We start from the raw sequence: 45,491 nt of genomic DNA, 5'->3' as shown, positions 1-45,491 counted from the left end.
CCAGACATCCCCTCGCGGGTTTGCCCTTGCCGTCGGCTAGTAGTTCTATTGGTCCAAGAGGACACTACAGGTACTCCTACAGGGGACTTTCACCCCATCAGTTCATGCCCATGCCGGGCGTACACGAAAAACGGGGCCCGAAGGCCCCGTCTTCATCACAAGGTCTGACCGGAATCAGAACTTGTGGACCATACCAGCGGAGAAGCCGCTCCACTCGACCGCATTTTGTCCAGGAATGCCGTTGTTGTCGTCATCAACAGCCGTGTAGAGCACATAGGCCTTGGTACGCTTGCTGAAGTTGTGATCGAAGCCGATCGCCCAAGTCTGCTTGTCACCTTCTAGGTCGTCGCGCAGGTTGTTGAGGCTGACGACGTCGCGAGTGCGACCGAGGACCTTGTCGTCATCACGATCAACGGAGCCATACATGGCCTTGATCTTGTTGTTGCCGAACGCGTAACCCGCCTGAATCTGCCAGAGTTGTTGCTTCTTGACACCATTCGGGACGCCTACATTGCGGACACTACCATCTCGCGTATCGATGTACTGCCACACTTCCCAGGTCTGCCCGTCAAAACGGTCTTCCTGTTGCTCGTAAACCGCGCTCAGCGTGAAACCGTTCCAGTCAAGGAGACCAAGACCGATGCGCCACTTGTCAAAGGAATCATCGACGTGATTACACTCGAACCCAAGCCCCGTCCTCGGAAGGCCAGTGGCGGGGTCAATGCAATCACTTCCGCCACGCAAGCTGGTCTGAGAATCCATGCCCATATCGCTGTCCAGCGACTCGTAGGCAATCGACGCGTAGAACGGTCCGTTGTTGTAGATACCGGCCAACGACCAAGCACCTGCCAGCGAATCGGAGTTGACGTTCAGTCCCTCGTCATCGGTACCACCGCCAGCGGCGATCATCGCACCGGCGAACGAGAAACCTGAGAAGCTGGGCGAGATGTAGGCAATGACGTTATCGGCGCGGATATCATTGAAGCCGACGGTACCGTTGTAGTCCGCCATGGTGTCGCTGAACTGATCCAGCTTACCGGTCGAGATCTTCAGCGGAGTGTCGTGACGCCCGACCAAAAAGGTACCCCAGTTACCCGCGAGACCGACGAAGCTGTTTCGATATGAGATGCCGTTGCCACCACCCGTAATATCGTTATCGCCGAAATTGAGGCCGAGCTCGACTTGGTAGATTGCTTTCAGACCATTGCCCAAGTCTTCCGAACCCTTCACACCAATCCGACTTGCTCGGCTCGAACCGGGGATATAGTCACCCTCACTCGAGATACCCCAACCTTTGAAATCTTCGCCCCCGCTGATGACCGGATTGCCGTTGGCATCCAAGACGATTGTATTGGGGCCCGCTGGCAAAGGACGACCATTTGCAGCCGTAGCCCCAGGCACTGCGTAGTAACGATCGTAGGGAACGCCACTTCCGTCGTCGCCGACATCACCGACATTCTGAACGTCGGCATAGTCGATCGACATGTTCAACTTGCCGTAGAGGGTCGCCTCGGCCAGCGCGGCAGCCGGCGCGGCCATGGCGGCAGCGACCGCCAGGGTGAGAAGCTTTTTCTGCATCTTGATCTCCGCTGTGTTGTGAATAGGACGAAAGATTGCACTAACCTTCCGCAATCGTGCCTTGCAGACGAAATAGTAGACCAGGACAACAAGTCCCGCAACAGTTTTTTTGAAAAAAGAGACAATTTAGGTGTTCGTTGCAGCTTCGCAACAGCGGCTTGGCTGCTGCCGCTCGAGACACCGCTTCGCCGGACAGGAAACCAAAAAGTGCCAGACAGTTACAAGTTCTAGGTGAGACGTGACCTCAAGTTGAATGCCGTCCAACTGAACACCTGAGCATGATAGCAGCGTGGCGATGAGCGCACAGTCTCGGCATACACCCAAGGCCGGCGCACACCACCGTCGGGATGCACTTCGGCCCGGGCGAGCGCCCCGAGAGCTTGTGCCTGCAAGTTGCACTGCGGCAACAATCCGGACCTGCCGGGACCGCCGATATCGATGGCGCGTCGCGCGTAGGCTGAGCACAACCGCTATCCTGTCCCTATCGGGTCGGGCGAGCCCATTGCGGGCTCGCCGCACGCGCCCGGCACAGCATTCGGCCTCGAGTCGTTTGAGCAGGTGCGGCTTCGCGCTATCATCGCCCGCCAAGCCGCATGGCCGCGACGAACCCAGGGCGCTATCCTCGGCGAACCCGGCCACGCTCATCTGCCATATACAGAGCGACTCAGAAGACCCGATGCAAGCCCCTGTCACGTTTTACGCACTGATCGTCGGAGCTGGCCTGTTGGCCGGATGCGGGCAGCCTGCGCCTGAGGTCACGGTCGACCGCGCGACCGGCCGCCAATGCTTCGAGCTGCACCTCGACAGCCTACCGCCAGGCACCCAGTACGAAGGCGTTGCCGGCGTCGACGGCGAGCGGCTCCAGATCCGTGTGATGACCGGTGCCGAGATCGAGACCATCGATTGCGGGATCGACGCCGATGGCAACGTGGGATTGAACGCAGCGTCGATCGAGTAGGAGTTCCTCTGGCGCAGTGCGGCCCCTCTTGGCCTACCGTAGCGGTATGTAGCGCACCTGAGCTTCCCATTCCCCATGTTTGCTGCAGGTGGCCAAGAGTACGATGTCGTCGATCGCCGAGCGCAGGCAGACCGTGGCGCTGACCTCGAACACGCCCGGCATGGGCTTGCCTGCGCGAATACGCTCATAAGCAAATGCTGTGATGGTCGCAACGTCGTGGGTAAGCAGAACTCGATCATGCTCCGCTGCCCACTCCAGCACGCTTGGGTCGCCAGCGCCCGAGAGGCCGACGTCTTGGATGCGGACCAAGTCGACGCCGGGCTCACGCAATTTGACCCCTCGAACGATGTTGTTGTTGAAGTTCTCGTCGGCGAGTAGCCGGATCACGGCGAGTCTTGCCCGGATTGGCGTGCCATCAGGCGCGCCCGTATGCCGGTAGGATCGAACAGCCGCTCATTTGCCCGCCGTACCTCTGCCGCGTGTTGTTCTCGGCCGCGAAGGTAATCATCCACCTCAGTCGTATGGGACAGGTAATAGGCGATGACGGCGTAGACCTGACTCAGCAAGATGCTTGGGTAACGTTCGGCGATCTCCTCAGCGGTCGCCCCATCAAGAAAGGTGCTGATAACGCTATCAAGCGTCACGCGCGAGCTCCCTATGCGGAGTACCCCGGAGGCGTCTGCTGACAAGGGTGGTGTTTCAGCGGCGACGTCGATGGTCATGTCAAGATCTCCTGTGTGGCAATCACGGGTGCCGTCCGATCCGCTTCACGCCACACACCCATCGCCGATCAAAGCTACGATATGGCATGTCAGGTGACGCCGAAGCCGAGCTCGGCCGTCGACGTGGCCCCGACAGCCAACCGGCGACGCCACAGATCGGGATAGATGGCCACCGTAGCGTCTAGCCGGCGAGGGCGCATCAAGATCGCACGAGCCTAATTGTTCTGGATCACGATCCGCGGGAACTTGGCCGCGTAGTCCTTCGCCTGCAGCGAGAGCTTCGCGGCAGTCTTGCGGGCGATCTCGCGGTAGAGCTCACTGATGCGCGAGTCCGGATCGGCCACGACGCTGGGCTTACCACCATCGGTCTCTTCGCGGATCTGCATATCGAGCGGCAGCGCGCCGAGCATCTCGATGCCGTACTGCTCGGCCATACGCTGACCGCCGCCTTCACCGAAGATGTGCTCTTCGTGACCGCACTTGGAGCAGATGTGGATGCTCATGTTCTCGACGATGCCGAGCACCGGCACCTCGACCTTCTGGAACATCTTCAGACCCTTACGCGCATCGAGCAGCGCGATGTCCTGCGGCGTCGTCACGATCACCGCGCCCGAGACCGGCACCTTCTGCGCCAGCGTCAGCTGGGTGTCGCCGGTGCCCGGCGGCAGGTCGATGACCAGATAATCCAGCTCGGACCAGTTGGTATCATTCAGCAACTGCTCCAGCGCCTGGGTCACCATCGGCCCGCGCCAGATCATTGGCGTCTCTTCCTCGATCAGGAAGCCGATCGACATCGTCTGCAGCCCATGACTGACCATCGGCTCCAGACTCTTGCCATCCTTCGACTCTGGCTTGCCCGAGACACCCAGCATCCGCGGCTGCGACGGACCATAGATATCGGCATCCAGGATACCGACCGTCGCGCCTTCGGCGGCCAGCCCAAGCGCCAGGTTCACGGCCGTGGTCGACTTGCCGACACCGCCCTTACCGGACGCGACCGCGATGATGTTCTTGACATTGTCGATCGGCTTCAGCGACTTCTGCACCGAGTGCGCCTTCACCTGCCAGCCGACATCGACCTGCGCCATGCTGACACCGTCGATCGACTCGACCTCCTGCTTGACGGCGTCGGCGATCGCATCCTTCACCCCGCCGGCCGGGAAGCCCAGCAGGACCTGGACCTTGACCTGGTCGCCCTCGACCTCGATCCCCTTGATGCAGTTCGCGGATACCAGATCCCGCCCCAGGTGCGGCTCAGTGTAGCCCTTGAGGGCAGCTTCGACGGTCTCTTTGGTCACTTCTGGCATGGGTAACTCCGTTGTCTATGGCGACCGCGGCGGCCCGCGGGCTTCTAATGCTCATCTGAATTCGGTGCGGCCGGCCGCGACAACCACCGCTGCCGCATCGGCCCCGATGCTGGACCTCGAACTGGTATCAGCAAAGGCTAAATCAAGCCTCCAGGCCCTCCGCACGCCAGAGGCTCCCGCCATGAGCGCGCAGCCGGCATGGCGCTCGAATGGGGACGAGGCCGGGGTCGCGACCGGCGGCGTCAATCGCCAGGACGGCGATTGCCGAGCCCCCAAGGACGGGTTCACGGCGTCCGCCGGTCGCGACTCCGGCCTCGGCCCCGGACCACCGATCGAGCATGCGACTCCCCCTGCTGGGCAGCCAGTGCCCATGCTGAGCGGACAAGCCCCAGCGGGGAGGCCAACTCCTTCTCAAAGGTCAGCCCTGTGATGAGCCGCCAGCGCCCAACCGCGAGCAACCCGCTTGCGCCTAGCACGCTCAAAGCCACTCCTTGATAATGAGGCCAACGCATCCAGACAGCGCCCAAGCGCTACCACCCCAGCGCCCGTCCACTATCCCGAGCTCGTCTCAAAGCCGTCACAGCCAAGACCCCAGCACATGACCCAACCCCGCGACATCCTCATCACCAGCGCCCTCCCCTACGCCAACGGCCCGATCCACATCGGCCACCTGGTCGAGTACATCCAAACCGACATCTGGGCGCGCTTCCAGAAGATGCGCGGCCACAACTGCTGGTATGTCTGCGCCGATGATGCCCACGGCACCCCGATCATGCTCAAGGCCCGCCAGGAAGGGATCACCCCAGAAGAACTGATCGCCCGCGTCGCCGACGAGCACCGCGCCGACTTCGACGGCTTCCGGATCGGCTTCGACCATTATCACTCGACCCACTCGCCCGAGAACCGCCACTACGCCAGCTTGATCTACGAGCGCAACCGCGACGCCGGCCACATCGCCAAGCGCACGATCGAGCAAGCCTATGACCCGGTCGAGCAGATGTTCCTGCCCGACCGCTTCATCAAAGGCGAGTGTCCCAAGTGCGGCGCCGCCGACCAATACGGCGACAACTGCGAGGCCTGCGGCGCCAGCTACTCACCGGCCGAGCTCAAGCACCCGCACTCGGCGATCTCCGGCGCCGTGCCCGAGCAGCGCCAGTCCGATCACTACTTCTTCAAGCTGGCCGACTTCGAAGACCTGCTCAAGACCTGGACCCGCGCCGGCAGCCTGCAAGGACAGGTCGCCAACAAGCTCGACGAATGGTTCGACGCCGGCCTCAAGGAATGGGACATCTCCCGCGATGCGCCCTACTTCGGCTTCGAGATGCCCGACCACCCCGGCAAGTTCTTCTACGTCTGGCTCGACGCCCCGATCGGCTACATGGCCAGCTTCCAGCACCTTTGCGACAGCCCCAAGGGCCAGGCCGCCGGCCTCCACTTCGACCACTTCTGGGAGCCCGAGAGCCCAGCCGAGGTCTATCACTTCATCGGCAAAGACATCATCTACTTCCACGCCCTGTTCTGGCCGGCAATGCTCCATGGTGCCGGCTTTCGCACCCCGACCGCGATCTTCGCCCACGGCTTCCTGACCGTCGACGGGCAGAAGATGTCCAAGTCGCGCGGCACCTTCATCAAGGCGCGCACCTACCTCGACCACCTGAACCCCGAATACCTGCGCTACTACTTCGCCGCCAAGCTCGGCTCCGGCGTCGATGATATCGACCTCAGCCTCGACGACTTCCAGGCACGCGTGAACTCGGATCTCGTTGGCAAGGTCGTCAACATCGCCAGCCGCACCGCCGGCTTCATCAGTAAGCGCTTCGACGGGCGGCTCGCTGCCGAGCTGGCGTCACCGGCCCTGTTCGAGACCTTCGCGGAGGCCAATCAGCGCATCGCCGACGCCTACGAGGCGCGCGAATACAGCCGCGCGGTGCGCGAGATCATGATCCTCGCCGACCAGGCGAACCAGTACATCGACGAGCAGGCACCCTGGGTCGTCGCCAAACAGGAGGGTCGCGACGCCGAGCTCCAGCGCATCTGCACCCAAGGGCTCAATCTATTCCGGCTGCTGATCGGCTGGCTCAAACCGGTCCTGCCCGCCACCGCCGAGGCCGCCGAGCAGTTCCTGCAGATCGAGCCGCTGACCTGGTCACAGCTCGAGACCCCGCTGCTCGACCACGGGATCGCCAAGTTCAAGCCACTGATGACTCGGATCGAACCGAAGCAGATCGAGGCCATGCTCGAGGCATCGAAAGAGGACCTCGCTCGCGCAACCTCCTGATCTATCCCGGGTAGAGCGGGCAATCTGATAGGGCTTCTAAGCAGAGACCAGGGCACGAAAGGCGGCGAGGGGTTGTGAATCGGCACCGATCACACAACCTCCGCTGTACCTAGACAAGACTTTGTCAAGCAGTACAGAACGCCTGTAACGCGCTGGACGACAGTTTAGAGCTATGTTCAATCTCGAGATCTACGCCTCCGGACTCGCCGTCGCCCTGCTGCTGGCCGTTGCGGGATGGCTGCTCAGCATCCCGAGGCAGGATGTCACGATCGTCGACAGCCTATGGCCGGCGTTCTTCGTCGTGATGACCCTGGTCTACATCAGCTTGGCGCCGCCGCTCGCTTTCCGTGCCGTGATCCTGCTCTTCGTCGTCACCGTCTGGGCGACTCGACTCTCGGTCTCGATCACCTTGCGCAACCGTGGCCAGCCCGAGGACCGACGCTATCAGGCGCTGCGCGCCGAGCACGAGCCGGGCTTCCGGCTCAAGAGCCTCTACCTTGTCTTCGGGATGCAGGCGACCCTGGCGTGGATCATCTCGCTGCCGTTGCTCGGGGCGCTGTTCGGCACAGAACCGCTCGACTGGCTCGACTACGCGGCCGTGCTGCTCTGGCTGATCGGGTTTGGCATCGAGACCATCGCCGATCAACAGCTCGCCGCCTTCAAAGCCGATCCGGCGAATCGGAACCGGGTGCTGGACCGCGGCCTGTGGCGCTACAGCCGGCACCCGAACTACTTCGGTGAGTTCTGCATCTGGTGGGCCTTCTACCTATTCGCACTGTCTGCCGGGGCCTGGTGGAGTGTGATCGGTCCGCTGCTGGTCACGCTGCTGTTGCTGCGCATCGCCGGTATCAGGCTGCTGGAGCAGGACATCGTCGAGCGTCGTCCGGCCTATCGCGACTACACCCGCCGCACCAATGCCTTCTTCCCCGGTCCGCCGCGCCATCCGCCCTCATCACCGCACCAACTCGGAGACCTACGATGAACCGTCCAAGCGTCCGCGCCACCCTCGGCAGCCTGCTTCTGTGTTCAACGTTGTCCAGCAACGCCGCGGTCGACGACAGCTACCGCTTTGAGGTGCTCCTCGATGATCGCCCCATCGGTGAGCATCGCTTCGAGATCGACCGCAGCGGTGACCAACAGCAGGTCGCGAGCGAGGCCGAATTCAAGGTGGACTTCCTGTTCTTTACCGCCTACCGCTACCAACACCAGAGCCAAGAGGTCTTCCGCAATGGTTGTCTGCAGCGCATTCGCGCGCGGACCAACGACAATGGCACCCGATATCGGATCGACGGCGCGGCTCGCGATGACGGGTTTCGGATCGATCGCGGCGAGCAGGTCGAGACCGCCCAGGGCTGTATCAAGACCTTCGCTTACTGGGACCCGAGCATCCTCGATCAACGCCGCCTCCTAAATCCGCAAACAGGGGAGCTGGAACCGGTGGTCGTCCGAAGGCAGGGCACCGAGCGGATCGAACTCGATGGCCGCCGGATACCGGCATCGCGGTACAGGCTGGAGACCGGTGAGCTCAGCATCGACCTCTGGTATCACGACGAGCTCGGGTGGGTGCGGCTCGCGAGCGACACCGGCAAGGGCGCCACACTCATCTATCGGAGGATCTAATGCGAGCCATTCAACAACGCCTGCTGCTGCTCCTGGTCGCGGGCATCAGCAGCCTGCTGAGCGCCTGTGTCGAAACCGGAGGAGAACCGATGAAGACTGTCGATCAAGTCGACCTCGAACGCTTTATGGGAGACTGGTACGTTGTCGCCAATATCCCGACCTTCCTCGAGAAGGAGGCCTACAACGCAGTCGAGTCCTACGCCCTGAACCCGGACGGCACCATCGCGACCACCTTTACCTTCAACAAGAGTGGCTTCGACGGCCCCAAGAAGACCTACCACCCGAAGGGCTTCGTGCTCGACGAGCAGACCAATGCCCGCTGGGGGATGCAATTCCTCTGGCCGATCAAGGCCGACTACCGGGTCATCTACCTTGATGAGGACTACCAGACCACGGTGATCGGTCGAGCCAAACGGGATTACGTCTGGGTCATGTCACGGACACCCGAATTCAGCGATGCGGAGTTCAAGAGGATGCAGACCTTCATCAAGGACGTCGGCTATGACCCGACCAAGCTGCAGCGGGTACCACAGCAGGGCGGATGATCGGCCGCTCGGCGCGGGCACGGGGCCTCGCGCCTGCCCGAGACTTGATACAATCCTCGCGCCGAGGCGGCCCGGCGGCCTCAGGGCCTAGCCCTGTTGCCGCCACCGCTAAAGCTCGAAGCCCCTCGACCGCGCCTGCCCCTGACGAGACGATCCCGCCCGTTGACTGCGCCCCGCGAACTGCTTGATGCCCAGAAGCCGCTGGCCTCCCGCTGGCTGCGGCTCTCGGTCGGGCTGGGCCTCGGTAACGGGGTCCTGCTGATCCTCCAGGCATGGCTTCTCGCGCAGGTCATCGATGCCGTCGTATTCGCCGATGCGACACTGGCTGATGTGAGCGGCTGGCTGGGGCCGTTGCTATTGCTGTTCGCGGTGCGCGCGCTGGTCGCCTGGGCCTCAGAGCAGAGCGCCTTCCGCGCCGCCGCTCAAGTCAAGATCACGCTGCGCGACCGGCTCTATCGCCACATCCAGGCCGCCGGCCCGGCCTGGATGGCTGGTCAGCGCAGCGGTGCGATCGCCGAAGACCTGACACGCGGCATCGAATCGGTCGAGGCCTACTACGCCCGCTATCTGCCGGCGATGTCGCTGACAGCGCTGATCCCGCTCGCGATCCTGATCGTTGTCTTGCCGCTGGACTGGCTGTCGGCGCTGATCATGCTGGTCACTGCCCCATTGATCCCGCTGTTCATGATCCTGATCGGCAGCGGGGTCGAGCGACTGAATCAGCAGCTCTGGAAGGAGCTGGCCCGGATGGGCGCGCACTTCCTCGACGTGATCCAGGGCATCACCACGCTGAAGCTGTTCAACGCAAGCCGGCGTGAGGCCGATGTGATCGCGCGCATCTCGGATGATTACCGAGCGAGCACGATGCGGGTGCTGCGGGTGGCCTTTCTGACCTCGGCCGTGCTCGAGCTCTTCTCGACGCTGGGCATTGCGATCATCGCGGTCTTCATCGGCTTCCGGCTGTATCAGCTCGATCTGCCGATTCCGGACCTGATCGCTCCGCCCGAGATCAGTTTCGTGACCGGCTTCTTCATCCTGCTGCTCGCACCCGAATTCTATCTGCCGTTGCGGAATCTCGGGACGCATTACCACGGCCGCATGGAGGCGATCGCCGCGGCCGAGCGGCTCGTCGGCGTCTTCGAGACCGAGCTGCCGAGCCGAGCCGAGCCTGCGACAGGATTTGCGCCCGACGGCGCGATGAGGGTTCGGTTCGAGGGCGTGCACTTCAGCTATGAGTCCGGCAGACCGGCACTCGACGGCGCCTCGTTCGTGATCGAGCCCGGCCAACGGATCGCGCTGGTCGGGCCGAGCGGGGCCGGTAAGAGCACGGTCGCGAACCTGCTGCTCGGGTTCATCGAACCGGAGAAGGGGCGCCTCACCGTCGACGGCCAGGACCTGGCGGCGTTCGATATCGAGGACTGGCGCCGGCAGCTCGCCTGGCTTCCGCAGCAGCCCAGGCTGTTCCAGGGCACGATCGCCGACAATATCCGGCTCGGTCTGCCCGATGCGACGGACGAAGCGGTCCAGCGCGCGGCTAGGCGGGCCCATGCGGCCGAGTTCATCGAGCAGCTGCCACGTGCCTATGACGCGCCGGTCGGCGAGCGCGGCGTCGGCCTCTCGGGCGGGCAGATCCAGCGCATCGCGCTCGCGCGGGCCTTCCTGCGCGATGCGCGGCTCGTGATCCTGGACGAGGCCACGGCCAGCCTTGATCCAGCGAGTGAGGCATTGGTGCAGAAGGCGCTCGATGAGCTCGCCCGCGACCGATCGATGCTCGTCATTGCGCACCGCCTCAGCACGGTCCGCGATGCCGATCGCATCCTGGTGATCGAGCAAGGCCGGATCATCGAGTCCGGCACCCATGAGGTGCTGGTGCAGCAGGGTGGCCACTACCAGCGGATGGTCAAGCTACTCGAGCCGGCCGCATCATGATGCGCTCGCGCTCAGGACAAACCCTCGTCGTGACGAACGGCGATGGCAGCGAGCCAAACCGGGGGATGCGCTGCTCCGAGTGGTCATTACCGGGTCGCCTGCGTGGTGAGACCCCGTACCTGACCAACAGGCTGTTAGCGCAGGATGCCCGGAGAGGGCAACGCGACGGGAGTGGAAACCTGAGCCTGGGCCTGGGCCTGGGCCTGGGCCTGGGCCTGGGCCTGGGCCTGGGCGCGAGTGTGAGCCTGAACAGGGGCGGGAGCAGGAGCAGGAGCAGGAGCAGGAGCAGGAGCAGGAGCACGAGTGTGCGCCTGAACTGGAGCGGTAGCGGGAGCGGGAGCCTGAGCTCGAGTGTGACCCTAAACGGGAACGGGAACAGGAACAGGAACAGGAACAGGAACAGGAGGCTTGGATGCAGGATCTGATGCGTCTATGGCGGCTGTTCGCGCCCTATCGCGGCTGGATGTTGGGCGGGTTCGCGGTCGCGCTGATCACGCTGCTCGCCAACGTGGCGCTGATGGCGATCTCGGGTTGGTTCATCACCGCGATGGCCGTTGCCGGCGCGGCCGGCGTGGCCATGAACTACTTCACCCCGGCCGCAGTGATCCGCGGCAGCGCCATCGCCCGGACCGCCGGTCGTTACTTCGAGCGGCTGATCACCCACGAGGCCACCCTCCGCCAGCTCGCCGGTCTGCGCGTCTGGTTCTACCGTCATCTCGAGCCGCTCGCGCCGGCCCGGCTGATGGCCTATCACAGCGGCGACCTGCTGACCCGCATCCGCAGCGACATCGATGCGCTCGACAATCTCTATGTCCGGGTCATGGTGCCGGTGCTGGTTGCCATCACGGCCGGCGTCGCGTTCGTCCTGTTCACCGCCCTGTTCGATCTCGGGCTGGCGCTGCTGCTGCTGTGCACGCTGCTGATCGCCGGTGTGCTGCTGCCCTGGCTGGGACACCGGCTCGGCAAGGAGCCCGGCCAGCGCATCGTGCAGCTGCAGGCCGACCTGCGCCAGGCCGGCATCGACGGCACCCAGGGCCTCTCGGAGCTCCTCGTCTACGGCGCTGCGGACGGCCACGCGCGCCATCTGGACCGCATCAGCCGGGCACTGGTCGCCGAGCAGCAGCGCATGAGCGGCATCAGCGGCATCACCCAGGCCGCCACCGGCTTCACCGCGAACCTGACCCTCTGGGCCGTGCTCTGGCTCGGCATCCCGTTGGTCCATGACGGCACGCTGGCCCCGCCGCAGCTGGCGATGCTGGCGCTCTTCTCGCTTGCGACCTTCGAGGCCGTGGCGCCGCTGCCGCTCGCATTCCAGCAGCTGGAATCGACCCTCGCTGCCGCCCGCCGGCTGTTCGCGATCGTCGACACCAAGCCCGCGGTGACCGAGCCGACGGGGCCTTCACCGACACCGCGGGACAGCCATATCGCGATTGAGTCAGTCCGGTTCCACTATCCGGATGCCGAGCGTCCGGTACTCGACGGCATTGACCTTGATCTGCCAGCAGGCCGTCGGGTCGCGATCGTTGGGGCGACCGGCTCCGGCAAGACGACCCTGTTCAACCTGCTGCTACGCTTCTGGGAGCCGGTATCAGGCCGTATCCGGCTCGGCGGCGAGCCGCTCGAGGCCTTCCACGGCGAAGACCTGCGTGAGCGCGTCGCGCTGGTCTCGCAGTACACGCACCTGTTCGACGCCAGTATCCGCGAGAACCTACTGATCGCGGCGCCCGATGCACCCCAGGGCTTGCTGGAGCAGGCCTGCGAAACGGCGCAGATCCACGGATTCATTGCCGAACTGCCGGACGGATACGATACCTGGGTCGGCGAGACTGGGGTTCGGCTCTCGGGCGGGCAGGCGCGTCGGATCGCGATCGCCCGGGCGCTGCTGCGCGACGCCCCGATCCTGTTGCTCGATGAGCCGACCGAGGGGCTGGACGCGGTGACCGAGCGGGCCTTGATGGATGCGGTGCAACAGCTGATGGTCGGCCGCACCGTGCTGTTGATCACGCACCGGCCGGTGGCGCTCGCGCAGATGGACGAGATCCTCGTGTTGGATCAGGGCCGGGTCGTCGAGCGCGGCACCCACCGCGAGCTACTCCAGGCCCCGATCTATCCGCGTCTACTCGGGTTGGACCTCGAGTCTTGACCGCGAATCAAGGCTTGCGCTAAGAAGCTGTCCATCAACTTCTTCCCGATTTACGGGCCAGCGCTGGGCGATCATCGGGAAGTAGAAAATGGACAGCCACTAAGAGATGCGCTCAGCCTTCTCTCAATCCGCAGCTTACTCAGATGGATCAGATCAAGACGCTCTGATAATCGGGGCGCTGCGAGATGCCGCTGCAGAACGACCGGTTCTGCCCCGAACAAACGATTGACTGGCGCGAACGGCCGGACCGGACGCTGGCTACAGGCGGATGCGACTCGCCTTCTCGAAGCGCGACCGCCACCCAGCAGTCGCGCCAATCTTCAACATCAACCGAGTTCGTTCTTGAGCAGCCTCAGGATCTGCTCCCCGGTCTCCGAGCTGTCGCGGCGGCCGGCCTCGTCGTAGACGGTCACGCGGCTCTCGTCACCATCACCCTCGACCCGGATCTGATAGGTCTTGGCGCGGTCGGGGCCATCGCCGCTGCTCCAGAACGCCATCTTCGAGAGCAGCCCCTGCTTCTTCTCGCGCCGGGTCGGGTCGTCGTATCGGACGAAGAAGACGCCAGCACTGCGGTCACGGTCCTCGACCGCGAAGCCGCTGCGATCGAGCGCAAGCCCGACTTGCCGCCAGGCGCGGCGGAACTCTTCCGAGATGACCAAGGCGCTGCCAGCCCCCGCGCTCACCAAGCGCGCGTTGGGCCCGGCACGCCCGGCCGAGGTCGGCGCGCTGCCGCCGCCAGCGGCCAGCATGCGCTCGGCATTACGGTCGGAGACGCCGAGATAGAGCATCAGCCGACGCAGCATCTCGGCCTCCTTGCCGGGATCGCTCTGGGCCGGCTCCCAGACGGTGGTCGCCCCTTCACCGACGGTGTTGCGTACCAGGCGCTCCTCCATCGCCCGATGGGTCAGGAAAACCTCCGAGGTCCCGCGGCCGGGGCCAGCGTCGATCCGGACACGGTACTGATCCCGGGTCGAGGTCGCATAGAGCCCATCGGCGACCTTGCGCAGCATGTTGGTCACGAAGTCGTTGCGGATCTCGGCCCGGTTCTCGAGCCAATCGGTCTTCATGACCCCGATTGCCGGGTCCTGCTCGGTCAGCAGGATGCCCTGCTGGCGCCAGAACGAGACGAGCTTAGGCCAGACCGCCTCCGGCGGCGCCTCGACCTCCAGCCAGCGCTCGTCACCGGAGCGCTCCAAGCTCACCCCAGCGACCTCAGGCAGCACCTCGCCGCTCCCAGCGATCTGGTGGCGTGCCTGACGCTCACCGGCATAGGACGAGTAGGTGGCCGTGCCGCTGGGACCGGGGATATCCAGCGCGTCGTCAAAGGTGGCACCGGCAAGGTCCGGCGGGAGCTCGAGGTTCTCTTCGGCCTCCCGCGTTTCCTTGTACTCAACGCGCCGATCCGGCAGATATTGGTCAAGCTTTCGGGCGCTGCCGCAGCCTGTGAGCAACAGCGGGGACAATGCCCAGAACGCCAGCAGCGCGGTGCTCAGGAGCAAACCGAATAGACGACGCTTGCGTGTCCTCAGCGCTGCGGCCTGGCCGGAAGACCTGCCTGTTGGGCGCGTAGAGAGAGGGTGTGGATTCATGCAGTTGCTGCTCGAAGAATCGAACGGGCAGGCAGGCGGCTCAAAGCGCGCCCACCTCAGCCAAGGCCTGGCGCAACGGCGCCTGGTGTGGCGCTGATAGCCAGGTCAGCGGCAGCCGAATGCCCGTCTGGATCAGGCCCATCTGTTGTAAGGCCCATTTGACCGGAATCGGGTTCGACTCGGCGAACAGATGCCGATGCAGAGGATCGAGCCGGGCGTTGAGCTCGAGCGCCCGCTCCCGCTCACCGGCCAGCGCCGCTGAGCAGAGCTCGGCCATCATTGCCGGCGCCACATTGGTCGTCACCGAGATCACACCGTCGCCACCCTGGAGCATGAACTCGCAGCCGGTGCCATCGTCGCCGCTGTAGAGCGCGAAATCGGGGCCGCAGCCGGCGCGCAACAACGCAACCCGACCCAGGTCCGCGGTCGCATCCTTAATACCGATGATCCGCGGGTGGCGCGCGAGCTCGATGGCCGTCTCCGGGAGCAGATCGCAGGCCGTGCGGCCCGGGACATTGTAGAGGATCTGCGGGATCGCGACCGTATCGGCGATCTTGGTGAAGTGCGCGATCAAGCCCGCCTGGGTGGGCTTGTTGTAGTAGGGGGTCACCAACAGGGCCGCATCGGCGCCCGTTTCCGCCGCACATTGGGTGAGCCGGATGGCCTCAATGGTGGAATTCGCCCCGGTACCGGCGATCACTGGAATCCGGCCCGCTGCCGCAGCGACCGTGCGCGCGAGCACCTCGCAGTGCTCCGCCTCGTCGAGCGTCGCCGACTCGCCGGTCGTTCCGACCGAGACGATGGCGGCGGTGCCGGCCTGCACGTGCAGATCGACGAGCCGCTCGAGTGCTGCGCCGTCCACCTCGCCACCAGGGTCCATCGGCGTTACGAGCGCGACGATGCTGCCTCGGATCATAGGGCCCTCACTCATCGGAAAAAGATCGATACAGAATGGTATCTTGGGGGATTGAGGCTTTACAAGCGCACCACCGCCGACAGGCGCTTGGCCGGTGATCACCGCTTGCTGCTACACTTTGGCCCTCATCGCTGAGAGCCCTCAGGAACGAGAGACATGGCCACGCACAAGACTTACCTCGTCATCTCTGCTGTCGGAGCCGACCATCCCGGTCTGGTCAACGATCTCTCGCGGAGCATCCTCGAGCACGGCTGCAACATCGAAGACAGCCGCATGACCGTCCTGGGTGGCGAGTTCGCCGCCATCCTACTTGTCGAAGGCAAGTGGAATACCCTCGCGAAGGTTGAGAACGCGCTCCCGGAGCTGGAGCGGTCGCTCGATATGACCATCGTCTGCAAGCGCACCGGAGCGCGCCCCCAGAACGGCGGCAAGCTCCCCTACGCGGTCGACGTGATCGCGATGGATCATCCCGGGATCGTCAACAACCTGGCCGGCTTCTTCGCTGAGCGCCAGATCAATATCGAAGACATGGCGACCACCACCTACGCCGCCGCGCACACAGGCACGCCGATGTTCGCCGTCCATATGACCGTCGGCATCCCCGCCGACACCCATATCGCGACGCTGCGCGAAGAGTTCATGGATTACTGCGACGGGCTCAATCTCGACGCCGTGCTGGAGCCGCAGAAGTCCTGAGCGCTCCTGATCGCCCCTAATCGCCCCTAATCGCCCCTAATCGCCCCCAATCGTCCAGTGAGATCGACAGTCAATCCAGTGTGATCTGCGCAGAAGTCCTGAATGCCCCTGATCGCATTAGGCTGATCGCATCAGGCCGGTCGGGCAAGGCCGATTGGGCAAAGCCCGATACGCGCTGCCCGTCGAGCAGTGCCGATGACGCCTCCAACAACCGCCGGCACAGGCGGCAAGCACTGAAAGATGCTTCCAAATCGCTCTGGACGACCTGATATCTCCCGGGCAGCTGCCGGGTCAACCGACCGTCATCACCCGGACGGCCGCACGCACCATCATCCCGACTGGTCAACCCTGGAGTGATCCTCATGTCCGTCACACTCAATGAGCCCGTCCCGGATCTCGAGCTGCCGGCTACCGGCGATAAGCGGCTGAAGCTCTCCGACTTCCATGGTCAGCGCTTGGTGCTCTATTTCTACCCGAAGGCGAGCACATCGGGCTGCACCCAGGAGGGGCTGGACTTCAGCGCCGCCTATGCCGAGTTCTCGGCCGCGAACACCGCAATCCTCGGCGCCTCTCGAGACGGCATCAAGGCACAAGAGAACTTCAAGGCCAAGCAGGGCTTTCCGTTCGACTTGCTGTCCGATACAGACGAGGTCCTGTGCAAGGCGTTCGATGTGATCAAGCTGAAGAAGATGTACGGCAAGGAATCGCTCGGCATCGAGCGCAGCACCTTCCTGATCGACGAGCAGGGCAAGCTGATCAAGGAGTGGCGTGGCGTCAAGGTGCCCGGCCACGTCGACGAGGTACTGGCGGCAGTCCGTGCCCTTGACTAAGTGGCTGTCCATTTTCTACTTCCCGATGATCGCCCAGCGCTGGCCCGTAAATCGGGAAGAAGTTGATGGACAGCTTCTAAGCGTGCCCTTGACTAAGGAGTCGTCCATCATCTGCTCCCCGATGCTGCGGCGAGCGGTGGCCTCAGAATCGGGAAGTCATTTGTGGACAGGGGCTAACGCCCAAATGGGGGCCCAGATGGGCCCCGGCTTGGGCCCCGAATGGGCCATCGCCGCTCGAGCCGCGCCCGCCAACTCGCTTCCGTAACCCTCCCCGACCCGAGACGCCGATGATCAAGCGCGAGAGCGACCTTTGCCTGTTTGTGCTCGATACCAATGTGCTGATGCACGACCCGACCGCGCTGTTCCGGTTCAAGGAGCACGACATCTATCTGCCGATGGTCGTCCTCGAAGAGCTCGATGCAGGCAAGAAGGGGCTTTCGGAGGTCGCCCGTAACGTTCGGCAGGTCAGCCGCTTCCTCGATCAGCTGATGAGCGACGCCGACCGCGACGAGATCGAGGCGGGGCTGCCGATCCATCCGCTCAGCGATTACGGGCGCGGCTTCACCGAGCCACCGACCGGACGGCTCTTCTTCCAGACCGAGCGGCCCGCGCAACCGGTTGCACGCACGCTGCCGGGCACGACTGCGGACAACGACATCCTCGGAACAGCGCTCGAGCTGCAGCGCTTGGAACAGCGCCCAGAACAGGCCCCGGAGCAGGCCCCAGAACAGGCCCCAGCGCAGGCCCCGGAGCGCTCGATCGTCATCGTCTCAAAGGACATCAATCTGCGCATCAAGGCGGCGGTGCTCGGCATCGCCGCCGAGGACTATTCCAACGACCAGGTCCTCGACGACGTCAATCTGCTCTATACCGGGATGGCAACGCTGCCGGATGACTTCTGGGAGCACAACGCCAAGGAGGTCGACGCCTGGAAGGAGGAAGGGCGTACCTTCTATCGGATCAGCGGTCCGGATGTCACCGACTGGTACGTCAACGAGTGTCTGCATCTCGAGGGCGATGAGGCCTTCGAGGCCGTGGTCCGCGACAAGCGCAGCGAGACCGAGGCGGTCATCGAGCTGGCCGAGGACTACCGCGTCCAACGCCATAATGTCTGGGGCATCACGGCACGCAATCGCGAGCAGAATTTCGCGCTGAACATGCTGATGGACCCGGACCTGGACTTCGTGACCCTGCTCGGCAGTGCCGGAACGGGCAAGACCCTGCTGGCCCTCGCTGCCGGGCTGGCGCAGGTGCTCGACCGCGGGCGCTACCGTGAGATCATCATGACCCGGGTCACGGTCCCGGTCGGCGAGGACATCGGCTTCCTGCCAGGCACCGAGGAAGAGAAGATGACGCCCTGGATGGGCGCGCTGATGGACAACCTCGAGGTCCTGACCCAGACCGAAGGCGGCGACTGGGGGCGTGCGGCGACCAATGATCTGGTGCGCAACCGCATCCGCATCTCGTCACTGAACTTCATGCGCGGGCGGACCTTCCTGCACAAGTACATCATCCTGGACGAAGCCCAGAACCTGACCGCCAAGCAGATGAAGACCCTGATCACGCGCGCTGGCCCGGGGACCAAGATCGTCTGCCTCGGCAACATCGCGCAGATCGACACGCCCTATCTGACCGAGACCACCTCCGGCCTGACCTATGTCGTGGACCGCTTCAAGGACTGGGAGCACAGCGGCCACATCACCCTGCGTCGGGGCGAGCGCTCAAGGCTCGCGGATTTCGCCTCCGGCGCGCTCTAAATCACAACAACGCTACCAGAGGAGCTGCCACTATGAGACAACCCCTTCTTGCCATCCCGCTCGCATTGGTCTTGCTGATGGTCGCGAGCGTGACGACCGCCGACGATGACAAGCTCGATGTGGTCTATCACGTCAGCGACGAAAGCAAGGTCAATTTCGCGCTCAACAACATGCAGAACCACATCGACGGCATCGGCGGCCCGGACAAGATCAACATGGTGCTGGTGCTGCACGGCCCGGCGGTCAGACGCTTCGACGCCCTCGAGGCCGTCGCCACTGTCAGGAACGCGGTCGCGAAGCTGCAAGAGCAGGGCGTCACCGTGGAGGCCTGTGCCAACACACTGACCGCACTCAACCTGGAGCCGGACGAGCTGATCGACGGGCTCAAGATCGCCGAGCAAGGCGGCGTCACCCGAATCGCCGAGCTCCAATCCCAGGGGTATGCCTACATCCGCCCTTGATCCCAGGCTGGGGCAGCCGACCGCCCCGGCCCGCCCTCGCCCCGATCCCAATCTGTGCATCAGGCATCAGCCGAGCCCATGACCCAACCCTCCAGCGTAAGACTCGGCCCGATCGACCTCGCCGACGGTATCCGCCGGCGCCACGCAGTGGTCTTTCTGATCGGCGCGTTCCTCTCCGTCGGCCTGATGACCTTCATTGCTGTCGGCCAGACCTATGTCCTCAACGTCAACCTCGGCATCCCGGATGCCGAGCAGGGCGGCATCACCGGCGACCTGATCGCGCTGACCGAGATCGTCGCGATCCTGATCTTCGTGCCGGCCGGCATGCTTGTCGACCGCTTCAGCCGCCGCGCGGTCTACGCCGGCGGCTTCGCGCTGCTCGCTCTGACCTATCTGCTCTACCCCTTCGCCAGCTCGCTCACCGAGCTGTTCATCTACCGCAGCACCGTCTACGCGCTCGGCTTCATCGCTGTCACGGCCGCCTTATCAACGGTGCTGGTCGACTACCCGCGGGAGTCCTCACGTGGCAAGCTCGTCGCGATCATCGGGTTCCTGTGCGGTCTCGGTGTCGCCGTCATCCAGGGCTTCGGTGCACTACCGACCGCCTTCGCGCAGCTCGGGCTCGACGATGTCGCCGCAGGCCGAGCCACCCATTTCGTCATCGCGGCCATCTGCATCCTGGCGGCCCTGCTGGTTGGCTTCGGCCTCAAGCCCGGCATCCCGGTACAGCACCGGCAGCGGCCGAGCGTGCGGGATCTCCTCGTCAGCGGCTTCGCGGAGGCCCGCAATCCGCGCGTGCTGTTGGCCTATTCGGCCGGGTTCATCGCCCGCGGCGATCAAGCCGTCAATGCCTTCTTTCTGATCCTCTGGGGTACGCTTGCCGGTAAGGCCGCCGGATTGACGCAGCCGGAGGCGATCAAGGCCGGGACCTGGATGTTCGTCTCGGCGCAGATTGCGGCGCTGATCTGGGCGCCGCTGCTCGGGCCTTTGCTCGATCGACTCGACCGCGCGACCGCTCTGGCCATCTGCATGGTGCTGGCAGCGATCGGAAACCTGTCCCTGCTGCTCCTCGATGACCCACTCGCAAGCTATGGCATCATCTTCTATATCCTGCTCGGGATTGGTCAGATCAGTGTCTTCCTGGCCGGTCAGTCGCTGATTGGGCAGGAGGCGCCGGCCGCCACGCGCGGATCGGTCCTCGGCGCCTTCAACATCTCCGGCGCGGTCGGGATCCTGCTGATCACGCTGGTCGGCGGCCGCCTGTTCGATGCCATCGATCCGCGTGCACCCTTTGCGGTCGTCGGCTGCATCAACGTGCTCCTGTTTCTGGCCAGCCTTTACGTGCGGCTGCGCAAGCCGCGACCGCCTGCATCCCCAAGGCCAGAGGCTGCACCGAATTCCAGACCCGCCTGATCCCGGCGGCGGCCGCCGTAGGCATCCCGATGCGGCAGCAGAACAAACGGTCGGCTGCGGCAATCGATTTCAGACGGCCTCCCAGGGCGCTATGATGCCGAACCAGTGGCGACACGCACTGGCAGCTGCCGCAGCCGACCATGTCTGACGCGACCGAATCGCTGTCGAGCCGATGCCTCTTGTCAAGCACAACTCAGCCAACCCGGGCGCCGCCCGCCGATTCATCGGCGCCGGTGTGCTCCTGGTGGCGCTGGTCGCTGCAGCAGGGATGATCGCTGATGTCTGGCTGATCCAACACCTACAGGATCGTGCCGGAGCACGTCCCGCCGCGACGACCGCCCAGGGCACCCTCACCGCGCAGCCGTTGGGAGAGGCCGGTCTTTGGGTCATCGGGGCGCACGCGAGCGCGCTGCTCCTCGCGGTGCTGGTCGCCCTCACCCTGGCCCGCAGGGTGCGCGGGCAGATGAACCAGCTCGCAGAGAGCCGGGCGCGCAACCGCGCCATCGTTGACAACATGGTCGACGGCGCGATCCACATCGATGGCGAGGGCCGGCTCGTCGCCCTCAATCATGCCGCCGAGCGCATGTTCGACCGGTGCAGTGAGGAGGTGCGGGGGCAACCCTTGTCGTTCCTGCTGACACCCGAGTATCGGCAGCAACTGGAGACCAAGATCCGGCTAGCCGCATCCCGCACCGAGGTTGAGCCCTCCCTCAATCTGGCGCTCGAGGTGCAGGGCCAACGCGGCAATGGGACGCGCTTCCCGGTCTATCTCGCGATCAGTGAAGTGGTCGTGGGTCGCTACCCGATGTTTACCGCGATCGCTCGCGATCTCACCGAGGCCAAACGTCAGATCCAGGAGCTCGCCGAGACCCGCGACAAGGCAATGGCCGCAGACCGCGCCAAGACCCAATTCCTGGCGGTTATGAGCCATGAGATCCGCACACCGATGAACGGCATCATGGGGATGCTGGACCTGCTGCGCGATGCCAATCTCAGCGAGCAGCAGCTGGAGTTCATCGATACCGCCGAGAAGTCGAGCAACGTTCTGCTCGGCATCATCAACGATATCCTCGACCTCTCCAAGATCGAGGCCGGCAAGGTCGAGCTCCAAGCACTGGACTTCAATCTGGCCACGACCATCGAAGAGGTTGCGGCCTTGGTCGCATCGAACGCCCGCGGCAAGGACCTCGAGGTCGTCAGCTTCGTCGACCACAAGGTACCGTCACGGGTTCGAGGCGACCCCTATCGACTGCGCCAGGTCCTGACGAACCTGATGGGGAACGCGGTCAAGTTCACCGAGCGGGGCGAGGTGGTCGTGCAGGCGCAGCTCGAGGACGACGGCGCCGATGGCATGCTGATCAAGGTGGTCGTTCGCGACACCGGGATCGGCATCCCCGCCGAGGTGACGGACAGGCTCTTTCAACCCTTTAGCCAGGCGGACACCTCGACGACGCGGCGCTTCGGGGGCACCGGGCTCGGGCTCGTGATCTCCCGGCGCCTCGTCGAGCTGATGGGCGGGGAGATCGGCGTCGACAGCAGGCCCAGCCACGGCTCGACCTTTTGGTTCACCGTTCGGCTGGAGCACGCGCAGAGCCCGGCTGAGGCGATCCCCGTTGACCTGCTCGGAACCCGTGTGCTCGTCGTCGACGACAACGCGACCAACCGAGTGATCCTCGAGAAATACCTCAAGCAATTGGGTGCCGAATCGAGCAGCGCGGACGGCGCCTCGGCCGGGCTCGAGGCGCTGCATCAGGCGGCGGATCGGGGGGAGCCGTATCAGCTGGCGATCCTCGATATGCAGATGCCCGATCTGGACGGCGTAGAGCTGGCGCAGCTGATCAAGGGTGACACCAAGCTGGCCGAGACCCCGCTGCTGATGCTCAGTTCCATGGGCTATCCAGGCGAGGATGCGCGCCGCGCCGGGATCGTGATCAGCCTGCTGAAGCCAGTCCGCCAAGCACTGCTGCACGAGGCCGTGACGAAGGCGCTCGGCGTCTCAACGCAGGCTGCGGCGCCAACCATGTCCCCTTCCAAGCCGGCGCGTCAGTTCAGGGCGCGCGTCCTGGTCGTCGAGGACAACCCGGTCAACGAGACGGTCGAGCGGCTGATGATGACACGGCTCGGTGTCGACACGATCGTCGCCGAAAACGGGCAGGAAGCAATCGAGACGATCAACCGAGACCGCGAGATCGACCTCGTCCTGATGGACGTCCAGATGCCCGTGCTCAATGGGCTCGAGGCCACAAGACAGATCCGCGAGCGCGAGAAAGAGAACGATCTGAGCCCGATCCCGATCATCGCGATGAGCGCCTCGGCGCTGATGCGTGACCGTGATGCCTGTAAGGCGGCGGGGATGAACGACTTCCTGTCGAAGCCGATCAAGCGCCAGGAGCTCGACCATATCCTGGCACAATGGCTCCCGCGCGACCGTCAACAGTACTCCGGCACCGTCACCGAAACCGGGAGCGCCAATAGAGAGCGCATATGAAGCGATTGAAGACGCCTGCAGCTAATGATCCTGGCGGCGCGCCAGCCCGGAGAATGAAACGGTCGCGGCCGATGTTTCATGGTCGTCGTCTCTGGTCCGGCTGCCTCGCCCAACCGGCAACCGAGTTCCCGCCAACGACGCTCGACACCGAGCACGGCCGGCTACCAGCCGGGCTCCGCGGAGACCTCTATCGCAACGGAGCGGGCCGACTCGAGCGCGGCGGCAGGCGCGCCGGCCACTGGTTCGACGGCGACGGCGCCGTCCTCCGCGTGCAGTTCGTACAGGGTCGCGCCGAAGCCAGTTATCGCTATGTCCAGACCCAGGGCCTCCAACGCGAGGCACAAGCGGGTCGGCTGCTCTATGGCAACTACGGGATGACCGCGCCAGGACCTATCTGGAACCACTGGCGCCGCCCGCTGAAGAATGCGGCGAACACCTCCGTGATCGCGCTCTCTGACGGGGTACTGGCACTCTGGGAGGGTGGCCGCCCACACGCGCTCGACGCCGAGACCCTGGCGACCCACGGCGAAGCGGACCTCGCGGGACCCGCTGGCGTGCTCAAGCCGGGCCAGCCGTTCTCGGCCCATCCCAAGCAGGACCCGACCAGCGGCGACCTCTACAACTTCGGTGTCGCCATTCCGGGGCGCAACGCGAAGCTCATGCTGTACCGTTGCGACCGCAGCGGGCGACTGCTCGCCCAACGAGGGCTCGAGCTTGAAGGCGTCCCGATGATCCATGATTGGGTCATGGCCGGACGCTACCTGATATTTCTCGTCCCGCCGGTGCGCATTGCGGTCACCCCTGTGCTGCTCGGCCTCCGCTCCTACAGTGACGCGATGCAGTGGCAGCCAGAACGCGGCACCCAGATCCTCATCTTCGATCGCGAGACGCTGGAACTGATCGCTCGCGGCGAAACCGAGCCGTTCTATCAATGGCACTTCGGCAACGGCGCCTGCGACGACGCGACCAATGGCCGAATCGTCCTGGACCTAGCACGCTACCCGGACTTCAGCACCAATCAGCACCTTCGAGAGGTCGCATCGGGGCAGACAGTCACCCCGGCCAAGGCGACACTCTGGCGGATGATCCTTGACCCTCAGACGGCTCAGGTCCAGGAACTCAGCGAGATGAGCCCGCGCTCGATCGAGTTTCCGATGGTCCCACCGGCCGCGGTCGGTCGCCCCTGGCAGCGCACCTACATGGCGGCCCACCGTGCCGGAACCGACACCACGGCCGAGCGTTACGATGCGCTCGCCTGCTTCGATCACGCCCACAACCGCCTTGACGAGGCCGATCTCGGTGGCGGGCGCTATCCCTCGGAGCCCATCGTCGTCCCAGACGCAAACGACCCGACGCGGCTTTGGCTGTTGAGCGTGATCTACGACGGCCATAGCGATCGCGGCGAGATCTGGATCTACGACGCATCACAGCTTGCCGACGGCCCGGAGTGCGTGCTGGCGTTACCCGAGCCGATCCCGCTCAGCTTCCACGGCTGCTGGAGACCGGCGCCCTAGCAAAGGCCCCCATTTCGAGGCCCGCGGCGACGTCACGGGCTCTTCTGCTCACCGACTGCTGCGCCATCTGATCGCGGTCGACGCGGGCGCCGGGCCACAAGCGCCGCAGCACGCAAAACAGGCAAACCTGGGGATCAAGGGCATAGAGGCGGCACAGATGCTCGAAGGTGAGCTTGCGCGCCTTCAGCGCCGGCTTGTCGAGGATCTTGGCATCGACCACGGCGGCGCGATAGTCGGCACGCTGCGCATCCTCGGGGAACGCTGCCCCCCGCTGCTGCGGCGCTGGACCGGCAGGCTTCGGAGGGGGAATGATGGGGTGGACGATGGGAATCGAACCCACGACCACAGGAGCCACAATCCTGTGCTCTACCAACTGAGCTACGTCCACCATCGAAAGCAGGCGTTGACGGCACCAGGAGGCCAGAGGGCATCCAAAGGCGACCGTCTAAACAGCTTCGCTAAGCCCAAAGGGCTTGAGCGAGTTACCCGGGCCACGCTCCGAGACCGGGTCATCAAACGAGACCTCGACCAACATCCTTGGCGAAGGCGGGGCGTTGGCACGCCCGGCAGGACTCGAACCTGCGACCAACGGCTTAGAAGGCCGTTGCTCTATCCAGCTGAGCTACGGGCGCTCATGCAGTCTTGCACCTCGCGGCTTGTCCCGCCTCGAAGGCGAAGATGGTCGGGGTAGAGGGATTCGAACCCCCGACATCCTGCTCCCAAAGCAGGCGCGCTACCAGACTGCGCTATACCCCGATAGCCAAACTCAATCGTCTGCTCGACCGTCGCACAGATGAGCCATGACAACGATCGTGCCGCAATCGGCCCGACTCGCTGCGCCGACGGTACTCAATTACCCGCGTAGCCCTTTAGAGTACGCTCTGGTGGTTGGTTCGTCAATGCATCGAGCCGCCCCGAGCACAGGAGCATGCGCCAATCCATTCAGACCGGTAAGATTGCGGGCGCGTCGAGACCTGCCCCGGTCCGGCGCCTTGATGATACCGGGCCTGAGGCAGTGAAGGCCCTCCATTCCGAGCCGGAGTAGACCGATGACCGCAACGCTTCTTGACGGCAAGGCAACCGCCGCCGAGGTTCGTGCCGAGGTTGCCGCGCGGGTCGCAGAACGGACCGCGGCGGGCCTCGCGACGCCGGGGCTTGCCGTCGTGCTCGTGGGTGAGCATCCGGCCTCGCAGGTCTATGTGCGCAACAAGCGTAAGGCGTGCGCAGAGGTCGGCTTCCACTCCGAGCTGCGGGAGCTGCCGGCCAGTGTCTCCCAGGATGAACTCTTGGCCATCGTCGACGAGCTCAATGCCGACCCCGCCATCCACGGTATCCTGGTGCAGCTACCACTGCCCGAGCACATCGATCCTGAGGCCGTGATCGAGCGCATCCATCCGAACAAGGACGTCGACGGCTTCCATCCGTACAACGTGGGCCGGCTGTCGCTGCGGATGCCAGTGCTGCGCCCCTGCACGCCGAAGGGCGTGATGACGCTGTTGAAGCGCACCGACCAGACCCTCGCAGGGCTGGATGCGGTGGTGATCGGCCAGTCGAACATCGTCGGCCGACCGATGGCCTTGGAACTGCTCGCGGCCCGCTGCACGATCACGGTCTGCCACAGCCGCACCCGGGCGCTGGCCGAGAAGGCGCGCGCGGCCGATGTGCTGGTAGTCGCAATCGGCCGCGAGCGCTTCGTGCCCGGCGACTGGATCAAGCCGGGCGCGATCGTCGTCGACGTCGGTATGAATCGCGATGCGGAGGGCAGGCTCTGCGGCGACGTCGACTTCGAGGCCGCTCGCGAGCGCGCCGGCTGGATCACGCCGGTGCCCGGCGGCGTCGGACCGATGACGATCGCCAGCCTGTTGGAGAACACCGTGCAGGCGGCCGGGTTGTCGGCCTAGGTTGTCGGCCGTAGATCGTCGGCCTGGGTGGCGATCAGGCCGCCGTTCCTCATCAATCAGGCTCGACCGCCGCCAACAGCACTTCCCGAGCACCAACAGATGCCTTTCACTGTGTCTCAGGCCCGTCTCGAGGCGGACGGGCTTGGCATTCTTGCAGTTGCAGGTGCTCAAGCGCCTACAAGCTGTCGCCTACCCGCGCCGCCAGGTCGTGCCTGATGGGCCGTCCTCAAGCACGATGCCCGCCGCCTGCAGCGCATCACGAATCCGATCGGCCTCGGCGAAGTCGCGCGTCCGACGCGCCTCCGCACGCGCCTCGATCTGCGCCTCGATCTCGCTATCGACCAAGCCGTCCGCGCCGCCGCCGCGCAGGTAGGCCTCGGGGTCCTGCTCCAGCAGGCCAAGCGCGCTGGCAAGCGCGCGCAGCTCGGCCGCCAACGCAGCCGCGGCGTCGAGATCGGTCTCGCGCAGCCGGTTGACCTCGCGCGCGAGATCGAAGAGGACAGCCAGCGCCTCCGGGGTGTTGAAGTCGTCGTCCATCGCCGCCGCGAAGCGCGCTCGGGCATCCTGCCCGCCTGCGCCTGCGCCCGTGCCTGCCGCGAGTCCTGGCTGCTCCCCGGCCGCGGCCGGCTGCCCGTTCGCTGCCTTCGGCAAGCCGCGCAGCGCCGTGTATAGCCGGGTTAGGGCGGCGTGGGCGGCATCGAGCTGGCTGTCGTCGTAGTTGAGCGGGCTGCGGTAATGGCTGGTCAGGATGAAGTAGCGGACGGCCTCGGCATCGTAACGTTGCAGGATATCGCGCACCGTGAAGAAGTTGCCGAGCGACTTCGACATCTTCTCGTCGTTGATGCGCACGAAGCCATTATGGACCCAGACATTGACGAAGGGCTCGCCGGTCGCGCCCTCGGACTGGGCGATCTCGTTCTCGTGGTGCGGGAACTGCAGATCGGCGCCGCCGCCGTGGATGTCGAAATGATTGCCGAGGCGGCAGGTCGACATCGCCGAGCATTCGATATGCCAGCCCGGCCGGCCGTCGCCCCAGGGCGAGCTCCAGGACGGCTCGCCCGGCTTGGCCGCCTTCCAGAGCGCGAAGTCGAGCGGGTCCTGCTTGGCCTCGCCGACATCGACCCGCGCACCGGCGCGCAGGTCCTTTGGGTCCTTGCCGGAAAGCCGCCCATAGCCCGGGAAGCTGGCGACCGCGTAGTAGACATCCCCGTTGTCGGCGACATAGGCATGCCCGTTCTCGATCAGCCGCGCGATCATCGCGATGATCTCGCCGATGTGCACGGTCGCGCGCGGCTCGTCGCTCGGCGCTAGCACGCCGAGCGCGGCAGCATCCTCATGCATCGCGCCGATGAAGCGCTCGGTCAGCGCCGTGAACGGCTCGCCGAGCTCGGCCGCGCGCGCGAGGATCTTGTCGTCGATGTCGGTGATGTTGCGCACATAGGTGACCTCGAGGCCGCTGCGCAGCAGCCAGCGATAGATCACATCGAAGACCACCAGCACCCGGGCATGGCCGAGATGGCAGTAGTCGTAGACGGTCATACCGCAGACGTACATCCGCACCTTGCCAGGCTCGATCGGCTCGAAGGGGGCCTTGCGGCGGGTCAAACTGTTATAGATGTACAACATGCAAACGGCTGCTCCAACTGAAACCAAGGGGATACTAGCAAAGGGCAAGGGCGCGGAGACACAGGCGGCACTGTTACCCTGAATGACGCTCGGTTCATCGTCCTGGGTGGCATCGTGCCATGGACGCGAGTGGCGACCCGGCGCTCTGCAGGCGAATCTCCGGGCCAGGTTTGTTAAGCTGTGACCACAACCCAGGAGACCCCAATGATCAAACTCACGACGAATCACGGCGATATCCTGATCGAGCTCGATCACCAGAACGCGCCGCAGACGGCGGCCAACTTCGAGCAATATGTCCGCGACGGCCACTACGACGGCACCCTATTCCATCGGGTTATCGACAACTTCATGATCCAGGGTGGTGGCATGGATGTCAGCTTCACGCCGAAACCGACGCGGGCGCCGATCGAGAACGAGGCCAATAACGGCCTCAAGAACCGGGTCGGCGCAGTCGCGATGGCGCGAACCAACGATCCCCACTCGGCCTCGTCCCAGTTCTTTATCAATGTTGCCGACAACAGCTTCCTCGACCACCCAGGTCAGGACGGCTGGGGCTATTGCGTCTTCGGCCGCGTGACCGAGGGCATGGATGTCGTCAACGCCATCAAGGACGTCAAGACCGGCGCCCGGCAAGGTCACCAAGACGTCCCGGTCGAGGATGTGATCATCGAGAAGGCCGAGATCATCGACTGAGCTGACCGATCGATTCGTTAGCCCGCTCGAACCGCCCCGTCCTGATGCAACCGGGCCACGCATGAAGCGCAGCGCATGACCGCGGCGAGTAGCCCGCAAACGGAACGCTCCGCCGTGCCTGATCGCCCCTGCGCTAACGTTCAGGGCATGGTGCCACCCCGGACGATGAATTTCGCGTGATTCACGGTAACCGCTCAGGTGAGCGACTGTTCATCTCGGACCTGCACCTTTCGCCGCAACGGCCGGCCCTGACGCAACTCTTCGTCGACTTCCTGCAGGATCGAGCCCATGGCGCCGCCGAGCTCTACATCCTCGGCGACCTGTTCGATGCCTGGATCGGCGACGACGATGATCCGCTTCCAGCGGTCCGCGGTGGGCTGCGACGGCTCACCGCCGCCGGCACGGCCTGTTCGATCATGCACGGCAACCGTGATTTCCTGATTGGCCGCCGCTTCGCGCGCACGACCGGCTGCCGCCTAATCCGCGATCCTTGGCGGGTCGAGCTCGGCGGCGAGGCGGTGCTGCTGATGCACGGCGATCTGCTCTGCACCGATGACATCGCCTACCAGCGCTTTCGCCGGCGGGTACGCAACCCATTGCTGCAGCAGCTTTTCCTATGGACGCCACGGGCACAGCGCAGACGGGTCGCGGACGACTACCGGCGCCGCAGCACAACCGCAATCGCCGAGAAGCAAGTCGAGATCATGGACGTGAACGGCACAGCGGTCGAAGCACAGATGCGCCGCTTCGGCGTATCGCGCCTCATCCACGGCCACACGCACCGGCCCGCCGATCACCGATTGATCATCGGTGGTCGTCCCGCTCTCCGACAGGTGCTGTCAGACTGGAACGAGGAGCGCGGCGAGGCGCTCGTTCACCGCGGCGGTTCCTGGTATCGCGAGGCCTGGCTCCCTGCGGACGCCGCGGCGAGGGAAGAGCGGTCAACCGTTAGCCAAATCGAGACCTAGCTTGCTGTAGAAGGTTCGGATCAGGATCCAGCCCGTGTAGGCAGCGATCAACGTTAGGAGCCCGAACACGTCGAACAACGAGAGATAGGTCTTGAGGTCGGACAAGAAGTACCCGGCGACCAGCAGCAACGAAGCGAAGGCCCCGTAGAACAGAACGAAGGGCATAAACGAGAAGCCCATCGCGCTCCAGGTCGGATCGACCTCGCGCTGTCCGCCATTGGCCTCTGCCCGCTCCCGCGCGCTGATCACCAACTGGCGATGCCTGGCGCTACGCCAGATGTAGAAGGCGCCGAGCAGCAGCGCCACCAACCCGATGTAATAGGTCATCTTTAGCCTCCCCCGCCGGTTGCCTGAATCAAGCCATTGTCGTGGCCCAGGGTCCCTACGCGCTGACGCTCATCGAGGCTCGCAAACAGCTCCAGGACCCAGACGACCTTCTCGCCGACCGATTGAGGACCACTCGAGGCGCCGGCGCTCGCGGCGCCGGACGCCGACCGCAGCATCGCCGCACCGGTCCGCGCCCGCTCGCGGCGCGTCGCTGCCGCATCGACCAGGAACTGGTTCTCGGCCAGCGCTGGCTCTGCGCAGCCGCGTCCCGGGAACGGGGTCGCGGCAACGGCCCGGCTCAACAATGTCACTTTGCGCGCCGAGGGCACAACCGCGCGCTGTGTGACAGAATCATAGCCATTGCGCACAACCTCGCGGCCAATCTCGGCATAGAGCAAGCGTGCGGCGTAGATACCCGGACGACAGGAGACCGGCAGCTTCGCGATCCCGGACTCGGCGCGCTGATAGATGCCCTCTGCCAGGTCCAGCACCCGTTTCGTGACGGCACCAACCGCCTCGTTGTAAACCGGATCGGCGAGCCATGCCTCGATGTCGAGCCCCTCTTCGCGCAGCCAATCGACCGGTAGATAGATCCTGCCGTTGCGCGCATCCTCGCCAACGTCGCGACAGATATTGGTCAGCTGCATCGCAGTGCCGAGATCACAGGCCCGGGCCAGCACGGCCGGGCTGCGCACGCCCATGATCACGGTCATCATCGCGCCGACGGCCGCGGCAACCCGAGCCGAATAGTCGAGCACCCCTTCGATGCTGTCGTAACGGCGTCCGTCCGCATCCCACTCGAACCCCTCCAACAGCGCCTCAGGGAGGGCGCGCGGTAGCGCGAAGCGTTCGACCGTTGCCGCGAACGCCCGATCCGGCGCCATCGGCAGCGGACGCCCCTGGTAGACGCGGTCGAGCCGTTCGCGCAGCCGCTCCAGTGCGGCCTGCTGATCGAGCTCTTCCTCGTCGATCGCGTCATCGGCGACGCGGCAGAACGCATAGAGCGCCGCCGCCGGATCACGGATCATCTTTGGAAGGAAGAAGGACGCCGCAAAGAACGACTTCGAGCCGTTGCTCAATAGCTGCCGACAGGCAGCGAGATCGGTCGCTTCCGGGGTGCTGGTTTCACTCAAAAACAGAGGCATCGGGGACCACCGTATCCAGTACGCGTGCCGTGGAGATGACGCCGGGCACACCCGCTCCGGGGTGGGTGCCAGCGCCGACCATATAGAGGTGCTCGACCTCTTCGCTCTTGTTGTGCGGCCGGAACCAGGCGCTCTGCATCAGCACCGGCTCCAGGCTGAATCCCGCGCCCTTGACCGACAGCAGCCGCTGCTCGAAGTCCTTAGGGGTTGTCACCATCGATGCGGCCAGCTGATCCTCGAGATCGGGCAGCACCGTCCGGGAGAGATAGTCCGCGATCGCCTTTCGATAAGGCTCGGCGCGCTCGGCCCAATCGACGTCAGCATCCAGGTGCGGGACTGGTGCCAACACGTAGAAGGTATCGCAGCCCTCCGGTGCGAGCGACGGATCGGTCGCCGTCGGCCGATGGAGATACAGGCTGAAGTCGTCAGCGAGCACCTTGCGCTTGAAGATGTCTTGCAACAGGCCCTTGTAACGCGGGCCGAGCAGGATCGTATGGTGCTTGACGTCTTCATAGCGGCGCTTGGTACCGAAGTACCAGACGAACAGCCCATTCGAATACTGCGCCTTGTCGAGCTTACGGTCGGTCCAATGCTTGCGCTCGATGCCCGGCAGTAGATGCTTGTAGGTCCAGGCGACATCGGCATTGGAGACGACGATATCAGCCGCAATCCGCTCACCGTCCGCGAGCTTGACGCCCGTGGCCTTGCCATTGTCGACCGTGATCTCGGCGACCTCGGCATTGAGGCGCACGGCGCTGCCCTGCCCTTGGATCAGATCAACCAGGCCGTTGACGATGGCACCCGTGCCGCCAATGGCCGAGTGCACACCCCAATGACGCTCGAGGTAGGAGATCAGCGCGTAGATCGAGGTGACGGTCAGCGGATTCCCGCCGATCAGTAGCGGGTGGAACGAGATCGCCACCCGAAGACGCTCATCCTTGATGTACTGCGAGACCATCGAGTAGACACTACGATAGCTGCGCAAAGCGACCATCTTCGGCACGATCCGCGCCATATCCTGCCAGTTCGTGAACGGGACGTGGCCGAGCTCGACGAAGCCGACCTTGAAGATCTCCTCGCTGGCCTTGATGAAACGGTCGTAGCCGGCGACATCGCCCGGCGAGAAGCGCTCCACCTGGGCGCGCATTGCCGCCGCATCGCCATTCGTATCGAAGGTCGACCCGTCGTCGAATCGGATGCGATAGAACGGGTCCATCGGGCGCAGGTCGATCTCATCGTTGAAGCTTCGGCCGCACATCTGCCAGAGCTCTTCCAGCAGGAAGGGCGCAGTGATGATGGTGGGCCCCGCGTCGAACTTGAAGCCGTCGATCTCGTGCACATAGGCGCGACCGCCCGGCGCGTCCAGCTTCTCGAGCACCGTGACCCGATACCCGCGATAACCGAGTCGAATCGCAGCGGCGAGGCCGCCAAAACCACTGCCGATGACAATGGCGTGGGGCTTCGAGCCTCGATTCAGCGTACGCGCCGCCAAATCACCGGTCTCAGGTGGGTTCTTGGTCAAGGTGTCAACTCGGGCTGATGTCAATCTTGCATGACAGTATAGCAGCCGATTTTTTGCTGTTTCTAGTAAACTGCTCGGCGTCGAGCGTCCTCTTGCCATATGTCAAACCGCGATCGGTGGCTTGATCCCCGAACCTCACGCGGTATAAGTTGCGCCCACCGGCGCGCGCCAGCTGTTTCCGCGCAGGCGCTGTGGTTACCGGTCTCCCCCCGGCCGGATAGGCACTCTCAACAGCAGTCGTAGCCCCACGAGCATGGATCTCCCTTTTCGGCGTCACAGATTAGCGCAAAATGGCGCCAGCCATCGCAAGCCTCCCCGACTGCGCTGGAGTGTCCCGGATCTGATCGACTTCGACTATTACGTCGCTGAAGACGAGCAACGCAGCCGCGAGCAGCCCGCGGAGCGCAAGCGCCTGGCCGAGCGCGATCGGCGCCTCTACAAGGAGGAGATCGCCCCGATCATCGGCGACGCGGGCACCCACACCATTACCCACCGCAGCCGGGCGCTGCGCTGGTGGCTAGAGCTTCGTCGCCGTCAAGAAGACCCGGCCCTCGCCGAGCTGCTGCCCGGCACCGCCTTCGAGCGCGGACAACGGCTCGTCACCTACGCGATGGGGCTGTTGGGGTTCGCGATCGGGGTCGGCGTGGCATCGGCCCTGCTCGATTATGACGGCCAGACCCCCGTCAACGTCTCCTGGTACCTGTTCTGGCTGGTGCTGCTGCAGCTTCTGCTGGTCGGCACGACACTGACCCTCTGGTACGGCCGACGCAGCCGCGTCGTGCGCGGCGCAGCGCGGGACATCTCGATCATCGGCTATCTGATCCGACCCTTGTTCTCGCGCGCCGCGCGCTGGGTGCAGCAACAGCGCCTCGCCCATGTCTCGCCCGATCTCCAGCAGCGCGTCAGCGCCCGTCAGGGGCTGATCCAATCCCGCTACGCCCTCTACGGACCGGCCGCCTATCTGCCGATGCTGATCCCGGCGCAGGTGTTCGGGATCGGTTTCAATCTGGGCGCAATCCTGGTCACGATCGCGCTGGAGTGGTTCACCGACCTGGCCTTTGGCTGGGGCTCGGCGCTCAACATCAGCGCAGGCGCCGTCCACGGTCTCACGCAATTGATCGCCCTGCCCTGGAGCTGGTTCTTCGGCGAGGGTGTTGGGCTGCCAACACTGGAGCAGGTCGCCGGAACCCGTATCAGCCTCAAGGACCCCTTGTTCGTGCTGGACGCGGAGAACCTCCGCTCCTGGCGCTGGTTCCTGGTGCTGGCCGTCTTCACCTACGGGTTGCTGCCGCGTGTGATCCTGCTCGGGCTCTCTGCCCTCAAGCAGCGCCGCGCCCTGGCCGCACTGCCGTTTACCCACCAGAGTGCGCAGGCGCCCTACGCGCGAATGATCACGCCCAGCCTGGCGATCGGCACCGCGCACACCGGCGACGGCCCGGAGATGCCGATCCCGACACCGCTTAAGCCGCTGACCAGCCCAACGGCGGCACCCAGACCGCCCAAGCCGACCGGCCCGATCACAACCGTCCCGACACCCCAGACCGCGAGCGAGCGACCGGTCGCAGAGCAAGCAAAGCGGCTGGCAGCGCAGACCGCCAGAGCGAAGGGCGAGCCGGCACAACCGACTGAGGCACGAGACCGAGCAGCGGCAGCGACTGAGCCAGCATCGGCCACGACGCCGCCCAGAGCCGAGGCTCCGACTCGCGAGGAGCAGACGGAGCGTGCTGAGCCCCAGGCGGAGCCCGCACCGACCGAGGGCGAGGCATCGGGTGAGCGCGTCGGGCGTGAAGCAACCCGCCGAGCAGAGGCCGAGCCCAAACGCAAACGCGGGCGCGACAAGACAGCTGCGCCGCCTCCCAAGGCAACGACCAGCTCGCCATCGGCAAAAGCGGCTGCCTCGGAAATGCCGCCTTCCTCGCGGCCCTCGCCCGGAAAACCAGCCGATCAGGCGCCGGCCGCTAAGCCAGCTGCCGAGCCAGCTGCCGAGCCGGCTGCACGCGCCCCGCAACAAGCACCGGCCGCGGAGCAAGCCGGCCGCAGCGTCGAGCCGGCCGCTCAGCAGGAGCCGCCCTTACCGGCCGAGGATGAGACCGCCAAGCCCGTCGTCAGTGTCGATGCCGACGCCTGCGTGCTGCTATTGCATATCGACGTCTCCGACCTGCTCGAGGAGCGCGATCACGCCCGCCTGCAGCAACTGCTCCTGCAGCAGTCGGGCTGGCGCGTCGCCGCGGCGGCCACCTTCGGCGGCGGGCGCGCGATGAGTGAGCAGGCGACCGAACTGATCGAGGGTGCGGACTGGCACGCCCCGCCCCCTCGCGTTGCGTTGATCCAGGACGGCTCGCAGCCGCCGATCACCGAGAATCTCCGTTTTATTCGTGCCGTGCGGGCGGTCGCAGGCGAGCAGGCGCAGATCCTGCTCGCGCTGATCGGCGACCCCGACGACACCGAGGATGACCCGCTGCCCCCGCTGAGCGATTTCGACTTCACCGATTGGCAGCGCAAGGTCGAGCAGATGGGCGACCCGTATCTCCGATTGGTGATGCTCGCCAACGCCGACGACGGGGATCAGTGATGGCCAAGCCGATTCCGACACTCGCCATCGTCGGCCATCCCAACGCTGGTAAATCCTCGGTGGTCGCGACGCTGACCGAGAACGACCGCATCGCGATCGACAAGCGCGCCGGCACCACTACCCGCTCCGACATCTACCCGGTCGTGATCGACGGCCGCACGGTGCTGCGCTTCATCGACACGCCGGGCTTTCAGAACCCGACCGATATCCTCGAGTGGTTCCAGCATCATCCCGAGGAAGGCGATCTCGCAAGTGCCTTCCTCGCCGAGCATGGCGACGACCGACTGTTCAGCCACGATTGCGCCCTGCTGAAGCCGATCGCTGAAGGCGCCGGGATCATCCTGGTAGTCGACGGCTCCAAGCGCATCAAGGAGAAGGATCGCACCGAGATGGAGCTGCTGCGGCTCACCGGGCGGCCGCGGATGGCGATCCTGAACAACCTCACCGCCAACGACAAGCATATGGCGGCCTGGCAGGACGCCCTGAACAAGTCGTTCAACTCGGTGCGCGAGTTCAACGCCCACCGCGCCACCTATGCCGAGCGGATCGCGCTGCTGAATGCGCTCAAGGCCATCGATCAGCGCTGGGAGCCGATGCTCCAAGAGACCATGCGCGCGTTCCAACACGACTGGGATCGGCGCATCGACCACAGCGTCAACACCATCTTCGACCTGCTGCGCCACGCGCTCGCTTACAAGGTGGTCAAGATCGTCAAGGTCAACGAGCTGAGCTCTGACGAGGAGCGCGAGGCGATCCGCAAGCGCTTGACCGACAGCCTCCAGGACGGCCTGCGCAAGCTCGAGCAGCAGGCCCAAGCGGAGATCCGCGGCCACTTCAAGCATCATGTCTGGAATGTGCCCCCGGGCTCGTTGCTGGTGCAGGACCTGTTCTCGGAGGAGGTCGAGAGCCACCTTGGCCTCAACCGCCATCAGACCGTGCTGGCCAGCGCCGCGGCCGGTGCCGCAACCGGCGGCGCGATCGATCTCGGCATCGGTGGCCTCGCGTTCGGCACCGGCACCCTGATCGGCGCCGGCGTCGGCGGCGTGCTCGGGGTGCTCGGCACCTCCCAGCTCGCCAAGATGGACATCCAGCGCACGCTCGGCGTCGAGCGCTTCACGCTCGGACCGGTGAGCAACCCGCGCTTCCCTTTCATCCTGCTGGATCGGATCATCCTCTACTGCGCGCGCGCGATGAACTGGGCCCACGGCCGGCAGGCCGCCGACGAGGCCGCACCGAACCGGGTTCCGGACCCGACACCGGCGAAGAAGCAGGGCTTCACCGAGGCCCTGACCGCGGAAGAGCACAGGGTGATGGCCAAGTATTTCGCCGCCGTGCGCAAAGGCAAGGACAGCTCACATGAGGCCCGGGTGCGCGAGATCATCCAGAATATCCTGCACGGGCTCTCCACCGACCGCATCGACAGCCGCGCGGACCTCTAAGCGATGAAGGCCCTGCCGCTGATCGTACTGCTGCCGTTCCTCGGGGCCATGCTGCCGCCCTGGGCGGTCACCGCGGGCCGGCTCCGGTCGGCCTGGGTCACCGGCGCCGTGGCGCTGGCTGCCATCGCATTGCTGGTCGCGCCCGGTCTCAGCGTGATGCTGCAGGGCGAGACCTTGCTCTGGCAGATGGACTGGTTCCCGGCGCTCGGCCTGTCGCTCGGATTCCGGCTCGATGGGCTGGCATTGCTGTTCGCGCTAATGATCCTCGTCATCGGCCTGCTGGTGATCCTCTACGCGCGCTGGTACCTGGCCGAGCAGGACCCGATGGGCCGTTTCTACGCCTATCTGCTGCTCTTCATGGGGTCGATGCTCGGACTGGTGATGTCCGAGAACCTGATCCAGATGCTGATGTTCTGGGAACTCACCAGCATCAGCTCGTTCCTGCTCATCAGCTATTGGCGCCAGCGCGAGGACGCCCGTCGCGGCGCGCGGATCGCGCTGGCGGTGACCGGCGGCGGCGGCCTGGCCCTGCTCGGCGGCATCCTGCTGCTCGGCGAGATGGTCGGCAGCTATGATCTCAGCGTGATCCTGGCCTCGGGCGAGCTGATCCACGCTCATCCACTCTACGTCCCAGCTCTGGTGCTGATCCTGCTCGGCGTCTTCACCAAATCGGCCCAGTTCCCGTTCCATTTCTGGCTGCCGCATGCGATGGCGGCGCCGACCCCGGTCAGCGCCTACCTACACTCGGCGACCATGGTCAAGGCCGGGGTCTTCCTGCTGGCGCGCCTGTTCCCGGCCTTATCCGGGTCCGAGGCCTGGACCTGGCTGGTCGCGCCCACCGGCATGGCGACCCTGCTGCTCGGCGCCTACACCGCGCTGTTCAAGCACGACCTCAAGGGGCTGCTCGCCTACTCGACCATCAGCCATCTGGGTCTGATCACATTGCTGTTCGGCATCGGGACCCCGCTCGCCGCGGTTGCCGGTGTGTTCCACATCATGAACCACGCGACCTTCAAGGCATCGTTGTTCATGGCGGCCGGCATCATCGATCACGAGGCCGGCACCCGGGACATGCGCCGACTCGCCGGACTTTGGAGATTCATGCCGCAGACCGGGCTGCTGGCGATGATCGCCGCGGCGGCGATGGCCGGCGTGCCCCTGCTGAACGGCTTCCTATCGAAGGAGATGTTCTTCGAGAAGACTGTCTACATGGCGACCTTCGAGGAGAGCACCTGGCTGCTGCCGGTGCTGGCGACCATCGCCGGCGCCTTGGCTGTCGCCTACTCGCTGCGCTTCATCCATGACGTCTTCTTCAACGGGATGCCGGCGGACCTCCCGCGCACCCCGCACGAGCCGTCGCGCTGGATGCGGGTCCCGGTGGAAGTGCTGGTCGTGATCTGCGTGGCGGTCGGTATCCTGCCGAGCCTGACCTTCGGCCCATTGCTTGCGGTCGCGGCAGGGGCAGCCCTGCAGGCCCCGCTGCCCGACTACAGCCTCAAGGTCTGGCACGGCTTCACGCCCGCGCTCGGGATGAGCGCCATCGCACTGCTCGGCGGCTTGCTGATCTATAGCGTTCGCCGGCCGCTGTTCCGCTGGCACGACCGGCTGCTCGGGCAGGTCGACGCGCGCTGGGTGTTCGAGCAGCTCGAGCGCTCCCTGTTCTGGAGCAGCCGCGTCCTGGACCGGCTCATCCACCGCGCCTCGCTGCAGTACATGCTCGCAGTGCTGCTGGGCGCGACCCTGGTGATGCTGATGCTCGGCTTCTGGCAGATGCCGCTGACCGGTTCGGTCGCGCTGACGCCGTTGGACCCGGTCAGCGCGGCCGCCGCCCTCTGTCTCGCGGTCGGCGCGGTCGGTACCGTGGTGTTGCACCGCCAGCGCTGGACCGCCTTGGTGATGCTGAGCGTCGTCGGGTTGATCGTTGCGCTGATCTTCGTGAAGTTCTCCGCGCCCGATCTCGCGCTGACGCAGCTCTCGGTCGAGATGGTGACCATCGTCCTGCTCTTGCTCGCACTGCATTTTCTGCCCTGGACCACCCCGCGCGAATCCTCGTTGCCGCGCAAGCTGCGCGACGGCGCGCTCGCGATCACCGGCGGCGGACTCACCGCAACGCTGACATGGGCGGTGCTCACCCGGCCCTACGAGAGCATCTCGCATTGGTTCCTCGACAATAGCGTGCCCGGCGGCGGTGGAACCAATGTCGTGAACGTGATCCTGGTCGATTTCCGCGGCTTCGATACGCTAGGCGAGATTACGGTGCTCGCGATCGCCGCGGTCGGCATCTACATGATGATGCGGGATCTGCACCTGGATTCACCCAAGGTCGATCAAGAGGGCCGGCCCTGGAGCAGCGACCGGCATCCGTTGATCCTGGCCACCTTCTCGCGGCTGCTGCTGCCATTGGCGCTGATGGTCGCGGTATTCATTCTGCTGCGCGGCCACAACCTGCCCGGCGGCGGCTTCATCGCCGGCCTGATCATCGCGGTGGCGCTGGTGATGCAGTATCTCGCCAACGGCATCGCCTGGACCCAACCGCGCCTATCCGGCGAATTGCATCCGTTGATCGGGCTCGGGTTACTGACAGCGACCGCGACCGGCCTCGGCAGCCTGTACTTCGGTTACCCCTTCCTGACCTCTGCCCATGACCATGTCCACCTGCCCTTCCTCGGTGATGCCGAGCTGGCGACCGCAATGCTGTTCGACCTCGGCGTGATGATGGTCGTGATCGGCATCACCGTTGTCATCTTGGTCCGGCTCGGCAGCATCGGCGCTGCCCACCGACGCACACTGCTGCCGAAGAACGGAGAGCGGCACTGATGGAGGGCCTGATCGCGGCCATCATCGGCCTATTGACCGCTTGCGGCATCTATCTGGTGCTGCGCGCACGGACCTTTCCGGTCGTGATGGGGCTGACCCTGCTGTCCTATGCGGTGAATCTGTTCCTGTTCGTGATGGGGCGCCTGAACATCGGCGTCCCGGCGATCATCGAGCCGGATCGCGCCCAGTACGCCGATCCGCTGCCGCAGGCGCTGGTGCTGACCGCGATCGTGATCGGATTCGGCATGACCGCCTTTGTCGTCGTGCTGGCGTTGCGTGCCCGCGCCGACCTCGGCAACGACCATGTGGACGGGAAGGACCCATGAGCACGCTCCCGGCGCACGCAGTCATCGCGCCTGTCCTGATCCCGCTGCTGACCGGCACCCTGCTCGTTCTGTTGCGCGGCAGCGCGACCCCGCTGCGCCGCACCATCAGCATGCTCGGCGTGCAGGCGCTCTTGGGCGCCTCGTTCTGGCTGCTGCTGCAGGTGCAAAGTGGCGAGGTGCTGGTCTACCAGCTCGGCAACTGGCCCGCGCCGTTCGGCATCGTGCTGGTCGCCGACCGGCTGGCCGCGGGGATGGTGATGCTCACCGCAGTGCTGGCGTTGTTCGCGATGATGCACGCGATCCAGGGCAGCGACCGGCGCGGGCGTCAGTACCATGCGCTGTTCCAGTTCCAGCTGCTGGGACTGAACGGCGCCTTCCTGACCGGCGATCTGTTCAATCTGTTCGTCTTCTTCGAGATCCTGCTGATCGCCTCCTATGGGCTGCTACTGCATGGGGTCGGCGCCGCCCGCAGCCGCGCCGGCCTCCACTACGTGATCATCAATCTGGTCGGCTCGAGCCTGTTCCTGTTTGCGGTCGGTACCCTGTACGGCCTGCTCGGCACCCTGAATATGGCGGACCTGTCGGTTCGGGTCGCCGCCCTGGGCACGGCCGATGTCGGATTGGTGCGGGCCGCTGCGCTGCTGCTGTTCCTGGTGTTCGCGCTCAAGGCTGCGCTCGCGCCCTTGCACCTTTGGCTGCCGGGGGCCTATTCGGCTGCCGGGCCGGCCTCGGCGGCGATCTTCGCGATCATGACCAAGGTCGGCGCCTACGCCATCCTGCGCATCGAAACCCTGATCTTCGGCACCGAGAGCGGCCCACTCGAAGGCCTGATCGAGCCCTGGCTGCTGGTGCTCGGACTCATCACGATCGCGCTCGGCACCATCGGCGTGCTGGCGAGCCGACGGCTGGCGGTGCTGATCTCCCATCTGGTCGTGATCTCGGCCGGGACCATCCTCACGGCCTTCGGCATCGGCGGCTCGGCGGCCTTGTCGGCCGGGATCTACTACACCTTCCAGTCGACCCTGGTCGCTGCCGCCCTGTTCATGCTCACCGAGAACGTGGCCCGCACCCGCGGCGGCTATACCGATGAATTGCGCGCCGGGCCGATGCTGCCGGCCGCCAATGTGCTCGGCGGGCTGTTCCTAGTCCTCGCGCTCGCGGTCGCCGGCCTGCCGCCGCTCTCCGGCTTCGTCGGCAAGGTGTTGATCCTCGAGTCCAGCCTCGGCACCGTCTCGGCACCCTGGGTCATCAGCATCGTGCTGGTCACGAGCCTATTCACCGTGATGGCGCTCGCCCGCGCCGGCAGCACCCTGTTCTTCAAGACCGACACCCACGCCGGCGAGGCGACGCTGCCCAACGCAGCCTATCTGGTGCCCGTCTCGGCACTGGCCCTGATCAGCCTGCTCTTCGTGATCTACGCCCAGCCGATCTACCGTTTTGCCGCCGCGGCGAGCGAGCAGATCCTGCAGCCCGACGCCTACATCGAGACCGTGCTGAGCGCAAAGCCCCTGCCCCGCGCCGGCGACCATTGATCCCCGGGCCACCTGTCGCATGAAGCAACTGCTCCCCCATCCGATCCTAACGCTGATGCTGCTCGGCCTTTGGCTGCTGCTCGTCAACTCGGTCTCGCCCGGACAGATCCTGCTCGGCGCCGTGTTGGCCTGGTCGATCCCGCTCTATACCGCGCGGTTCTGGACCGCCCAGATCAAGGTGCGCCGCCCGTTCCTGCTGCTGCGTCTGGCAGGGACCATCCTTTACGACATCCTAGTCGCCAACGTCGCCGTCGCCATCCTGATCGTCGGACCGCGCGAGCGTATCCGGCCCGCCTTTATTCGGATGCCGCTGCGATTGCAAGGCAACGTCGGCGTCAGCCTACTCGCCAACATCATCACGCTGACGCCCGGCACCCTCTCGGCGTCGCTGAGTCCGGACCGCAGCGAGCTGATCATCCACGCCTTGCAGGGCGACGACCCGGACGCGATCATCGACGATATCCGCAAACGCTACGAGCAGCCGCTGCTCGATGCGTTGGAGCAACTGGAACTCAAGCGAGGGGTGCTTGGCGCCGACGCCGAACCCCCGCATGGGGCCGAATCGGCTGAACCCTCGAAGCCGCAATAGCGCTTGGTCAACGCCTCGACTAGACCCCAGGGAAGCGACAACTAGCCTGGTAAAGGGGGGACCCTGTTCTGCAAGAACCAGATTTGCCCCTTGCCGCCCTTCAGTTGTCAGCGGCGGATGTTCAGGAGATGATCGAGACCCCGCTGTCGAGCACAACGGGCCTGTGATGATCTTACAAGACGACCGGAACATCGAATCAAGCGGGACAATACGACAAAGCGAGCTCATCCAGCACTGACTAGAGCTGCACTCACCCCCATCATGGCCGACACCGCAAGCACTGGCATCATCCTGAACAGCGCCCTCGCCATCGCCTTCCTGCTGGTGAGCATCGCACTGTTGCTCTCGCTCTGGCGGCTGATCCGCGGCCCCGAGAAGCCGGATCGAATGCTCGCGCTCGACACCCTCTACGTGAACTCGGTCGCGCTGCTGGTCTTACTCGGCATCCTGCTCGCCAGCAACCTCTACTTCGAGGCCGCGCTGCTGATCGCCCTGTTCGGCTTCGTCGGCACCGTTGCGCTCGCCAAGTTCCTGACCCGCGGCGACATCATCGAATAGGAGCCGAGTGCCCGATGTCGATCCTGAACATCCTGATGGAGATCCTGATCGCCGTGCTGATCCTGATCGGCGCCGGCTTTACCTTCCTTGGCTCGGTCGGCCTGGTGCGGCTGCGCGACTTCTACGAGCGGCTGCACACCCCGACCAAGGCCACCACGCTGGGCGTCGGCAGCCTGTTGATCGCCTCGGCTGTCTTCTTCAGCTGGCAGGAGCCCGGCTGGTCCTTCCACGAGGTACTGGTCGCCGTGTTCCTGTTCATCACCGCCCCAGTCAGCGCCCACCTGATGGCCAAGGCCGCCCTGCACCTGCGCGAGCACGGCGAGACCAGCCTGCCGACCGAGACGACCCTGGCGAAGCATGATGGGGAGGCCGCGATCAGCCTTGGCGCAGAGCAAGCACGGCAGAACGGCTTGTCTGCTCGTGCTCAAGGGGAAGGGGCAATCCCAGAGGCCCGCAGATAATGGAAGCCCAACACCTGCTCACCGTTGAGGATCTGCTCGCCTGGCCAGACGAGCCGGTCGAATTGATCGACGGAGAGATCGTCCAGCGGCCCATGAGCCGCTTCGAGCATGGGCTCGCGCAAGGCGGGCTCATCGAGGAAACACTGCCACTCAAGCGTCACAGCGGCCCCGGAGGCTGGTGGATCATCCCCGAGATCAGCGTCCGCTACAACGCGCACCATTGCCCGAGCCACGACCTCGCCGGCTGGCGCAAGGAACGCCTGCCGGAGCGCCCAGCGGGCGTAATCGACATCCTGCCCGACTGGGTGTGCGAGATCCTCTCGCCAGGCCATGAGCGCAAAGATACCCTCACCCACTTCATGCGCCTGCAGCGCGCTGGTGTCCCGTTCTACTGGATCATCGCGCCCGAAGATCGCACCCTGATTGCTTATGCGCTTGAGGCCGGCGGCTACCACGCCGTGTTCACGGCCGAGGGAAGCGAAGAGACCTCGGCAAGCGCGCGTATCCCGCCGTTCGAAGAAATCGAGATCGATTTGGGCGCACTGTTTGGTGAGGGCGGTTAGACCAGACCGCCCTGGCCGCTGCCTACCCCGAGACCGACACTGATGAGCAGCCTACCGTTACTCCGCCCACTGAGTTTCGCCGAGTACTTGGAATTGGAGCACAGCGCTGAGACCAAGCACGAATTTGTCGCCGGCTTCCTCTATGCGATGGCCGGCGCCAGTGAGACGCACAACCGAATCAGCCTGAACCTTGCCTTCCACCTGCGCGCCGCCGCCCGCGGCGGACCCTGTGGGGTCTTCATCGCGGACATGAAGGTGCGGGTCGAAGCCTACGATAGCTGCTACTATCCGGATGTGGCGGTCGTCTGCGACCCTGGCGACGACGACGCCTACGTCAAGCAGGCACCCTGCCTCATCGTCGAGGTGCTCTCCGACTCGACCGCAGCCACCGACCGGCGCGAGAAACGGGTCGCCTACCAAGCCCTGCCCAGCCTGCGCTATCTCCTGCTGGTCTCGTCGAACGAGCGGCGGGTCGACTGCTTCGTCCGCAATGATCAAGGTGAGTGGGACGCCGCCACAGTGCAGCCCGACGAGCGCCTCCGGATCGAATGCACCGGTTATACCGCCGAACTCGATCTCGAACGGATCTACGAAGATGTCGAGCTGCCGGATTGAGTGAATGGGCTGAGCGCAGTCCAGCCCAGCCCAGCCCAGCCCAGTCCAGCCCAGCCCCGCCCAGCAGCAGAACGTTGGCCGCATCAGCCACGCAACGCTGGGCTTACAAAACGTCCTCGTACAGCGTCTCCAGGCTGATCTCAGCCGGGAGGCGGCCCAGACGCAAGTCGCCAGCAGTCACTGTCTCGCAGCCCCAGTCGGCTGAACGACGATAGATTTCGACGCGACGCTCAGTCTGACTGATCAGCACATACTCCTGCAGGCTCGGGAGCGACCGGTAGGCCCAGAACTTTTCGCGTCGATCGATCCGTTCAGTGGACTCGGAAAGCACTTCGACAAGCAGACAGGGCCGGCTGCGGAAATAGGTTTCCCGATCCTGAGGGTCACAAGACAGCAGCAGGTCGGGGTAGTAGAAGAGATCCTGTCCGTCGATCCGCAGATGGACCTTCATATCGTTGATGAACAGCTGGCAGGATGTCCTGCGCACGCATGGACGCAGTGCCGCGAACAGGTTGCCCGCGATCAGCGCATGGCGAGCACTCGCGCTGGTCATCGCGTAGAGCTGACCGGCGACGTACTCGTGGCGCTGATCGGCACCATCCTCGCCGGCAAGATACGCGTCCACGGTCAGCGTCGTCTGATGAGCGGGTTGCGGCATGCGGAGCCTCTCTACTGGAGCACCTTGATGGAGTGAGCGAGATCGGGGTTCCGGTGAGCGCGGCCAGCGGTCTCGCCCGCGATTGTCTCAGCCTTTGCGCTGTCGCTACTATGCTGTGAACAGCCATTTGATCCGCGCAGCCGGCCGCCATGCACAGCCTCGCAGAACAAGCCGTCATCGAGCACTACACGCGGGAGGACCACCAGCGCTGGCAAGGCGACTGGGAGCTGATCCAGGGCATCCCGCTCGCGATAGCGCCATCGCCGGGCATCGCCCATCAACGCGTCAGCGGGCGCCTCTATGCGCAGTGCGTATTCCGACCCATCGTGACCATCGATTCCGCTTGAAGGTGACCGCGGATTCCGACGGAACGTGACCGCCGATTCCGATCTCAACGTGACCAATTTCCGGTCGGTTTCCGGAATGGCTGGTCAC

40 protein-coding genes and 3 tRNA genes are annotated in these 45,491 nt (G+C 64.9%); 28 read left to right on the top strand and 15 right to left on the bottom strand.

The features are described 5' to 3' along the window. Window positions 1–174 precede the first annotated feature (174 nt). A complete protein-coding gene (locus CKO40_RS18730; RefSeq protein WP_200347971.1) occupies window positions 175–1,578 on the bottom strand; it encodes a porin in 1,404 nt (467 codons plus the stop codon). Window positions 1,579–2,254: 676 nt separating this feature from the next. On the opposite strand from CKO40_RS18730, the gene CKO40_RS18725 reads away from it, so the two are divergent. After that, window positions 2,255–2,536 (top strand): hypothetical protein, encoded by a 282-nt coding sequence (locus CKO40_RS18725; protein ID WP_200347970.1) that lies wholly within the window; start codon window positions 2,255–2,257, stop codon window positions 2,534–2,536. Between the two features lie 33 nt (window positions 2,537–2,569). Here CKO40_RS18725 and CKO40_RS18720 read toward each other — a convergent pair whose 3' ends face one another. The 3 genes from CKO40_RS18720 to apbC all read right to left on the bottom strand — a co-directional run bounded on the left by CKO40_RS18720 (window position 2,570) and on the right by apbC (window position 4,565). Continuing rightward, on the bottom strand, window positions 2,570–2,923 hold the full coding sequence (locus CKO40_RS18720) for a DUF5615 family PIN-like protein (RefSeq protein WP_200347969.1): 354 nt from the start codon (window positions 2,921–2,923) through the stop codon (window positions 2,570–2,572). After that, window positions 2,920–3,258 carry a DUF433 domain-containing protein gene (locus CKO40_RS18715; RefSeq protein WP_200347968.1) on the bottom strand — a complete coding sequence of 113 codons (339 nt, stop codon included), beginning with the start codon at window positions 3,256–3,258 and terminating at the stop codon, window positions 2,920–2,922. The genes CKO40_RS18720 and CKO40_RS18715 overlap by 4 nt, the downstream gene beginning before the upstream one ends. Window positions 3,259–3,473: 215 nt before the next feature. Beyond that, a complete protein-coding gene (apbC, locus tag CKO40_RS18710; RefSeq protein ID WP_200347967.1) occupies window positions 3,474–4,565 on the bottom strand; it encodes an iron-sulfur cluster carrier protein ApbC in 1,092 nt (363 codons plus the stop codon). A 598-nt stretch (window positions 4,566–5,163) separates the two neighbouring features. Here apbC and metG point away from each other — a divergent pair. From metG to cydC, 6 genes are all read left to right on the top strand, one after another. Beyond that, window positions 5,164–6,843 carry a methionine--tRNA ligase gene (gene metG / locus CKO40_RS18705; protein ID WP_242477172.1) on the top strand — a complete coding sequence of 560 codons (1,680 nt, stop codon included), beginning with the start codon at window positions 5,164–5,166 and terminating at the stop codon, window positions 6,841–6,843. Between the two features lie 172 nt (window positions 6,844–7,015). Further along, window positions 7,016–7,825: a DUF1295 domain-containing protein gene (locus CKO40_RS18700; protein WP_200347966.1), complete on the top strand. Its 810-nt coding sequence runs from the start codon at window positions 7,016–7,018 to the stop codon at window positions 7,823–7,825. Beyond that, window positions 7,822–8,463: a DUF6134 family protein gene (locus CKO40_RS18695; RefSeq protein ID WP_200347965.1), complete on the top strand. Its 642-nt coding sequence runs from the start codon at window positions 7,822–7,824 to the stop codon at window positions 8,461–8,463. Before CKO40_RS18700 ends, CKO40_RS18695 begins: the two co-directional genes overlap by 4 nt. Beyond that, entirely contained in the window at window positions 8,463–9,008 is a 546-nt protein-coding gene (locus CKO40_RS18690; RefSeq protein WP_200347964.1) for a lipocalin family protein, read from the top strand. The genes CKO40_RS18695 and CKO40_RS18690 overlap by 1 nt, the downstream gene beginning before the upstream one ends. A gap of 162 nt (window positions 9,009–9,170) precedes the next feature. After that, a complete protein-coding gene (gene cydD, locus CKO40_RS18685; protein ID WP_200347963.1) occupies window positions 9,171–10,937 on the top strand; it encodes a thiol reductant ABC exporter subunit CydD in 1,767 nt (588 codons plus the stop codon). A gap of 412 nt (window positions 10,938–11,349) precedes the next feature. Further along, entirely contained in the window at window positions 11,350–13,080 is a 1,731-nt protein-coding gene (gene cydC / locus CKO40_RS18680) for a thiol reductant ABC exporter subunit CydC (RefSeq protein ID WP_200347962.1), read from the top strand. A 326-nt stretch (window positions 13,081–13,406) separates the two neighbouring features. Here cydC and bamC read toward each other — a convergent pair whose 3' ends face one another. Continuing rightward, window positions 13,407–14,579 (bottom strand): outer membrane protein assembly factor BamC, encoded by a 1,173-nt coding sequence (bamC, locus tag CKO40_RS18675; RefSeq protein WP_242477171.1) that lies wholly within the window; start codon window positions 14,577–14,579, stop codon window positions 13,407–13,409. A gap of 130 nt (window positions 14,580–14,709) precedes the next feature. Then, window positions 14,710–15,585, bottom strand: coding sequence for a 4-hydroxy-tetrahydrodipicolinate synthase (gene dapA, locus CKO40_RS18670; RefSeq protein WP_200347974.1), 876 nt, complete (start codon window positions 15,583–15,585; stop codon window positions 14,710–14,712). Between the two features lie 156 nt (window positions 15,586–15,741). Between dapA and CKO40_RS18665 the strand changes: the two genes are divergently transcribed. The 7 genes from CKO40_RS18665 (at window position 15,742) to CKO40_RS18635 (ending at window position 24,744) form a co-directional block, all read left to right on the top strand. Beyond that, on the top strand, window positions 15,742–16,281 hold the full coding sequence (locus CKO40_RS18665) for a glycine cleavage system transcriptional repressor (RefSeq protein ID WP_200347960.1): 540 nt from the start codon (window positions 15,742–15,744) through the stop codon (window positions 16,279–16,281). Window positions 16,282–16,643: 362 nt separating this feature from the next. Next, window positions 16,644–17,111, top strand: coding sequence for a peroxiredoxin (locus CKO40_RS18660; RefSeq protein ID WP_200347959.1), 468 nt, complete (start codon window positions 16,644–16,646; stop codon window positions 17,109–17,111). 287 nt (window positions 17,112–17,398) lie between these two features. Beyond that, window positions 17,399–18,868 (top strand): PhoH family protein, encoded by a 1,470-nt coding sequence (locus tag CKO40_RS18655; RefSeq protein ID WP_200347958.1) that lies wholly within the window; start codon window positions 17,399–17,401, stop codon window positions 18,866–18,868. Window positions 18,869–18,900: 32 nt separating this feature from the next. Further along, the gene (locus tag CKO40_RS18650; RefSeq protein ID WP_200347957.1) at window positions 18,901–19,329 is read left to right on the top strand and encodes a DsrE family protein; all 429 of its coding nucleotides are present in this window, start codon (window positions 18,901–18,903) and stop codon (window positions 19,327–19,329) included. 78 nt (window positions 19,330–19,407) lie between these two features. After that, complete coding sequence (locus CKO40_RS18645; RefSeq protein ID WP_200347956.1) at window positions 19,408–20,742, top strand: MFS transporter; 1,335 nt, start codon at window positions 19,408–19,410, stop codon at window positions 20,740–20,742. A gap of 172 nt (window positions 20,743–20,914) precedes the next feature. Next, window positions 20,915–23,230 (top strand): response regulator, encoded by a 2,316-nt coding sequence (locus CKO40_RS18640; RefSeq protein WP_200347955.1) that lies wholly within the window; start codon window positions 20,915–20,917, stop codon window positions 23,228–23,230. A 71-nt stretch (window positions 23,231–23,301) separates the two neighbouring features. Then, on the top strand, window positions 23,302–24,744 hold the full coding sequence (locus CKO40_RS18635) for a carotenoid oxygenase family protein (protein ID WP_200347954.1): 1,443 nt from the start codon (window positions 23,302–23,304) through the stop codon (window positions 24,742–24,744). On the opposite strand, the gene CKO40_RS18630 is transcribed toward CKO40_RS18635, so the two are convergent. The 4 genes from CKO40_RS18630 to CKO40_RS18615 form a co-directional block, all read right to left on the bottom strand. Next, window positions 24,710–25,090: a hypothetical protein gene (locus CKO40_RS18630; RefSeq protein WP_200347953.1), complete on the bottom strand. Its 381-nt coding sequence runs from the start codon at window positions 25,088–25,090 to the stop codon at window positions 24,710–24,712. The two genes, CKO40_RS18635 and CKO40_RS18630, sit on opposite strands and share 35 nt — an antisense overlap. Continuing rightward, window positions 25,057–25,132 (bottom strand) — tRNA-His (locus tag CKO40_RS18625). The genes CKO40_RS18630 and CKO40_RS18625 overlap by 34 nt, the downstream gene beginning before the upstream one ends. A 167-nt stretch (window positions 25,133–25,299) precedes the next feature. Continuing rightward, window positions 25,300–25,376 (bottom strand) — tRNA-Arg (locus CKO40_RS18620). 47 nt (window positions 25,377–25,423) lie between these two features. Continuing rightward, window positions 25,424–25,500 (bottom strand) — tRNA-Pro (locus tag CKO40_RS18615). Between the two features lie 293 nt (window positions 25,501–25,793). On the opposite strand from CKO40_RS18615, the gene folD reads away from it, so the two are divergent. Beyond that, window positions 25,794–26,645 carry a bifunctional methylenetetrahydrofolate dehydrogenase/methenyltetrahydrofolate cyclohydrolase FolD gene (gene folD / locus CKO40_RS18610; RefSeq protein ID WP_200347952.1) on the top strand — a complete coding sequence of 284 codons (852 nt, stop codon included), beginning with the start codon at window positions 25,794–25,796 and terminating at the stop codon, window positions 26,643–26,645. A 189-nt stretch (window positions 26,646–26,834) separates the two neighbouring features. On the opposite strand, the gene cysS is transcribed toward folD, so the two are convergent. Further along, window positions 26,835–28,271 carry a cysteine--tRNA ligase gene (gene cysS / locus CKO40_RS18605; protein WP_200347951.1) on the bottom strand — a complete coding sequence of 479 codons (1,437 nt, stop codon included), beginning with the start codon at window positions 28,269–28,271 and terminating at the stop codon, window positions 26,835–26,837. 204 nt (window positions 28,272–28,475) lie between these two features. Here cysS and CKO40_RS18600 point away from each other — a divergent pair, with 204 nt between their 5' ends. Together CKO40_RS18600 and CKO40_RS18595 are read left to right on the top strand one after the other, a co-directional pair. Then, window positions 28,476–28,964 carry a peptidylprolyl isomerase gene (locus tag CKO40_RS18600; RefSeq protein ID WP_200347950.1) on the top strand — a complete coding sequence of 163 codons (489 nt, stop codon included), beginning with the start codon at window positions 28,476–28,478 and terminating at the stop codon, window positions 28,962–28,964. Between the two features lie 176 nt (window positions 28,965–29,140). Next, window positions 29,141–29,932, top strand: a complete 792-nt coding sequence (locus CKO40_RS18595; protein WP_200347949.1) for a UDP-2,3-diacylglucosamine diphosphatase — start codon at window positions 29,141–29,143, stop codon at window positions 29,930–29,932. Here CKO40_RS18595 and CKO40_RS18590 read toward each other — a convergent pair. The 3 genes from CKO40_RS18590 to CKO40_RS18580 are packed head-to-tail and all read right to left on the bottom strand — an operon-like array spanning window position 29,906 to window position 32,926. Further along, complete coding sequence (locus CKO40_RS18590; RefSeq protein WP_200347948.1) at window positions 29,906–30,259, bottom strand: hypothetical protein; 354 nt, start codon at window positions 30,257–30,259, stop codon at window positions 29,906–29,908. The two genes, CKO40_RS18595 and CKO40_RS18590, sit on opposite strands and share 27 nt — an antisense overlap. 2 nt (window positions 30,260–30,261) lie before the next feature. Next, entirely contained in the window at window positions 30,262–31,404 is a 1,143-nt protein-coding gene (locus CKO40_RS18585) for a phytoene/squalene synthase family protein (protein ID WP_200347947.1), read from the bottom strand. Further along, window positions 31,385–32,926 (bottom strand): phytoene desaturase, encoded by a 1,542-nt coding sequence (locus CKO40_RS18580; RefSeq protein ID WP_242477170.1) that lies wholly within the window; start codon window positions 32,924–32,926, stop codon window positions 31,385–31,387. Before CKO40_RS18580 ends, CKO40_RS18585 begins: the two co-directional genes overlap by 20 nt. 253 nt (window positions 32,927–33,179) lie before the next feature. Here CKO40_RS18580 and CKO40_RS18575 point away from each other — a divergent pair, with 253 nt between their 5' ends. From CKO40_RS18575 to CKO40_RS18530, 10 genes are all read left to right on the top strand, one after another. Next, the gene (locus tag CKO40_RS18575) at window positions 33,180–35,498 is read left to right on the top strand and encodes a DUF2868 domain-containing protein (RefSeq protein ID WP_200347945.1); all 2,319 of its coding nucleotides are present in this window, start codon (window positions 33,180–33,182) and stop codon (window positions 35,496–35,498) included. After that, the gene (locus tag CKO40_RS18570) at window positions 35,498–36,937 is read left to right on the top strand and encodes a GTPase/DUF3482 domain-containing protein (protein WP_200347944.1); all 1,440 of its coding nucleotides are present in this window, start codon (window positions 35,498–35,500) and stop codon (window positions 36,935–36,937) included. The genes CKO40_RS18575 and CKO40_RS18570 overlap by 1 nt, the downstream gene beginning before the upstream one ends. A gap of 3 nt (window positions 36,938–36,940) precedes the next feature. After that, window positions 36,941–39,754: a monovalent cation/H+ antiporter subunit A gene (locus CKO40_RS18565; RefSeq protein ID WP_200347943.1), complete on the top strand. Its 2,814-nt coding sequence runs from the start codon at window positions 36,941–36,943 to the stop codon at window positions 39,752–39,754. After that, window positions 39,754–40,080 carry a Na+/H+ antiporter subunit C gene (locus CKO40_RS18560; RefSeq protein WP_200347942.1) on the top strand — a complete coding sequence of 109 codons (327 nt, stop codon included), beginning with the start codon at window positions 39,754–39,756 and terminating at the stop codon, window positions 40,078–40,080. Before CKO40_RS18565 ends, CKO40_RS18560 begins: the two co-directional genes overlap by 1 nt. Further along, window positions 40,077–41,612: a monovalent cation/H+ antiporter subunit D gene (locus CKO40_RS18555; RefSeq protein ID WP_200347941.1), complete on the top strand. Its 1,536-nt coding sequence runs from the start codon at window positions 40,077–40,079 to the stop codon at window positions 41,610–41,612. Before CKO40_RS18560 ends, CKO40_RS18555 begins: the two co-directional genes overlap by 4 nt. 19 nt (window positions 41,613–41,631) lie before the next feature. Then, the gene (locus tag CKO40_RS18550) at window positions 41,632–42,201 is read left to right on the top strand and encodes a Na+/H+ antiporter subunit E (RefSeq protein ID WP_200347940.1); all 570 of its coding nucleotides are present in this window, start codon (window positions 41,632–41,634) and stop codon (window positions 42,199–42,201) included. Window positions 42,202–42,462: 261 nt separating this feature from the next. Beyond that, window positions 42,463–42,759: a K+/H+ antiporter subunit F gene (locus CKO40_RS18545; protein WP_207173731.1), complete on the top strand. Its 297-nt coding sequence runs from the start codon at window positions 42,463–42,465 to the stop codon at window positions 42,757–42,759. A gap of 14 nt (window positions 42,760–42,773) precedes the next feature. Then, window positions 42,774–43,220, top strand: a complete 447-nt coding sequence (locus tag CKO40_RS18540) for a Na+/H+ antiporter subunit G (protein ID WP_338074220.1) — start codon at window positions 42,774–42,776, stop codon at window positions 43,218–43,220. Continuing rightward, on the top strand, window positions 43,220–43,783 hold the full coding sequence (locus CKO40_RS18535; RefSeq protein WP_200347939.1) for a Uma2 family endonuclease: 564 nt from the start codon (window positions 43,220–43,222) through the stop codon (window positions 43,781–43,783). Before CKO40_RS18540 ends, CKO40_RS18535 begins: the two co-directional genes overlap by 1 nt. A gap of 42 nt (window positions 43,784–43,825) precedes the next feature. Next, window positions 43,826–44,398, top strand: a complete 573-nt coding sequence (locus CKO40_RS18530) for a Uma2 family endonuclease (protein WP_200347938.1) — start codon at window positions 43,826–43,828, stop codon at window positions 44,396–44,398. Window positions 44,399–44,501: 103 nt separating this feature from the next. On the opposite strand, the gene CKO40_RS18525 is transcribed toward CKO40_RS18530, so the two are convergent. Continuing rightward, a complete protein-coding gene (locus CKO40_RS18525) occupies window positions 44,502–45,056 on the bottom strand; it encodes a Uma2 family endonuclease (RefSeq protein ID WP_200347937.1) in 555 nt (184 codons plus the stop codon). 149 nt (window positions 45,057–45,205) lie between these two features. On the opposite strand from CKO40_RS18525, the gene CKO40_RS18520 reads away from it, so the two are divergent. Continuing rightward, window positions 45,206–45,403 carry a hypothetical protein gene (locus CKO40_RS18520; RefSeq protein ID WP_200347936.1) on the top strand — a complete coding sequence of 66 codons (198 nt, stop codon included), beginning with the start codon at window positions 45,206–45,208 and terminating at the stop codon, window positions 45,401–45,403. Window positions 45,404–45,491 lie beyond the last annotated feature (88 nt).

The sequence above is a fragment of the Halochromatium glycolicum genome (assembly GCF_016584085.1).
Taxonomy (GTDB): Bacteria; Pseudomonadota; Gammaproteobacteria; order Chromatiales; family Chromatiaceae; genus Lamprobacter; species Lamprobacter glycolicus.
The sequence above is the reverse complement of the archived record's forward strand: the minus strand, read 5'-3'. Positions and strand labels throughout refer to the sequence as shown.

What these genes read in the sequence shown, in the direction of transcription:
- CKO40_RS18730 (WP_200347971.1), bottom strand. Translation starts at nt 1,578, where the DNA reads ATGCAGAAAAAGCTTCTCACCCTGGCGGTCGCTGCCGCCATGGCCGCG.
- CKO40_RS18725 (WP_200347970.1), top strand. Translation starts at nt 2,255, where the DNA reads ATGCAAGCCCCTGTCACGTTTTACGCACTGATCGTCGGAGCTGGCCTG.
- CKO40_RS18715 (WP_200347968.1), bottom strand. Translation starts at nt 3,258, where the DNA reads ATGACCATCGACGTCGCCGCTGAAACACCACCCTTGTCAGCAGACGCC.
- apbC (WP_200347967.1), bottom strand. Translation starts at nt 4,565, where the DNA reads ATGCCAGAAGTGACCAAAGAGACCGTCGAAGCTGCCCTCAAGGGCTAC.
- metG (WP_242477172.1), top strand. Translation starts at nt 5,164, where the DNA reads ATGACCCAACCCCGCGACATCCTCATCACCAGCGCCCTCCCCTACGCC.
- CKO40_RS18700 (WP_200347966.1), top strand. Translation starts at nt 7,016, where the DNA reads ATGTTCAATCTCGAGATCTACGCCTCCGGACTCGCCGTCGCCCTGCTG.
- CKO40_RS18695 (WP_200347965.1), top strand. Translation starts at nt 7,822, where the DNA reads ATGAACCGTCCAAGCGTCCGCGCCACCCTCGGCAGCCTGCTTCTGTGT.
- CKO40_RS18690 (WP_200347964.1), top strand. Translation starts at nt 8,463, where the DNA reads ATGCGAGCCATTCAACAACGCCTGCTGCTGCTCCTGGTCGCGGGCATC.
- cydC (WP_200347962.1), top strand. Translation starts at nt 11,350, where the DNA reads ATGCAGGATCTGATGCGTCTATGGCGGCTGTTCGCGCCCTATCGCGGC.
- dapA (WP_200347974.1), bottom strand. Translation starts at nt 15,585, where the DNA reads ATGATCCGAGGCAGCATCGTCGCGCTCGTAACGCCGATGGACCCTGGT.
- CKO40_RS18665 (WP_200347960.1), top strand. Translation starts at nt 15,742, where the DNA reads ATGGCCACGCACAAGACTTACCTCGTCATCTCTGCTGTCGGAGCCGAC.
- CKO40_RS18660 (WP_200347959.1), top strand. Translation starts at nt 16,644, where the DNA reads ATGTCCGTCACACTCAATGAGCCCGTCCCGGATCTCGAGCTGCCGGCT.
- CKO40_RS18655 (WP_200347958.1), top strand. Translation starts at nt 17,399, where the DNA reads ATGATCAAGCGCGAGAGCGACCTTTGCCTGTTTGTGCTCGATACCAAT.
- CKO40_RS18650 (WP_200347957.1), top strand. Translation starts at nt 18,901, where the DNA reads ATGAGACAACCCCTTCTTGCCATCCCGCTCGCATTGGTCTTGCTGATG.
- CKO40_RS18645 (WP_200347956.1), top strand. Translation starts at nt 19,408, where the DNA reads ATGACCCAACCCTCCAGCGTAAGACTCGGCCCGATCGACCTCGCCGAC.
- CKO40_RS18640 (WP_200347955.1), top strand. Translation starts at nt 20,915, where the DNA reads ATGCCTCTTGTCAAGCACAACTCAGCCAACCCGGGCGCCGCCCGCCGA.
- CKO40_RS18635 (WP_200347954.1), top strand. Translation starts at nt 23,302, where the DNA reads ATGTTTCATGGTCGTCGTCTCTGGTCCGGCTGCCTCGCCCAACCGGCA.
- folD (WP_200347952.1), top strand. Translation starts at nt 25,794, where the DNA reads ATGACCGCAACGCTTCTTGACGGCAAGGCAACCGCCGCCGAGGTTCGT.
- cysS (WP_200347951.1), bottom strand. Translation starts at nt 28,271, where the DNA reads ATGTTGTACATCTATAACAGTTTGACCCGCCGCAAGGCCCCCTTCGAG.
- CKO40_RS18600 (WP_200347950.1), top strand. Translation starts at nt 28,476, where the DNA reads ATGATCAAACTCACGACGAATCACGGCGATATCCTGATCGAGCTCGAT.
- CKO40_RS18590 (WP_200347948.1), bottom strand. Translation starts at nt 30,259, where the DNA reads ATGACCTATTACATCGGGTTGGTGGCGCTGCTGCTCGGCGCCTTCTAC.
- CKO40_RS18585 (WP_200347947.1), bottom strand. Translation starts at nt 31,404, where the DNA reads ATGCCTCTGTTTTTGAGTGAAACCAGCACCCCGGAAGCGACCGATCTC.
- CKO40_RS18575 (WP_200347945.1), top strand. Translation starts at nt 33,180, where the DNA reads ATGGATCTCCCTTTTCGGCGTCACAGATTAGCGCAAAATGGCGCCAGC.
- CKO40_RS18570 (WP_200347944.1), top strand. Translation starts at nt 35,498, where the DNA reads ATGGCCAAGCCGATTCCGACACTCGCCATCGTCGGCCATCCCAACGCT.
- CKO40_RS18565 (WP_200347943.1), top strand. Translation starts at nt 36,941, where the DNA reads ATGAAGGCCCTGCCGCTGATCGTACTGCTGCCGTTCCTCGGGGCCATG.
- CKO40_RS18560 (WP_200347942.1), top strand. Translation starts at nt 39,754, where the DNA reads ATGGAGGGCCTGATCGCGGCCATCATCGGCCTATTGACCGCTTGCGGC.
- CKO40_RS18555 (WP_200347941.1), top strand. Translation starts at nt 40,077, where the DNA reads ATGAGCACGCTCCCGGCGCACGCAGTCATCGCGCCTGTCCTGATCCCG.
- CKO40_RS18550 (WP_200347940.1), top strand. Translation starts at nt 41,632, where the DNA reads ATGAAGCAACTGCTCCCCCATCCGATCCTAACGCTGATGCTGCTCGGC.
- CKO40_RS18545 (WP_207173731.1), top strand. Translation starts at nt 42,463, where the DNA reads ATGGCCGACACCGCAAGCACTGGCATCATCCTGAACAGCGCCCTCGCC.
- CKO40_RS18540 (WP_338074220.1), top strand. Translation starts at nt 42,774, where the DNA reads ATGTCGATCCTGAACATCCTGATGGAGATCCTGATCGCCGTGCTGATC.
- CKO40_RS18535 (WP_200347939.1), top strand. Translation starts at nt 43,220, where the DNA reads ATGGAAGCCCAACACCTGCTCACCGTTGAGGATCTGCTCGCCTGGCCA.
- CKO40_RS18530 (WP_200347938.1), top strand. Translation starts at nt 43,826, where the DNA reads ATGAGCAGCCTACCGTTACTCCGCCCACTGAGTTTCGCCGAGTACTTG.
- CKO40_RS18525 (WP_200347937.1), bottom strand. Translation starts at nt 45,056, where the DNA reads ATGCCGCAACCCGCTCATCAGACGACGCTGACCGTGGACGCGTATCTT.
- CKO40_RS18520 (WP_200347936.1), top strand. Translation starts at nt 45,206, where the DNA reads ATGCACAGCCTCGCAGAACAAGCCGTCATCGAGCACTACACGCGGGAG.